General features: G+C 72.0%; 51 protein-coding genes (2 of these 51 cut by a window edge). 30 read left to right on the top strand and 21 right to left on the bottom strand.

The window, feature by feature from the left end; genetic code table 11:
• Positions 1 to 57, top strand: the 3' end of a protein-coding gene (locus ACFYP0_RS09500) for a CGNR zinc finger domain-containing protein (RefSeq protein ID WP_386995283.1). Its footprint begins 603 nt before the window's first position; the window shows 57 of its 660 coding nt (coding positions 604–660); its start codon lies off the left edge, out of view; it ends in the stop codon at positions 55 to 57.
• Positions 58 to 66: 9 nt separating this feature from the next.
• Here the strand turns inward: ACFYP0_RS09500 and ACFYP0_RS09495 are convergent, their stop codons facing one another.
• Positions 67 to 945: a zf-HC2 domain-containing protein gene (locus ACFYP0_RS09495; RefSeq protein WP_386995506.1), complete on the bottom strand. Its 879-nt coding sequence runs from the start codon at positions 943 to 945 to the stop codon at positions 67 to 69.
• Positions 946 to 1,017: 72 nt separating this feature from the next.
• Between ACFYP0_RS09495 and ACFYP0_RS09490 the strand changes: the two genes are divergently transcribed.
• The 7 genes from ACFYP0_RS09490 (at position 1,018) to ACFYP0_RS09460 (ending at position 10,666) form a co-directional block, all read left to right on the top strand.
• Complete coding sequence (locus tag ACFYP0_RS09490; protein WP_386995280.1) at positions 1,018 to 2,058, top strand: TRM11 family SAM-dependent methyltransferase; 1,041 nt, start codon at positions 1,018 to 1,020, stop codon at positions 2,056 to 2,058.
• Positions 2,059 to 2,523: 465 nt separating this feature from the next.
• Positions 2,524 to 2,613: a K(+)-transporting ATPase subunit F gene (kdpF, locus tag ACFYP0_RS09485; RefSeq protein ID WP_036410889.1), complete on the top strand. Its 90-nt coding sequence runs from the start codon at positions 2,524 to 2,526 to the stop codon at positions 2,611 to 2,613.
• The gene (gene kdpA / locus ACFYP0_RS09480; protein WP_386995277.1) at positions 2,613 to 4,268 is read left to right on the top strand and encodes a potassium-transporting ATPase subunit KdpA; all 1,656 of its coding nucleotides are present in this window, start codon (positions 2,613 to 2,615) and stop codon (positions 4,266 to 4,268) included. The genes kdpF and kdpA overlap by 1 nt, the downstream gene beginning before the upstream one ends.
• Before the next feature lie 20 nt (positions 4,269 to 4,288).
• Positions 4,289 to 6,484, top strand: a complete 2,196-nt coding sequence (gene kdpB, locus ACFYP0_RS09475; RefSeq protein WP_386995275.1) for a potassium-transporting ATPase subunit KdpB — start codon at positions 4,289 to 4,291, stop codon at positions 6,482 to 6,484.
• On the top strand, positions 6,484 to 7,365 hold the full coding sequence (locus ACFYP0_RS09470; protein ID WP_386995273.1) for a potassium-transporting ATPase subunit C: 882 nt from the start codon (positions 6,484 to 6,486) through the stop codon (positions 7,363 to 7,365). The genes kdpB and ACFYP0_RS09470 overlap by 1 nt, the downstream gene beginning before the upstream one ends.
• 74 nt (positions 7,366 to 7,439) lie before the next feature.
• Positions 7,440 to 9,989 carry a sensor histidine kinase gene (locus tag ACFYP0_RS09465; RefSeq protein WP_386995271.1) on the top strand — a complete coding sequence of 850 codons (2,550 nt, stop codon included), beginning with the start codon at positions 7,440 to 7,442 and terminating at the stop codon, positions 9,987 to 9,989.
• Positions 9,986 to 10,666 carry a response regulator gene (locus ACFYP0_RS09460; RefSeq protein ID WP_355493727.1) on the top strand — a complete coding sequence of 227 codons (681 nt, stop codon included), beginning with the start codon at positions 9,986 to 9,988 and terminating at the stop codon, positions 10,664 to 10,666. The genes ACFYP0_RS09465 and ACFYP0_RS09460 overlap by 4 nt, the downstream gene beginning before the upstream one ends.
• Here ACFYP0_RS09460 and ACFYP0_RS09455 read toward each other — a convergent pair.
• The 4 genes from ACFYP0_RS09455 to ACFYP0_RS09440 are packed head-to-tail and all read right to left on the bottom strand — an operon-like array spanning position 10,654 to position 12,208.
• The gene (locus ACFYP0_RS09455) at positions 10,654 to 10,872 is read right to left on the bottom strand and encodes a hypothetical protein (protein WP_355493728.1); all 219 of its coding nucleotides are present in this window, start codon (positions 10,870 to 10,872) and stop codon (positions 10,654 to 10,656) included. The two genes, ACFYP0_RS09460 and ACFYP0_RS09455, sit on opposite strands and share 13 nt — an antisense overlap.
• Positions 10,873 to 11,301 carry an SAV_915 family protein gene (locus ACFYP0_RS09450; RefSeq protein ID WP_355493729.1) on the bottom strand — a complete coding sequence of 143 codons (429 nt, stop codon included), beginning with the start codon at positions 11,299 to 11,301 and terminating at the stop codon, positions 10,873 to 10,875.
• Positions 11,298 to 11,801 (bottom strand): universal stress protein, encoded by a 504-nt coding sequence (locus ACFYP0_RS09445; RefSeq protein WP_355493730.1) that lies wholly within the window; start codon positions 11,799 to 11,801, stop codon positions 11,298 to 11,300. The genes ACFYP0_RS09450 and ACFYP0_RS09445 overlap by 4 nt, the downstream gene beginning before the upstream one ends.
• Complete coding sequence (locus ACFYP0_RS09440) at positions 11,798 to 12,208, bottom strand: hypothetical protein (RefSeq protein ID WP_355493731.1); 411 nt, start codon at positions 12,206 to 12,208, stop codon at positions 11,798 to 11,800. The genes ACFYP0_RS09445 and ACFYP0_RS09440 overlap by 4 nt, the downstream gene beginning before the upstream one ends.
• Positions 12,209 to 12,371: 163 nt before the next feature.
• On the opposite strand from ACFYP0_RS09440, the gene ACFYP0_RS09435 reads away from it, so the two are divergent.
• On the top strand, positions 12,372 to 13,127 hold the full coding sequence (locus tag ACFYP0_RS09435) for a dienelactone hydrolase family protein (RefSeq protein WP_386995267.1): 756 nt from the start codon (positions 12,372 to 12,374) through the stop codon (positions 13,125 to 13,127).
• Positions 13,128 to 13,144: 17 nt separating this feature from the next.
• Here ACFYP0_RS09435 and ACFYP0_RS09430 read toward each other — a convergent pair whose 3' ends face one another.
• The 8 genes from ACFYP0_RS09430 to ACFYP0_RS09395 all read right to left on the bottom strand — a co-directional run bounded on the left by ACFYP0_RS09430 (position 13,145) and on the right by ACFYP0_RS09395 (position 20,287).
• Complete coding sequence (locus tag ACFYP0_RS09430; RefSeq protein ID WP_386995265.1) at positions 13,145 to 14,248, bottom strand: L-dopachrome tautomerase-related protein; 1,104 nt, start codon at positions 14,246 to 14,248, stop codon at positions 13,145 to 13,147.
• Positions 14,249 to 14,348: 100 nt separating this feature from the next.
• Positions 14,349 to 15,230, bottom strand: a complete 882-nt coding sequence (locus ACFYP0_RS09425; protein WP_386995263.1) for an SMP-30/gluconolactonase/LRE family protein — start codon at positions 15,228 to 15,230, stop codon at positions 14,349 to 14,351.
• Positions 15,231 to 15,250: 20 nt separating this feature from the next.
• Positions 15,251 to 16,192, bottom strand: a complete 942-nt coding sequence (locus ACFYP0_RS09420) for a sugar kinase (protein WP_386995261.1) — start codon at positions 16,190 to 16,192, stop codon at positions 15,251 to 15,253.
• Entirely contained in the window at positions 16,189 to 16,809 is a 621-nt protein-coding gene (locus tag ACFYP0_RS09415; protein ID WP_386995259.1) for a bifunctional 4-hydroxy-2-oxoglutarate aldolase/2-dehydro-3-deoxy-phosphogluconate aldolase, read from the bottom strand. Before ACFYP0_RS09415 ends, ACFYP0_RS09420 begins: the two co-directional genes overlap by 4 nt.
• 10 nt (positions 16,810 to 16,819) lie before the next feature.
• On the bottom strand, positions 16,820 to 17,656 hold the full coding sequence (locus ACFYP0_RS09410; protein ID WP_386995256.1) for a hypothetical protein: 837 nt from the start codon (positions 17,654 to 17,656) through the stop codon (positions 16,820 to 16,822).
• The gene (gene dgoD, locus ACFYP0_RS09405) at positions 17,653 to 18,798 is read right to left on the bottom strand and encodes a galactonate dehydratase (protein WP_356977511.1); all 1,146 of its coding nucleotides are present in this window, start codon (positions 18,796 to 18,798) and stop codon (positions 17,653 to 17,655) included. Before dgoD ends, ACFYP0_RS09410 begins: the two co-directional genes overlap by 4 nt.
• Entirely contained in the window at positions 18,795 to 19,505 is a 711-nt protein-coding gene (locus ACFYP0_RS09400) for a FadR/GntR family transcriptional regulator (RefSeq protein ID WP_124859242.1), read from the bottom strand. Before ACFYP0_RS09400 ends, dgoD begins: the two co-directional genes overlap by 4 nt.
• Positions 19,506 to 19,540: 35 nt before the next feature.
• Positions 19,541 to 20,287 carry an SDR family NAD(P)-dependent oxidoreductase gene (locus tag ACFYP0_RS09395; RefSeq protein WP_356977509.1) on the bottom strand — a complete coding sequence of 249 codons (747 nt, stop codon included), beginning with the start codon at positions 20,285 to 20,287 and terminating at the stop codon, positions 19,541 to 19,543.
• A gap of 159 nt (positions 20,288 to 20,446) precedes the next feature.
• Between ACFYP0_RS09395 and ACFYP0_RS09390 the strand changes: the two genes are divergently transcribed.
• From ACFYP0_RS09390 to ACFYP0_RS09370, 5 genes are read left to right on the top strand one after another with little or no spacing between them, the layout of a single operon-like run.
• Complete coding sequence (locus ACFYP0_RS09390; protein ID WP_356977507.1) at positions 20,447 to 21,742, top strand: ABC transporter substrate-binding protein; 1,296 nt, start codon at positions 20,447 to 20,449, stop codon at positions 21,740 to 21,742.
• 1 nt (position 21,743) lies between these two features.
• Positions 21,744 to 22,664 (top strand): carbohydrate ABC transporter permease, encoded by a 921-nt coding sequence (locus ACFYP0_RS09385; protein WP_356977505.1) that lies wholly within the window; start codon positions 21,744 to 21,746, stop codon positions 22,662 to 22,664.
• Entirely contained in the window at positions 22,661 to 23,482 is an 822-nt protein-coding gene (locus tag ACFYP0_RS09380; protein WP_124859250.1) for a carbohydrate ABC transporter permease, read from the top strand. Before ACFYP0_RS09385 ends, ACFYP0_RS09380 begins: the two co-directional genes overlap by 4 nt.
• The gene (locus ACFYP0_RS09375) at positions 23,479 to 25,566 is read left to right on the top strand and encodes an alpha-galactosidase (RefSeq protein ID WP_386995250.1); all 2,088 of its coding nucleotides are present in this window, start codon (positions 23,479 to 23,481) and stop codon (positions 25,564 to 25,566) included. The genes ACFYP0_RS09380 and ACFYP0_RS09375 overlap by 4 nt, the downstream gene beginning before the upstream one ends.
• A gap of 46 nt (positions 25,567 to 25,612) precedes the next feature.
• Positions 25,613 to 27,826: a glycoside hydrolase family 27 protein gene (locus ACFYP0_RS09370; RefSeq protein WP_386995248.1), complete on the top strand. Its 2,214-nt coding sequence runs from the start codon at positions 25,613 to 25,615 to the stop codon at positions 27,824 to 27,826.
• 70 nt (positions 27,827 to 27,896) lie between these two features.
• Here ACFYP0_RS09370 and ACFYP0_RS09365 read toward each other — a convergent pair whose 3' ends face one another.
• Together ACFYP0_RS09365 and ACFYP0_RS09360 are read right to left on the bottom strand one after the other, a co-directional pair.
• Positions 27,897 to 30,335 carry an ATP-binding protein gene (locus tag ACFYP0_RS09365; RefSeq protein WP_386995246.1) on the bottom strand — a complete coding sequence of 813 codons (2,439 nt, stop codon included), beginning with the start codon at positions 30,333 to 30,335 and terminating at the stop codon, positions 27,897 to 27,899.
• A 97-nt stretch (positions 30,336 to 30,432) separates the two neighbouring features.
• Positions 30,433 to 33,459, bottom strand: a complete 3,027-nt coding sequence (locus ACFYP0_RS09360; protein WP_386995244.1) for a S8 family serine peptidase — start codon at positions 33,457 to 33,459, stop codon at positions 30,433 to 30,435.
• Between the two features lie 243 nt (positions 33,460 to 33,702).
• Here ACFYP0_RS09360 and ACFYP0_RS09355 point away from each other — a divergent pair, with 243 nt between their 5' ends.
• The gene (locus ACFYP0_RS09355; protein ID WP_386995504.1) at positions 33,703 to 34,479 is read left to right on the top strand and encodes a serine/threonine protein kinase; all 777 of its coding nucleotides are present in this window, start codon (positions 33,703 to 33,705) and stop codon (positions 34,477 to 34,479) included.
• 100 nt (positions 34,480 to 34,579) lie between these two features.
• Here the strand turns inward: ACFYP0_RS09355 and ACFYP0_RS09350 are convergent, their stop codons facing one another.
• Positions 34,580 to 35,830: an HNH endonuclease signature motif containing protein gene (locus ACFYP0_RS09350; protein WP_386995242.1), complete on the bottom strand. Its 1,251-nt coding sequence runs from the start codon at positions 35,828 to 35,830 to the stop codon at positions 34,580 to 34,582.
• A gap of 464 nt (positions 35,831 to 36,294) precedes the next feature.
• Positions 36,295 to 36,774, bottom strand: coding sequence for a winged helix-turn-helix transcriptional regulator (locus ACFYP0_RS09345; RefSeq protein WP_356977493.1), 480 nt, complete (start codon positions 36,772 to 36,774; stop codon positions 36,295 to 36,297).
• Between the two features lie 103 nt (positions 36,775 to 36,877).
• Here ACFYP0_RS09345 and ACFYP0_RS09340 point away from each other — a divergent pair, with 103 nt between their 5' ends.
• Positions 36,878 to 38,449 carry an MFS transporter gene (locus ACFYP0_RS09340; protein WP_386995239.1) on the top strand — a complete coding sequence of 524 codons (1,572 nt, stop codon included), beginning with the start codon at positions 36,878 to 36,880 and terminating at the stop codon, positions 38,447 to 38,449.
• Here ACFYP0_RS09340 and ACFYP0_RS09335 read toward each other — a convergent pair whose 3' ends face one another.
• Positions 38,450 to 39,316, bottom strand: a complete 867-nt coding sequence (locus ACFYP0_RS09335; RefSeq protein ID WP_386995236.1) for an oxidoreductase — start codon at positions 39,314 to 39,316, stop codon at positions 38,450 to 38,452. It lies immediately after the preceding gene.
• Positions 39,317 to 39,472: 156 nt separating this feature from the next.
• On the opposite strand from ACFYP0_RS09335, the gene ACFYP0_RS09330 reads away from it, so the two are divergent.
• The 5 genes from ACFYP0_RS09330 (at position 39,473) to ACFYP0_RS09310 (ending at position 43,678) form a co-directional block, all read left to right on the top strand.
• Positions 39,473 to 40,354: a helix-turn-helix domain-containing protein gene (locus ACFYP0_RS09330; RefSeq protein ID WP_356977487.1), complete on the top strand. Its 882-nt coding sequence runs from the start codon at positions 39,473 to 39,475 to the stop codon at positions 40,352 to 40,354.
• A 166-nt stretch (positions 40,355 to 40,520) separates the two neighbouring features.
• Positions 40,521 to 40,706, top strand: a complete 186-nt coding sequence (locus ACFYP0_RS09325) for a hypothetical protein (RefSeq protein ID WP_386995234.1) — start codon at positions 40,521 to 40,523, stop codon at positions 40,704 to 40,706.
• Positions 40,707 to 40,942: 236 nt separating this feature from the next.
• Entirely contained in the window at positions 40,943 to 41,116 is a 174-nt protein-coding gene (locus ACFYP0_RS09320) for a hypothetical protein (RefSeq protein WP_167362336.1), read from the top strand.
• Positions 41,117 to 41,275: 159 nt separating this feature from the next.
• Complete coding sequence (locus ACFYP0_RS09315; RefSeq protein ID WP_386995232.1) at positions 41,276 to 42,490, top strand: PP2C family protein-serine/threonine phosphatase; 1,215 nt, start codon at positions 41,276 to 41,278, stop codon at positions 42,488 to 42,490.
• Positions 42,491 to 42,610: 120 nt separating this feature from the next.
• Complete coding sequence (locus ACFYP0_RS09310) at positions 42,611 to 43,678, top strand: DUF2855 family protein (RefSeq protein ID WP_386995230.1); 1,068 nt, start codon at positions 42,611 to 42,613, stop codon at positions 43,676 to 43,678.
• 18 nt (positions 43,679 to 43,696) lie between these two features.
• Here ACFYP0_RS09310 and ACFYP0_RS09305 read toward each other — a convergent pair whose 3' ends face one another.
• Both ACFYP0_RS09305 and ACFYP0_RS09300 read right to left on the bottom strand, forming a co-directional pair.
• Complete coding sequence (locus ACFYP0_RS09305; RefSeq protein WP_386995228.1) at positions 43,697 to 44,503, bottom strand: RNA polymerase sigma factor SigF; 807 nt, start codon at positions 44,501 to 44,503, stop codon at positions 43,697 to 43,699.
• 241 nt (positions 44,504 to 44,744) lie between these two features.
• Complete coding sequence (locus ACFYP0_RS09300) at positions 44,745 to 44,930, bottom strand: hypothetical protein (protein ID WP_386995226.1); 186 nt, start codon at positions 44,928 to 44,930, stop codon at positions 44,745 to 44,747.
• A gap of 321 nt (positions 44,931 to 45,251) precedes the next feature.
• Here ACFYP0_RS09300 and ACFYP0_RS09295 point away from each other — a divergent pair, with 321 nt between their 5' ends.
• Both ACFYP0_RS09295 and ACFYP0_RS09290 read left to right on the top strand, forming a co-directional pair.
• Entirely contained in the window at positions 45,252 to 47,135 is a 1,884-nt protein-coding gene (locus ACFYP0_RS09295) for a sigma-70 family RNA polymerase sigma factor (protein WP_386995224.1), read from the top strand.
• Between the two features lie 14 nt (positions 47,136 to 47,149).
• Complete coding sequence (locus tag ACFYP0_RS09290) at positions 47,150 to 47,797, top strand: DUF305 domain-containing protein (protein ID WP_386995222.1); 648 nt, start codon at positions 47,150 to 47,152, stop codon at positions 47,795 to 47,797.
• Between the two features lie 178 nt (positions 47,798 to 47,975).
• Here the strand turns inward: ACFYP0_RS09290 and ACFYP0_RS09285 are convergent, their stop codons facing one another.
• Positions 47,976 to 48,536: a GNAT family N-acetyltransferase gene (locus ACFYP0_RS09285; protein ID WP_386995219.1), complete on the bottom strand. Its 561-nt coding sequence runs from the start codon at positions 48,534 to 48,536 to the stop codon at positions 47,976 to 47,978.
• An 81-nt stretch (positions 48,537 to 48,617) separates the two neighbouring features.
• Between ACFYP0_RS09285 and ACFYP0_RS09280 the strand changes: the two genes are divergently transcribed.
• The 7 genes in view from ACFYP0_RS09280 to ACFYP0_RS09250 are tightly spaced (at most 47 nt apart) and all read left to right on the top strand, a layout consistent with a single transcriptional unit that may run on beyond the window.
• A complete protein-coding gene (locus tag ACFYP0_RS09280; protein WP_357007385.1) occupies positions 48,618 to 49,328 on the top strand; it encodes a siderophore-interacting protein in 711 nt (236 codons plus the stop codon).
• Positions 49,325 to 50,596 (top strand): MFS transporter, encoded by a 1,272-nt coding sequence (locus ACFYP0_RS09275; RefSeq protein ID WP_386995217.1) that lies wholly within the window; start codon positions 49,325 to 49,327, stop codon positions 50,594 to 50,596. The genes ACFYP0_RS09280 and ACFYP0_RS09275 overlap by 4 nt, the downstream gene beginning before the upstream one ends.
• Positions 50,593 to 52,095, top strand: coding sequence for an MFS transporter (locus ACFYP0_RS09270; RefSeq protein WP_386995215.1), 1,503 nt, complete (start codon positions 50,593 to 50,595; stop codon positions 52,093 to 52,095). The genes ACFYP0_RS09275 and ACFYP0_RS09270 overlap by 4 nt, the downstream gene beginning before the upstream one ends.
• Positions 52,096 to 52,142: 47 nt before the next feature.
• Complete coding sequence (locus tag ACFYP0_RS09265) at positions 52,143 to 53,312, top strand: ATP-grasp domain-containing protein (protein ID WP_386995213.1); 1,170 nt, start codon at positions 52,143 to 52,145, stop codon at positions 53,310 to 53,312.
• Positions 53,309 to 54,937 (top strand): IucA/IucC family protein, encoded by a 1,629-nt coding sequence (locus ACFYP0_RS09260; protein WP_386995211.1) that lies wholly within the window; start codon positions 53,309 to 53,311, stop codon positions 54,935 to 54,937. Before ACFYP0_RS09265 ends, ACFYP0_RS09260 begins: the two co-directional genes overlap by 4 nt.
• Positions 54,934 to 56,532: an IucA/IucC family protein gene (locus ACFYP0_RS09255; RefSeq protein ID WP_386995208.1), complete on the top strand. Its 1,599-nt coding sequence runs from the start codon at positions 54,934 to 54,936 to the stop codon at positions 56,530 to 56,532. The genes ACFYP0_RS09260 and ACFYP0_RS09255 overlap by 4 nt, the downstream gene beginning before the upstream one ends.
• On the top strand, positions 56,529 to 56,618 hold the 5' portion of the coding sequence (locus ACFYP0_RS09250; protein ID WP_386995206.1) for an alanine racemase. Its footprint extends 1,056 nt past the window's final position; 90 of the gene's 1,146 nt are visible here — the first part of the coding sequence; its start codon is at positions 56,529 to 56,531; its stop codon lies off the right edge, out of view. Before ACFYP0_RS09255 ends, ACFYP0_RS09250 begins: the two co-directional genes overlap by 4 nt.

Raw genomic sequence — 56,618 nt, 5'->3', positions numbered from 1 at the left:
TGTGGGCACCCGACCAACCTGCGCGCCCACCGCGCGCGGCAGCGGCAGGTGGACTGACTCAGCCGATCAGGCGACCCGGCGTTCGTCGGCCTCGCCGGTGCGGGTGGCCCGGCCGGCATGCGCCGCCGGGGCGGCGTACCGGTCTGCCGCCTGCGCTGGATAGGACTCGGGGCGTACCACCCGCAGCGGCCGCTCCACCTCGTCGGACCCGAACCGCCAGCGCGACGGTGTCGGCTGCCGCTGTGGTGCCGGGCCACCGGGGCGCAGCCCGGGCCGGGACAGCAGCACGGTGATCAGGTAGCCGACCACCAGGAAGCCGTGGCTGATCAGCCGTTCCCCGCCTACCGAACCGGTGGCCAGGTCGTTGACCGACAGCAGCAGCAACGTGCCGACGAACGCGCTGAGCATCGGCAGCAGCCCGGCGGGCGGGCTGCGGCGCAGCGCCACGAAGAGGAAGCCCGCGCCCACGGCCACGTTCCACGCCGCCGACTCGTGCCACAGGTGCTGGCCGGTGGGGTGCAGGTGGTCGGCGGTCGCGCCCCGGCCCACCTGGGCCAGGCCGAGCACCAGTTGCACCGCGCCGAGCAACCCGAGCGCCGACCGCAGGCCGGCGACCAGCGGGCCCCGTCCGAACGCCGCGCGCAACCCGGCGGCGAGCTGGCCCCGTCCGGGCACCTTCCGCAGGCCGGCGACCAGCGGGCCACGCCGCCACCGTGACTGGCGGGCCGGGGCCGCGCTGGCGGCGGCAAGGATGGCCGCCGTCCGGTCGGGCACCTCAACCACCAATCGGGTACGAACCCGACGGGTCACCGCCGCCGCCGCCGTGAACCAGGCCCGGCACTCGGCACACCCGTCCAGGTGCCCCTGCACCGCCGTCAGTTCGGCGGCGGTCTCCTCCCCGTCCAGCTGCGCGGACAGGACCTCCCGCCACTGCTCACACCCCATGTATCGGTAGTCGCTCCGGCAGCCGCTCCGGTTCCCGGAGACCGTCACCGGTTGTGGAATACTCGCCGGATCATGACGCGTTACGGCCTGCTGATCCTGCCCGCCACCAACCGGGTGTACGCCCGCGCCGCCGTCGACCTCACCCGAGCCGAGCTGGAGATCTTCGGCCGCTCGGCGCTGGACGGTCGGATCGGCGAGCTGGACACCGAGGTTGTCGGAGGGGCGTCCTACATCACGTTCACCGGCGACGGGCTGACCGAGCGTGACCTGGCCGTCCTGGGCAACCTCTCCGCCGGGTACGCGTTGTTCGAGATCGTCGGCGAGCTGTTGCGCCCGATCGAGTGGAGCCGTCTGGACCGCTACGACGACGATCTGCTCACCATCCAGAAGTACCCGGGCAAGACCAACGAGCAGTTCACCAAGCTGCTGCTCAACGTCACCCTGCTCGCCTCGGACTGGGCCGCCGAGATGACCAGCCGCCGGTTCCGGGTGCTCGACCCGCTCTGCGGTCGGGGCACCACCCTCAACCAGGCGCTGATGTACGGCTTCGACGCCGCCGGGATCGAGCGCGACCAGAAGGACGTCGAGGCGTACCGGGCGTTCATCACCACCTGGCTGAAGCAGAAGCGGGTCAAGCACCGGGTACTGGAGTCGGGGCCGGTGCGGCGGGAGCGCAAGGTGGTCGGCCGGCGGGTGCGGATCGAGTTGGCGCCGACCCGCGAGGAGCACAAGGCCGGCCAGACGCAGTTGCTGGACGTGGTCAATGCCGACACCGCCCGCTCGGCGGAGTTCTTCCGCCCGGAGACCGTGGACCTGGTCGTCGCCGACGCGCCGTACGGCGTGCAGCACGGCAGTCGTACCGCTGGGCAGGGGTTGACCCGCGACCCGCTGGCGTTGCTCGCGGACGCCGCGCCGGTCTGGGCACGGTTGTTGCGCCCCGGGGGTGCGCTCGGGATCTCCTGGAACACCCACGTCGCCAGTCGGGACGACGCGGCGGCGGCGTTGGCCGACGCCGGCCTGACCGTGGTCGACGCCGAGCCCTACCCCGCGCTGCGGCACCGCGTGGACCAGTCGATCATGCGAGACGTGCTGGTGGCCCGCCGCCCGGCCTGACCCCGGCCTCGCCCGCTCTGCCCGACCTGACCCGACCTGACCCGGGGCGTCGCGCCTCCTCCGCCGTGCCGCGCCCCGTCCGGATCGCCCACGGTCTCGTGCGTCCTTTGCTCTGCACCCGCGGAGGCGACGCTCACGGTCCGTAGCTGGCGCCTCCGCGGGTGCAGAGCAAAGGACGGAAAACCGGTCGTTGACCCCCCGGACCGCCGGGGCGTTGTGCCGCATTTCACCTGTTCAGTGGGCAGGTGTGAAAACCACGTCAAGAAAAGGGGCGACCCCGTCATGGTCGCGTTATGACCCCTGCCGTCCGGCGGGTGGTGGGGCTTTGATTGCCCGGCGCGACCGGAAGGCGGTCGCGACGAACCTTTCCGGCTGAGGAGTCAGCGTGTCTGACGTGGTGTTCGTGGTCCTGACGGTGGTGCTGTTCGCAGTGCTCGCCCTGGTGGTCCGGGCGGTGGAGAAGCTGTGAACGCTGTCAACGCCGTCGGTCTGGTGCTCGCGGTCGTCCTGGGCGCGTTCCTGGTGTTCGCCCTGCTGTTTCCGGAGCGCTTCTGATGACCATGACAACAGCGGGCGTCATCTTCGTGTTGACGCTGGTGGCGGCCCTGGTCGCCGTCTACAAGCCGTTCGGCGACTACATGTTCCGGGCGGTCTCCGGCACCAAGCAGTCCCGGGTCGAGCGGGGCATCTTCCGACTGGTCGGGGTCAACCCGGCCGCCGAGCAGACCTGGGGCGTGTACGCCCGCAGCGTGCTGGCGTTCTCCGCGGTCTCGATCCTGTTCCTGTACCTGTTCCAGCGGGTGCAGAACCACCTGTGGCTGTCGCTCGGGTTCGACCCGGTGGTGCCGCACGGCGCGTGGAACACGGCCGTGTCGTTCGTGACCAACACGAACTGGCAGTCGTACTCGGGTGAGTCGACGATGGGCTACCTGGTGCAGATGGCCGGCCTGGCCGTGCAGAACTTCGTCTCGGCGGCAGTCGGCATCGCGGTGGCTGTCGCGTTGGTACGCGGCTTCGCCCGCAGCCGTACCGGGCAGCTCGGCAACTTCTGGGTCGACCTGACCCGGATCACGCTGCGGATCCTGCTGCCGATCGCGGTGCTCGGCGCCATCGCGTTGATGATCGGCGGGGCGGTGCAGAACCTGTCCGCCGGCACCGACGTGAGCACGCTGACCGGCGGCACCCAGACCATCACCGGTGGTCCGGTCGCCAGCCAGGAAGTGATCAAGGAGCTGGGCACCAACGGTGGCGGCTTCTACAACGTCAACAGCGCGCACCCGTTCGAGAACCCGACCGCCTGGACGAACTGGCTGGAGATCTTCCTGATCTTCCTGATCCCGTTCAGCATGCCCCGGGTCTTCGGCCGGATGGTCGGGCAGAACCGGCAGGGCTACGCCATCGCCGCGGTGATGGGCATCCTCGCGTTCCTCAGCGTCGCCATCACCAACATCTTCGAGCTGGCCGGCCACGGCACGGTGCCGCAGGCGGTCGGCGCGGCGATGGAGGGCAAGGAGGTGCGGTTCGACGTGTCGAACTCGGCCACCTTCGCCGCCGCCACCACGCTCACCTCGACCGGTGCGGTGAACTCGTTCCACGACTCGTTCACCTCGCTCGGCGGCATGATGACGATGGTCAACATGATGCTCGGCGAGGTCGCGCCGGGCGGCACCGGCTCCGGTCTCTACGGCCTGCTCATCCTCGCGGTGATCACGGTCTTCGTGGCCGGGCTGATGGTGGGCCGCACTCCCGAGTACCTGGGCAAGAAGATCGGGTCCCGCGAGATCAAGTTCGCCTCGCTCTACTTCCTGATCACGCCGATCCTGGTGCTCGTCGGCACGGCGACGGCGTTCGCCACCGGCAACAACTCCACGGCGCTCAACGTCGGCCCGCACGGCCTCTCCGAGGTGCTGTACGCGTTCACCTCGGCCAGCAACAACAACGGCTCGGCCTTCGGCGGCATCACCGTCAACACGACGTGGTGGGACACCGCGCTGGGGTTGTGCATGCTGCTGGGCAGGTTCCTGCCGCTGATCTTCGTGCTCGCGTTGGCCGGCTCGCTGGCCCGCCAGGCACCCACCCCCGCGTCCGAGGGCACCCTGCCGACCCACCGACCGCTGTTCATCGGCATGGTCGTCGGCGTCACGGTGGTCCTCGTCGCGCTGACCTTCCTGCCCGCGCTCGCGCTCGGTCCGCTGGCAGAGGGGCTCTGACCATCATGAGGAACGAGGACATGTCCGTCACGTCCGCCCCAACAGAGCAACTCCCCGGTACGCCCGCCACCCAGGGCAACCGGATCGGTGGAGGGCTGCTCGACCCCAAGCAGTTGATCCGGTCCCTGCCGGACGCGGTACGCAAGCTGAACCCCGCCACGATGTGGCGCAACCCGGTGATGTTGATCGTGGAGGTCGGTGCGGCCTTCACCACCGTCCTGGCGGTGACCGACCCGTCGGTGTTCGCCTGGGCGATCACCATCTGGCTCTGGCTGACAGTGGTCTTCGCCAACCTGGCCGAGGCGGTCGCCGAGGGTCGGGGCAAGGCCCAGGCCGCGACCCTGCGGCAGGCGAAGAAGGACACCATCGCCACCCGACTGATCGACTGGAAGCCGGGCGCGCGGGCCAACACCTACCGCGATGAGGCGGTGCCGGCGCCGGACCTGCGTCAGGGCGACGTCGTGCTCGTCGAGGCGGGCGGCATCATCCCCGGCGACGGCGACATCGTCGAGGGCATCGCCAGCGTCGACGAGTCGGCCATCACCGGCGAGTCGGCCCCGGTGATCCGGGAGTCCGGCGGCGACCGCAGCGCGGTCACCGGCGGCACCAAGGTGCTCTCCGACCAGATCATCGTGAAGATCACCCAGAAGCCCGGGGAGAGCTTCATCGACCGGATGATCGCCCTGGTCGAGGGGGCCAACCGGCAGAAGACGCCGAACGAGATCGCGCTGAACATCCTGCTCGCCGCGCTCACTGTCATCTTCCTGCTGGCCGTGGTCACCCTCCAGCCGCTGGCCATCTTTTCCAAGGCGTACCAGGCGGCCGCGCCGAACAGCGGGGCGATCACCGATTCCGGTGTCACCGGCGTGGTGCTGATCTCGCTGCTGGTCTGCCTGATCCCCACCACCATCGGCGCGCTGCTCTCCGCCATCGGCATCGCCGGCATGGACCGCCTCGTCCAGCGCAACGTCCTGGCCATGAGCGGCCGGGCCGTCGAGGCGGCCGGCGACGTCAACACCCTGCTGCTGGACAAGACCGGCACCATCACACTGGGCAACCGGCAGGCCGCCGAGTTCGTACCGGTCGAGGGGGTCGACCCTGCGGCGCTGGCCGACGCCGCGCAGCTGTCCAGCCTGGCCGACGAGACCCCTGAGGGGCGCTCGGTGGTCGTCCTGGCCAAGAACGAGTTCGGGCTGCGCGAGCGCGAGCCCGGCGTGATGCCGCACGCCACCTTCGTACCGTTCACCGCGCAGACCCGGATGAGCGGCGTCGACCTCACCCCCGACGCCAGCGTGGACGCCGGCGCGGTGGGCACGGCCCGCCGAGTCCGCAAGGGCGCCGCCGCCGCGGTCATGAAGTGGGTACGGGAGAACGGCGGCCACCCGACCGAGCAGGTCGGCGAGATCGTGGACGCGATCAGCGGCACCGGCGGCACCCCGCTGGTCGTCGCCGAGCACGTCGACGGTGCGCCCGCCCGAGCGTTGGGCGTCATCCACCTGAAGGATGTGGTCAAGTCCGGCATGCGGGAGCGGTTCGACGAGATGCGCCGGATGGGCATCCGAACCGTGATGATCACCGGCGACAACCCGCGTACCGCGAAGGCGATCGCCGACGAGGCCGGGGTGGACGACTTCCTGGCTGAGGCGACACCGGAGGACAAGCTCGCGCTGATCAAGCGGGAGCAGGAGGGTGGCCGGCTGGTCGCGATGACCGGCGACGGCACCAACGACGCGCCGGCGCTCGCACAGGCCGACGTCGGGGTGGCGATGAACACCGGCACGTCGGCCGCCAAGGAGGCCGGCAACATGGTCGACCTCGACTCCGACCCGACCAAGCTGATCGAGATCGTGGAGATCGGCAAGCAGTTGCTGATCACCAGGGGTGCGCTGACGACGTTCAGCATCTCCAACGACATCGCGAAGTACTTCGCGATCATCCCGGCCATGTTCGCCGGCCTCTACCCGAGCCTGGACGCACTGAACATCATGCGGCTGGCCAGCCCGGAGTCGGCGATCCTGTCCGCGGTCATCTTCAACGCCCTGGTGATCATCGCGCTGATCCCGCTCGCCCTGCGGGGCGTGCGGTACCGGCCGGCCGCCGCGTCGAAGCTGCTCGGCCGCAACCTGCTGGTCTACGGGCTGGGCGGCATCATCGTGCCGTTCATCGGGATCAAGATCATCGACCTGCTCATCCAGTTCATCCCGGGGATTTCGTGATGCGCCTACCCACCTGGATCGCCCAACACCTCGCCGCGCTGCGCGCCGTACTCGTCTTCACCGTGCTGCTCGGCCTGGTCTACCCGCTGGCCCTGGTAGCGGTTGGTCAGCTGCCCGGCCTCAACCACAAGACCGACGGCTCGCTGATCTCCTCGGGCGGGACGACTGTCGGCAGCGCGCTGATCGGTCAGTCCTTCACCGACGCGGACGGCAACCCGGTCGCCCGATACTTCCAGTCCCGCCCCTCCGCCGCCGGCGACGGCTACGACCCGACCTCCACCTCGGCCAGCAACCTGGGCCCGGAGAGCGTCGTCGACACCATCGCCACCGACCCGGAGGAATCCAGCGAGAGCCTGCTCACCCAGGTGTGCGGGCGCAGCAAGTCGGTCGGCGAGTTCAACGGCGTCGACGGCCGGCGCCCGTACTGCACCGACGACGGGGTGGGCGCCGTGCTCGCGGTGTTCCGCGCCGACGGTCTGACCGGCCCGGTCACCCGGGTGGTCAGCGTCAACCAGGCCGCCCCGGCCACGCCGTTCGTCAGCGAGTACCAGGGCGTGACGGTGGAGCCGGCCCAGCCTGGCGAGGACTACGTGGCCGCCGGCGGGGTGGTCACCCCGATCCGGGGCGACGCGCCCGCCGACCCGGCGGTGCCCGCCGACGCGGTCACCGCCAGCGCCAGCGGTCTCGACCCGCAGATCAGCCCGGCGTACGCCGAACTGCAGGTGAACCGGGTCGCGCGGGAGCGCGGCGCGGACCCGGCGGCGGTCCGCAAGCTGGTGCAGGAACACACCGCAGGGCGGGCGCTCGGCTTCATGGGTGAGCCCGGCGTCAACGTGCTGGAACTCAACCTCGCCCTCGACAAGCAGTTCGCCGCGCGCTGAGCACCCTCGAAAGGCGGGGCCGTGCCGACCGGGCACGGCCCCGCCCGCCGATCTGACCAGGGAGGATGGACCCCGTGCCACGCGGAGAACTGCGCATCTATCTCGGGGCCGCCCCCGGCGTCGGCAAGACGTACGCCATGTTGGAGGAGGCCCAGCGGCGGGCCGCCCGCGGCACCGACGTGGTGATCGGCTTCGTGGAGACCCACGGCCGCCAGCACACCGCCGCGATGCTCGGTGACCTGGAACAGGTGCCCCGCCGCACCATGGACTACCGGGGCGCCGAGTTCACCGAGATGGACCTGGACGCGGTGCTGGCCCGCCGGCCCGAGATCGCGATCGTCGACGAGTTGGCGCACAGCAACGTGCCCGGTTCCCGGCACGACAAGCGCTGGCAGGACGTCCAGGAGTTGCTCGACGCGGGGATCGACGTGCTGTCCACGGTCAACGTGCAGCACCTGGAGTCGGTCAACGACGTCGTCGCGCAGATCACCGGCACCACCCAGCGGGAGACCGTGCCGGACGAGATCGTCCGCGCTGCCGAGCAGGTCGAGCTGGTCGACATGACCCCGGAGGCGCTGCGCCGGCGGATGGCGCACGGCAACATCTACCGACCCGACAAGATCGACGCCGCGTTGGGCAACTACTTCCGGGTCGGCAACCTCACCGCGCTGCGGGAGCTGGCGCTGCTCTGGCTGGCCGACAAGGTCGACGAGCAGCTCGACCGCTACCGCAGCCAGCAGGGGATCGCGGCCACCTGGGAGGCCCGGGAACGGGTGGTGGTCGCGCTGACCGGTGGCCCGGAGGGTGAGACGCTGATCCGTCGGGCGGCCCGGGTCGCGGCCCGCAGCAAGGGCGCCGACCTGCTCGCCGTGCACGTGGCCCGCAGCGACGGCCTGGCCGGGGCGGACCCGGCCCAGTTGGCCCGGCAACGAGTGCTGGTGGAGAGCCTGGGCGGCACGTACCACCAGGTGCTCGGCACCGACGTGCCGGCCGCGCTGCTGGACTTCGCCCAGGGCGTGAACGCCACCCAGTTGGTGCTGGGAGCCAGCCGGCGGGGTCGCCTCGCGCAGATCTTCGCCAGGGGCGTCGGGGTGACCACCACCGCGCTGTCCGGCTCGATCGACGTGCACCTGGTCACCCACAAGCAGGCCGGCAAGGGCCGCCGGGCGGCGGCCGTTCCGGCGGCGCTGTCCCGACGCCGCCGGCTGCTCGGCTTCGGCCTGGCGGTGCTGGGCATGCCGCTGCTCACAGTGCTGCTCAAGACCCTGCCCGACCTGACGTTGACCAACGACATCCTGCTGTTCCTCGCCGGGGTGGTCGGGGTCGCGCTGGTCGGCGGGGTGTGGCCGGCCCTGGTCGCCGCGCTCGGCGGTTCGCTGCTGCTCAACTGGTTCTTCACCCCGCCCTTCCGCACGCTCACCATCGCCGAGGCGGACAACCTGCTCGCCCTGGCCGTCTTCGTCGGGGTGGCCCTGGCCGTGAGCTGGATCGTCGACGTGGCCGCCCGACGTACCCGGGAGGCCGCGCGTGCCGCCGCCGACGCGCAGACCCTCGCCGCCGTCGCCGGTGGGGTGCTGCGCGGCGAACGTCCGCTGCCCGCCCTGCTGGATCAGCTCCGGGAGACCTTCGGGCTACGCGCGGTGAGCGTGCTGGAGTTGGCCGAGGAGGCCAGCGGGCGACCGGAGCGGGCCCGCGAGGAGCACGCCTGGTGCGTGGTGGCCAGTGTCGGCGAGCAGCCGGCCTGCACGCCCGACGGCGGCGAGACGGCGGTACCGGTCGACGACCGGATCACCGTCGTGCTCAGCGGCCGACGGTTGGAGGCCGCCGACCGGCGGATCGTCGAGGCGTTCGCCGCCCAGGCCGCCGTCGCGCTGCGCCAGGAGCGGCTCGCCGAGGAGGCCGCCACGGCCCGGCCCCTCGCTGCCGCCGACCGGATGCGCACCGCGCTGCTCGCGGCGGTCAGCCACGACCTGCGTACCCCCCTGGCGTCCGCGAAGGCGGCCGTGACCAGCCTGCGCAGCCACGACATCGAGTTCGACGAGTCCGACCGCGAGGAGTTGCTGGAGACCGCCGAGGAGTCGCTGGACCGGCTCGCCCGGCTGGTCGGCAACCTGCTGGACATGAGCCGGCTCCAGGCGGGCGTGCTGGGCATCTCGGCGACCGCGATCGGCCTGGAGGACGCCGTACCCCTGGCGCTTGACGAACTTGGCCCGGCGGCCGCGACGGTCGGCACGGACATCCCGGCCGACCTGCCGGCCGCCACCGCCGACCCGGGCCTGCTGGAACGGGTGCTGGTCAACATCGTCGCCAACGCGCTGCGGTACAGCCCGCCCGGTCAGCCGCCCACGATCACCGCGAGCGCCCACGCCGGTCAGGTCGAGCTGCGGGTGATCGACCGGGGGCCGGGCATCCCGGAGGACCAGTGGGAGCACGTCTTCCTGCCGTTCCAACGACTCGGGGACCGGGACAACCAGACCGGCGTCGGTCTCGGTCTTGCCCTGTCCCGGGGGTTGGCCGAGGCGATGGGTGGCAGCATCACCCCGGAGACCACCCCCGGCGGTGGGCTCACCATGGTGCTGCGGTTGCCGGCCGCGCCGACCAGCTCGGAGGGGCCGCAGGAATGACACGCATCCTGGTCGTCGACGACGAACCGCAGATCCTGCGTGCCCTGCGCATCAACCTGCGCGCCCGCCGGTACGACGTGGACGTCGCCGGCACCGGGGCCGCCGCGTTGAAGGCCGCCGCCAGCCATCCGCCCGATTTGGTGGTGCTGGACCTCGGCCTGCCCGACATCGACGGCGTGGAGGTGATCCGGGGCCTGCGCGGGTGGACCACCGTGCCGATCATCGTGCTCTCCGGTCGGGCCGGCAGCGAGGACAAGGTCGCGGCGCTGGACGCGGGCGCGGACGACTACGTCACCAAGCCGTTCGGGGTGGAGGAGCTGCTGGCCCGCATCCGCGCGGTGACCCGCCGCCTCGGCACGCCCAGCGAAGCGGTGCCGGCCCTGCGGATCGGCCAGCACACCGTCGACCTGGCCGACCACAGCGTGCTGCGGGACGACGGCACCGAGGTCAAGCTGACCCCCATCCAGTGGAGCGTGCTGGAGAAGCTGCTGCGTCACCCCGGCAAGCTGGTCAGCCAACGTCAGCTCCTCCAGGACGTGTGGGGGCCGGAATACCAGAACGAGACCAACTACCTGCGGCAGTACCTGGCCCAGCTGCGGCGCAAGCTGGAAGACGACCCGGCCCGCCCTCGCCACCTCATCACCGAGCCGGGAATGGGTTACCGCTACCGGCCGTGACCCGTTGACACCCGCCGGCAGGGGGTCAACCGGCTGCGGTTCCGCCCGACGCTGCCCACCGCCGGGTCGTGGACGGTGCAGCTGCGCTGGACCGCGCACTCCAACCGGGCGACGAACGTGCCGGTGGACATCGCGTACGCCGGTGGGCTGATCACCAGGACGGTGGACCAGCGGCAGGCCGGCGGCCAGTGGGTGGCGCTGGGCACCTACCCGTTCACAGCGGGCAGCGACGGGAGCGTGCTGATCCGAACCGAGGAAACCGACGGCTTCGTGGTCGCGGACGCGGTCCGCTTCGTCCGCGCCTGAGCGACACGCTGCGCCGGGTCGACCCGGTCGATCGGCGGTGCCACCAGCAGCGGGTCGACCTGGATCACGTCGATTCCGAGCGGGCGCAGCATGCCCCGCAGTGCGGACTCGCACAGCTCTTCCCAGGGCTGGTCCGCGCCCATCGCGGCGACCAGCAGCTCCGGTCGGGTGAAGGCGATACCCACCCGTTGCCCCTGCGGCGAACGGCCGGTCCGCACTGTCCGCACCAGCCGTCCCGGCAGGTCGCGCACCGGAACGGCGAAGATTATCGGGCCCTCGTCCATTGTCGGGTTGGTCCTTTCCACACGTGTCGCGAAAGCGACAGTCATCGGCTGAATCGTTCGAGGTCGCGGGCGAAGCGGCGGATCGTCGCGGCGCGCGCCCAGGTCGGCGCGGGCACCGTGACGACAGGTACTGCCGCACGGGTCACGCAGTACCGGGTGACGTGGCCACGGGACCTGCCGAACCGACCGCGATCCGGGCTACCGACGACCAGCAGATCGGATTCCCGGTGCGCGTGGTCGACAAGCACCTGCCCGGCGTACCCCTGGGTCGCCACCAGCCGCACCGGCACGTCCCGGGGCACGCCACCGAGCGCCGCGTCGAAGACGCCCCGCAGGTAGATCAGGGCCGCCCGGTCACACTCGTCCTGCCACCGCCAGGTCAGGGTGCCGGGTCGCCACGTCGGCGCGAAGACCCAGGCGCGGACGGCGTCCAGCTGCGCGCCGTCGCGGCGGGCCAGTTCCATCGCCCGGCGCAGCGCCTGCATCCCAGCGAACGAGCGGTCGACTCCCACCACGATCCGCTGGGCACCGGTGCGGCGGTTCATGCGGCGGACCCCACCCACGCCGGGGCGTCCTTCCCGGTACGCGTGTCGGCCGGCGTGGTCAGGTCGAGCGCGCGGAGGATGTAGTTGGCCTCCGCCACCTCCACCCCGGCGCGCAGGCGCAGGTCGGCCACGGCGCGGTGCAACACGGTGATGCTGTCGGCGGAGAGCCGGACCACGGCGTCGACGTCGGCGGCGATCCACCACGCGTCGACTGCGCACGGCTCGTGCCGCAGGTACTCCACCAGGTGGCTGCCGGGCGCGGACGGACCGAGCCGGACGCTGACCAGCGCCTCGTGTCGCCGTAGCGGTTCTTCCGCTCTGGTCGCGGGCTCGCCGGGGTCGCTGGCCGTGTCGGTGCCGGGTGGTGGTCCACCGCGTTCCCAGCGTGTCATCCGCCAAGGACTCATGGACCCATCGTCACCACCGAGCGACGGCGGAGCGCCAGTCGATACGCGGTTTCGACGGGCCACCGCCATTTCTTGACGCCGCGTTCACGCGGCTGCGCACCGGGGGTGCCGATACGGCGGGTAACGTTCCGATCGGACCAAGATCGGCGTACGAGGAGGCACGGTGCTGACGACAACGGTGGACATCCCGACCAGCGACGGAGTGGCGGACGCGAGCCTGACCCGACCGGACGGCGAGGGCCCGTTCCCGGCGGTGCTCCTCTTCATGGACGCCTTCGGGCCGCGCCCCCGCCTGGTCGAGATGGCCGAGCGGATCGCCGCCCGGGGCTACCTGGTGCTGACGCCCCACCTGTTCTACCGGGCCGGTCGGGCACCCCTGTTCGACCTGTCCCGCCTCGGCGAGGCCGACCAGCGCGCCGCCCTCTTCGCGAAGATCATGCCGCTGGTCGGCGCGTTGACTCCCGACGTGATCAACCGGGACACCGCGGCGTTCCTCGACTTCCTGGCCGCCCGCGACGACGTCCGACCGGGCCCGGTCGCCATCACCGGCTACTGCATGGGCGGCACGAACGCGCTGCGGGCCATCGCGGCGCACCCGAACCGCATCGCCGCGGTGGCGAGCTTCCACGGCGGGCGGATCGTCACCGAGGCGTCGGACAGCCCACACCTGGGCGTCGGCTCGATCACCGGCGAGCTGTACTTCGGCCACGCCGACGCCGACCAGTCCATGACCCCCGAGCAGATCGCCACGCTGGAGAAGGCGCTCGACGCCGCCGGGGTGCGTTACCGCTCCGAGGTGTACACCGGGGCGCACCACGGCTACACAATGGCCGACACCCCGGCGTACGACGAGCAGGCCACCGAGCGCCACTGGGCCGCCCTGTTCGACCTCCTGGACCGCACCCTGCCCGGCAGCTGACGAGCGCGCCGGCCTGATCAGCGGCGCAGCAGCACCGGACCGGCGTCGATGCGGGTGCGGAACAGCGCGTACGGCTTGCGCCGCAGGTCCTTGCCCCGCTGGTACTGCGGCTGCCGGTGCAGTTGGTTGGCGGTGACGTAGAGGTACCCGTCGGTGGCCACCGACATGGTGTCCGGCCAGAGCAGTCGCGGGTCGTGCACCAGCGTCTCGTACTCGCCGTCGGGCAGTCGACGCAGCACCGCGTTGTGCTCGTACGAGGTGAGGTAGAGCCGTCCGGCGTCGTCGCTCTCCAACCCGTCCGAGGCGGTGCCCCGGTCGCCCTCGTCGACCACCGAGGCGGCGACCGCCTCCTGGGTGACGCCCGGGTCGGCCAGCGCCTCGGTGGACACGCTGTGCAGGCGCCGGGACGCCAGCGGGCAGTAGTAGAGCCGATCGCCGTCGGCGGAGATGGCGATGCCGTCGGAGCCCATGCTCACCGGTTTCGGCGGGCCGTCGGCCGGCCTTTCGAGGAACGGTCGGCCCTCGACCACCGGCCGGAACGACGTCAGGGGCTCCGCCTTGGTGGACGGGTGGTCGTGCAGCCGCCGCCAGGAGGCCCCGCTGGCCAGGTCCACCACGATGATCCCGTTCGGCCCGGAGTCCGCCGAGTCGGTGATGTACGCGACCCCCGCCTCGCCCCGCCGCAGGTCGAAGCGGACGTCGTTGAGGTACGTCGTCGGCAGCGCCACGTCCGCCGGGAAGGTGATCACCTGGGCGACGGTGTCGGTGTCCAGGTCGATCCGGACCAGCTTGGGGCCGCCCGGCTTGGTGGGCTGGAACATCGGGCTGCCGGTGTCCAGCACCCAGAGCCGGTCGGCCGGGTCCACCACGATGCTCTGTACCGAGACGAACGCGCCCGCGTCGTCGGCGCCGGACGGGTCGTTCCAGGCCTGGTCGGGGTAGGGCATCTCCCGGCCGTCGCGCAGCTCGACGACGGTGGCCGGTACCTCGTCGCCCCACTTCGGGAAGTTGACGAAGATCCGGCCCCGATGCGAGACGCTCACCCCGGTCGGCATCGGGCCGGTGAAGGTGTGCACGAGCTCCAGCTCGCCCATCGGCTCGTCGCCGACCGGCCCGTTCATGACGTCCGCCCCACGGTGCTCATCGGCTCGCTCCCTACCGGTCGGCTGTTACGGCGCTTCGGTGCGGTTGTTCCCGCCCGGGCGTCCGATATGCCTCCGATCAGCTCGCTGGCGCGCCGGCCCGCGCGGCGGGCAGGCCGGGCACCGGGACGTCCACCGCGAGCAGCGCGCCGTCCTGCGGGCCCGCCGAGTCCAGCCCCACCCGGGCGGTGCCGATGAAGAGTCGCCGTAGGTCGGGGCCGCCCAGGCAGATGCCGGCCGGCTGCTTGGCCGGCAGCCGAATCTCCCGGTCGAGGGTGCCGTCGGGCCGGTAGCGGCGTACCGCCGAGCCGCCCCACAACGCGATCCAGAGGTGGCCGGCCGCGTCGAGCGTCATGCCGTCGGGGCCGCCGTCGGAGGGGGACAACCGCAGGAACGGCTCCCGCCCGCGCAGGTCACCGGTGGCGGGGTCGACGGTGAACCGGTCGATCTCGCCGCGCGGGGTGTCGGCCAGGTACATGGTGGTGCCGGTCGCGTCGAACGCCGGCCCGTTCGGGATGGTCAGCCCGGTCACCGCGGGGACCGGCTCGGCGCCCGGGGTGAGGCGGAACAGCGTGCCTCCGCCGGGCACCATCGCGTACGTCATGCTGCCGGCCCAGAAGCGGCCGTGCGGGTCGGCGACCGCGTCGTTCATCCGGGTCGGCTCGGGCGCGTCGGCGACCAGCTCGGCGACCGGGCGAGGGTCGCCGGTGGCGGGCAGCACCGTGACGCCGGTCCCGGCGGCGGCCAGCCATTCGCCGGGTCGGTCGGCCACCGGGGCCACCGCGCCGAGCGGCACGTCGAGGCGGCGTAGCTCCCGCAGCGGGGTCGGGGCGTCGCCGTCGGTCTCCAACAGCCGCCCGGCCAGCAGGTCGACGAGGACCAGCCGGTCGTCGACCCAGCGCAGGCCCTCACCCAACTCCAGCCGGTCGGTGCTCCAGACGGTCGGCTCGGTCAGCTCCATGGTGCTCCTCCAAAGGGTCGTCAGCGGACCGTACCGCCGGGGCCGTGGTCGAGCAGCGCCAGCTCGGCCCGGTCGGGCAGGCCCTCCCAGTCGCCCCGGGTAGCGACCGCGAACGCGCCGGTGGTGACGGCCCGGTCCAGTCGGGCCGACGCGTCGACGCCGTCGAGCCAGCCGGAGAGCAGCCCGGCGACGAAGGCGTCGCCCGCGCCGACGGTGTCCACCACCGGCACCGTCCGGGCTGGACGGTGGATGGTGCCGGTCGCGCTGTGGCTGGTCGCTCCATCGGCACCGTGCTTGACCACGACCTCGGTGACGCCGGCCGAGAGTAGCGCCGAGGCCGGGTCGGTCGCATCGGTGAGCACCGCCAACTCGTCGTCGGAGGCGATCACCAGGTCGATCGAGGGCAGCAGCGGGCGCAGCGCGGCGGCGGCCTCGGCGACCGACCAGAGCCGGTTGCGGTGGTTGACGTCCAGGCAGATCGTGCTGCCGGCGACGCGGGCGCGCCGCACGCCCTCCACCACCGCCTGGTACGGCCCGACGCCGAGCGCGCAGGTGATGCCGGTGACGTGCAGCAGCCGGGGTGGCGGCCCGGGCGCGTCGAAGGCTCCTGTCACGTCGGCCGGGCCCAGCCGGGAGCCGGCCGAGCCGGCGCGGTGGTAGGTGACCCGGTTGATGTCCGCGACCCGGTTCTCGAAGACGATCAGCCCGGTCGGGGCGGTCGCGTCGACCCGGGACCAGGTCAGGTCGACACCCTCGGCGCGCAGCGTACGACGGACCAGCTCGCCGGGCTCGTCGGCGCCGGTGACACCGACCCAGGCCGCACGGTGGCCGAGCCGGGCCATGCCGATCGCCACGTTCGACTCGGACCCGGCGACGGAGATACCTGCGGTACCGCCCAGTCGCAGTGGGCCGGTGGTGCGGAACGCCGCCATCGTCTCACCGAGCGTGAGCAGGTCGGTCATGGCCGGACCGCCGCGAGGAAGGCGGCGGCGCGCTCGCGCAGCGCCGCCGTGTCGCCGCCACGGACGGCGTCGCCGAGCAGAGGGGAACCGACGCCGACCGCTGTCGCGCCCCGGTCGAGGTAGCGCCGAGCACCGTCCGCGTCGACACCACCGACCGGCACGAACGCGGTACCGGGGAACGGGTCGCGCAGCGCGCCGAGGTAGTCGGGCCCGCCGAGCGAGGCCGGGAAGAGCTTGATCGCGGTGGCCCCGCCGTCGTTGGCCCGCACCACCTCGGTGGGGGTGAGGGCGCCGGCGAGCACCGGCAGCCCGAGCCGGCCGCCCTCGGCGAGGCTCGCCGCGATGGCCGGGGTGACCAGGAAACCGGCGCCCGCGTCGGCCGCCGCGCGGGCGTCCTCGACGCTGAGCACGGTGCCGGCGCCCAGGGCGAAGTCGGGTCCGAGGGCAGCCCGGGCGCGGCGGATGACGCCGAGCGCGTCGGCGCTGGTCATCGAGACCTCGACCAGGGCGACGCCACTCTCGGCCACTGTGAGTACGGCGGTCAGGGCGGCGGCCGGGTCCGGACCGCGCACGATGGCCAACAGCCGGTGGGTACGCAGCTCGTCGAGCAGGTTCATCACGGTGTCCTCAGTGGTTGCGGTGGGCGGAGATGGTGAGTCGCCAGGTGACCTCGCCGGTGGGCGGGACGACCGCCGCGTCGGAGGGGCCGGCGTCGGCCAGGTCGAAGGCCGCGCCGAGCATCGGTTCGATCGCGATGCTGCGGTAGGGGCCGTCCGCCGGCCAGCCGCCCAGGTTGCGCCAGAGCGCGGTGCTGCGGGGCTGGCCGGCGCACTCCAGCTCCAGAGTCAGCCGGTCGGCTCCGTCGATCACCTGGACCCGGGCGCAGTCGAGCAGCACCGCGCCGAGCGCGGTCCCGTCGTCCGGCCCGAACATGTCCAGGGTCAGCCCGGCCGGGGCCGGCCACGACCCGGTCAACCACGGGTCGCCGATGGGCCAGCTGCCCGGCGGCAGGAGCGCTGCGGCTTCCGGGTGCAGCCGGGTCGGGGTGCCGGCGGGCGCGTCGAGGCGGGCGGCGGGGGAGAGGTCGAGCAGGGCGTGCGCGGCCCAGACGAACCGGTACCCGGGGTCGGCTGCCAACCGGTAGTCGGCCACCACCACGCCGCCTTCGTCGGTGATCCGACGGCTCAGGGTGAACGTCCGCCGCTGGATCACCAGCGTGCCCGGGCCGGCGCTGTGCCACGGCCGCGACCACACCTCGCCGTGGTCGGGCTCGCCGCGCACGGTGGGCAGGCACTCCTCCAGCCCACCGGCGTCGACGAACGCGTCGTCGGGGCGTACCTCGTGCCGGCCGGGTGCAGGGCCACGCCAGAGCCACTCCCGGCCGCCACCGCGCAGACTCGTCCACCGACCGCCGTGCGCCGCGTCGTACGCCACCCGCAGGGCCACCGGTCGCGCGCCGGTCACCACTCGGCGAAGGACCCGTCGGCGTGCTGCCAGACCGGGTTGCGCCAGGCGTGTGGGGTCTGGGCGGCCTTGCGGACCGCCACCTCGTCGACAGTGATGCCCAGGCCGGGCCGGTCGAGGCGGGCGATGTGCCCGTCCACGAATCGGAACGGCTCCGGGTCGACCAGGTAGTCCAGCAACTCCGAGCCGGCGTTGTAGTGGATGCCGATGCTCTGCTCCTGGATCAGGAAGTTCGGCGTCGCGAAGGCCACCTGGAGGCTGGCCGCCAGGGAGATCGGGCCGAGCGGGCAGTGGGGGGCGAGCAGCGCGCCGTACGTCTCGGCCAGCGCGGCGATCCGGCGGACCTCGGAGATCCCACCGGCGTGCGACAGGTCCGGTTGGACCACGGCGACCCCGGCCTGCAACGGGCCGAGGAACTCGGACCGACCGTAGAGCCGTTCGCCGGTGGCCACCGGGATCGACGTGCTGGCGACGATGTCGCGCAGGTGGTGAGCCTGATCGGGCAGGACCGGCTCCTCCACGAAGAACGGGCGCAGGGCGGCCAGCTCGGGCAGGATCCGGCGAACGGCGGCCATTCCGGCGCGACCGTGGAAGTCCACGGCGATGTCCCGGTCGGGGCCGAGCACCTCGCGGGCGGCGGCCACCCGGCCGATGACCGCGTCCACTTCGGCCGAGGTGGGGATCGGCGAGAGCCGCCCGCAGGCGTTCATCTTGACCCCGGTGAGGCCGGCGGCGACCTGCGCGGCGGCGGCGTCGGCCACCTCGCCGGGTTCGTCACCGCCGATCCACGAGTAGATCCGCACCCGGTCGCGTACGTGTCCGCCGAGCAGCGCGTGCACCGGTGCGCCGTACGCCTGCCCGGCGATGTCCCAGAGCGCCTGGTCGAGACCGGCGACCGCGCTGGAGAGGATCGGGCCGCCCCGGTAGAAGCCGCCCTTGGTGAGCACCTGCCAGTGCTGCTCGATGCGCAGGGGGTCCGCACCGATCAGATGTTCGGAGAGCACCTCGACCGCGCTGCGCACCACCTCGGCGCGGCCCTCGACCACCGGCTCACCCCACCCGACCAACCCGTCGTCGGTCTCCACCCGGCAGAACAACCACCGTGGCGCGACCAGGAAGGTCTCGATCCGCTCGATCTTCACTGACTGCCCCTTCGTCCCCGTGCCTTCTCGACGTCGCGGACGGCCTTGTCCAGCAACTGACGCATCGCGGTCTCGGCCGCCGTCTCGTCCCGGTCGCGCAGTGCGTCGACCACCGCGCGGTGGCTGGGCACCGGGTCGTCGTGCGGGCTGCCACCGTGCACCAGCCGGTCCCGTTCGGCGAGCCCGGTCTCCATCACCACCTCCATCCGCTCCAGCAGTTCGTTGTGGGTGGCGGTGAGCAGCGCTCGGTGGAAGGCGAGGTCGGCGGCGATGGCGGCGGCGGGATCGCCGTTGGCCTGGGCCATTTCGGCCAGCGCCTGGTCGAGGGCGGTCAGGTCGTCCTCGGTGGCGCGGGTGGCGGCCAGCCGTGCGGCGGCCGGTTCGATGATGGCGCGCACCTCGTGCAGTTGGTCGAGCAACCGCTGGTCGGTGCCCTCGGCGAACTGCCAGCGGATCACGTCACCGTCGAGCAGGTTCCAGTCCGCACGGGGTCGGACGAAGGTGCCGCGCTTCTGTCGGGCGTCGACGATGCCCTTGGCCGAGAGGACCTTCAGCGCCTCGCGGAGCGCCGTGAGGCTGACGTCGAACTCCTCCTGCAACGCGACGATGTTCAGGGTCGCGCCGGCGGCGATCTCGCCGGTGAGGATGCGACGGGCGATCGCTTCGACGGTCTGCCCGTGGACGCCGCGGCGTGCGTACTGTGCCAATGCTCCTGGCCTTTTCGCTGGTCGGTATCGATCTCTCAGGCCGAGGCTTTCACCGCTGTCCAGCCACCGTCCACCACGAGGCTCGCGCCGGTGACGTAGGCGGCGTCCGGCGAGGCGAGGAAGGCGACCGTGGCGGCCACCTCGTCCGGTGTGCCGAAGCGCTTCGCGACGGTCTCCGCGATGCTGCGACGGCGGTCCTCTTCGGACACGTCTGCCCAGGCGGCGGTGAGGATCGGCCCGGGCAGCACGGTGTTGACCCGCACCTGCGGGCCGTACTCGACGGCGAGTTGGCGGCCGAGCGCGACCAGGCCGCCCTTGGCCGCGGCGTACGCGGGCCGGCCGGGCAACCCGACCAGCGCGTGCACCGAGGAGATCAGCACCACCGCGCCCGAGCGTGCCCGCAGGTCGTCCAGGCAGGCGCGGACGCCGAGGAACGAGCCGGTGAGGCTGACGCCGAGCTGGTGGTCCCAGGACTGCCGGCTGGTCTCGTGCGCCGGGGCGACCCGCACGGCGTACGCGGTGCTGACGAGGATGTCGACCGGGCCGAGGCGGTCCCGTACGGCGCTCACGGCGGCCGTCCAGTCGGCCTCGTCGCTGACATCGCCCACTACGGACAGTGCGCGGTCGCCCCGCGCGGTCAGTTCCTCGGCCAGTGGGGCCGGGTCGGCCACGTCGAGCAGCGCGACCGATGCCCCCTCGGAGGCGAGTCGCCGGGCGATGGCCGTGCCGATCCCACCCATCGCACCGGTGACCAGCGCGTTCTTGCCCTCAAGCCGACGCATAGGCTGATCCACCTGATCCTCGCCTTGGTCTCGTCTAATCATTAATTACGAAGATATCTTGACAGCCGGCGACGGCCGATGCAACCTTCTCGTCACAGCATTCACATGGACGACACATCGCGTGGTGACGCTGAGTGTCGTAAAGGAAGGGATACCTCCGTGAGCGACTTCGACCCCGGTCGCCGGCGATTCCTTGGCCACCTTGGGCTCGCCGGACTGGGCGCGCTCGGCGCCAGCTCGTTCCTCAGCGCGTGCGCCAGCTCCGCCAGCGGGCCGACCACGAGCAACGGCTCGGGCGCGGTCACCATCCAGTCCAACCTCTCCTCGCCGCAGGCCAAGGCGGCGATGGAGAAGCTGATCGAGACCTTCAACGCGCAGGGCAAGGGCACGGCGAGCCTCAACACGATCGCCTCGGAGACCTTCCGGACCCAGCTGCCGACGTACCTGACCTCGGCCAACCCGCCGGACCTCTACACCTGGTACGCGGGCTCGGTCGCCAACGACTACGCCAGCAAGAACCTGCTGCTGGACGTCTCCGAGGTGTGGAAGTCACTGGACGACTACCCCCAGTCGCTGCGCACCCTCTCCACCGACGGCAGCGGCAAGCAGATCTTCGTGCCGATGAACAACTACTGGTGGGGCTTCTTCTACCGCAAGTCCAACTTCGCGAAGTGGGGCGTGCAGGAGCCGAAGACCTGGACCGAGTTCCTGGCGCTCTGCGAGACGCTCAAGAGCAAGGGCGTCCCGCCGATCGGCATCGGCCTCGGCGACACCCCGTGGGTGGCCTCGGCCTGGTTCGACTACCTGAACATCCGGATCAACGGCGCGCCGTTCCACCGCGAGTTGCTCGCCGGCAAGCAGCGCTTCGACGACCCGAAGGTCAAGGCGGTCTTCACCCGCTGGCGCGAGGCCCTGCCCTACTTCGACCCCAAGGGCAAGGCGTACCCGTTCCAGGAGGCGACCACCGCGCTGCTGGCCGGCAAGACCGGCATGTTCCTGATCGGCACCTTCTTCGCCGACGCCGCACCCAAGGACGCGCTCGGCGACCTGGACTTCTTCCGGTTCCCGATCATCGACCCGGCGGTGCCGCTGGCCGAGGAGGCGCCGACCGACGGCTTCTTCGCCAGCGCGAAGACCGCCAACCCGACCGGCACCAAGGCCCTGCTCAGCTACCTGGCCGGGGTCGAGGCCCAGGAGGCGTACGTCAAGGCCAGCTCCGGCATCGTGCTGCCGGCCAACCCCAGGGCCAAGGCGTCCGACTCGCCGCTGGTGGTCAAGGGCAAGGCGATGCTGAACGAGGCCAAGGAGCTGACCCAGTTCTTCAACCGCGACTCCAGCGACGCGCTTCAGCCGACCGCGGACACCGCGCTGACCAAGTTCATCGACAAGCCGGACCAGATCGACGCGATCCTGCGGGAGTGGCAGGCCGGCGCCGAGAAGGTCTTCAAGGGCTGACGTGACAGCAACGATCTCCACGACTTCGGTCACCCCCACCCGGCGGCGGCGACGGTCGGCTCGACTGTCGCCGCTGCTGGTGGCGTTCGTCCTCGTGCCGTTCGCGGTCGAGAGCGTCTGGGTCTTCTGGCCGGCGATCCAGGGCTTCTGGTTCTCCCTCACCCGCTGGGACGGGATGACACCGCCGACCTTCGTCGGCACCGACAACTACGTCGAGCTGGCCGGCGACGCCACCTTCCGGGGTGCGCTGGTCAACACGGTGATCTGGCTGGTGCTCTTCGGCGGCCTCTCCGTGCTGGGTGGCTTCGGCATGGCGCTCGTCCTGCAGAAGGAGCGGCGCTTCGTCGGCTTCTACCGGGCCGCGCTGTTCACCCCGGTGGTGTTCTCGCTGGTGGTGACCGCGCTGGTCTGGCGGGTCTTCTACCAGCCCGACGGCATTGCCGACACGCTGCTGCGGGCGGTCGGCCTGGAGCAGCTGATCCGGCCCTGGCTCGCCGACCCGCAGACCGCCCTGTACGCGGTGATCCTGCCCGCGCTGTGGCGGCAGATCGGGTACGTGATGGTGCTGTTCCTGGCCGGGTTGAAGGCGATCGACCCGGCGCTGCACGAGGCGGCCCGGATGGACGGCGCCAACGCCTGGCAGCGGCTACGACACGTCACGATTCCCCAGCTCAAGGGGGTCAACGCCGTGGTGCTGTCGGTCATCGTGATCGACTCGCTGCGCTCGTTCGACATCGTCTGGTCGCTGACCAAGGGCGGGCCGTACCACTCGTCGGAGCTGCTCAGCACCTACATGTACTCGACCGCGTTCCAGAGCCTGCGGCTGGGCTACGCCTCGGCGATCGCTGTCGTGATCTTCGCGCTCGCGCTGGCCGTCATCCTCGGCTACCTGGTTCGCGCGTTCCGGGAGGAAGCGTCATGAACAAGCTCCGTACCGGGGCCTTCCACACCGGCATGGTCCTGCTCTCGCTCCTCTGGCTGGGCCCGGTGCTCTGGGTGGTGGTGATGTCCACCCGGTCGTTCGACGACATCGCCGCGCACGGCGTGGGCAGCCTGCCCCAGTCGTTCACACTGGACACCTACCGGCAGGCGTGGACCGACGGCGGCGAGCTGCGGGCGCTGATCAACAGCATGCTGGTCACCGTCCCGTCGGTGGCGCTGAGCCTGGGGTTGGCCGCGATGGCCGCGTTCGCCCTGAGTCGCTTCCGGATCCCCGGGCGGCGCACGATCCTGCTGCTGATGCTCGCCGGCAACCTGCTCCCACCGCAGATCCTGCTCATCCCGGTGGCCAAGTTCAGCGAGCTGACCGGCCTGTACGACACGCTCTGGGCGTTGATCGCGGTGCAGGTCGGCTTCGGGCTCGGCTTCTACACGTTCGTCCTGCACGGCTTCATGCGGGACCTGCCGGGCGAGATCCAGGAGGCGGCCACCATCGACGGTGCCGGCACGGCGCAGATCTTCACCCGGGTGATGCTGCCGCTGACCCGACCCGCGCTGGCCGCTCTCGGGGCGCTCTCCTTCACCTGGATCTTCAACGACCTGCTCTGGGCGATCACCGTGCTGCGTACCGATGACAACATGCCGGTCACCCCGGCGCTGCTCGCCCTCCAGGGCCAGTTCGTCTCGTCCTGGAACGTCATCGCCGCCGGTACGGTCATCGCGGCCGTGCCCACCGTCGCGGTGTTCCTCCGCTTCCAGCGGCACTTCGTCTCCGGCCTGGCGCTCGGAGCGGTGAAGTGACCGCCGAGACCGGGCAGTGCTGGACGCTGCGGGGCACGCACACCGAGTACACCGTGGCGGTGCCCGCGCACGGTCGCTGGCTGGAACTTGTCGCGTGGGGGCCGCACGGCGTCTCCGACGGGCCCTCGCCGGTCGCCTACGACGGTCCGGTCCCGTTCCTCACCGCCGGCGACGCGGCCCCCATCGAGTACGCCACCGACGCCGACCGCCCGTTCACCGGCGCCGACCTGGTGATCGAGACCTCGAACGGGCAGCGCCGGGTGGGCTTCGTGCACACCGACGCGCGCATCGACGGCGACCAGCGGGAGCTGGCCGTCGACTTCGCCGACCCGGTCACCGGGCTGCGCGCCACAGTGCACTACCGGGTGCCCGCCGGCACCGACGTGGTGCAGCGGTGGGTCGAGCTGGCCAACGACGGCACCGACGCGCTGCGGGTCATCCGGGCCGGGTCGGGCGGGTTCTGCGTACCGACGCCGCACGGCGCGCTGCTCAGCCACCAGTGGGGCCAGTGGGAGCAGGAGTTCCAGCTGTCACACGTCGAGCTGGGCCACGGCGCGTTCAGCATCGGCAGTTCCCAGGGCGTACCCGGGCATCTGCACGTGCCCTGGCTGGCCGTGCGCGACACCGCCGAGCCGGCCGGCCCGGCCTGGGGGATCGCGCTGGCCTGGACCGGCTCGTGGGAGATGAGCGCGGAGCGGGACACCGGCGGCCTGACCCGGGTCCGGGTCGGCCGTCAGCTGGTAGACGGCCCGCTGGAACTGGCCGCAGGCGAGCGGTTGGCCCTGCCGGTGGCCACCGGCGCGTACAGCCCGGACGGCCTGGACGGGCTGGCCCGGGTCTGGCACACCCACCAGCGGTTGCTGGCCGCCGACCGGCTCAGCCCTCGCCCGGTGCTCTACAACTCCTGGGAGGCGACCTACTTCGCCGTCGAGGCGCAGAGTCAGCTCGCGCTCGCCCGGATCGCCGCCGAGCTGGGCGTGGAGACGTTCGTCGTGGACGACGGCTGGTTCGTGGGCCGCGACGACGACACCGCCGGGCTGGGCGACTGGACGCCAGACCCGGCGAAGTTCCCGGCCGGGTTCGACACCTTCATCGCCGACGTCCGCGCCCTCGGGCTGAACTTCGGGCTCTGGGTCGAGCCGGAGTGCGTCAACCCGAAGTCGTCCCTGTACGCCGAGCACCCGGACTGGGTCTACTCCGTCGACGGCCGACCGCTCACCCCGGTCCGCAACCAGTACCTGCTCGACCTGGGCCGGCCGGAGGTCGCCGAGTTCGTCCACTCCACCGTCGACGGCCTGCTGCGCCGGTACGACATCGACTACCTGAAGTGGGACTTCAACCGGCCGCGTACCGAACCGGGTCGGTCCGGCGGGGTGGGCCCGCTCGACCTGGACGGCGCGCACGTCGCCAACCTGCACCGGATCTACGAGCGGTTGCGCCGGGACCATCCCGGTGTGCTGATCGAGGCGTGCGCCGGCGGGGGCGCGCGGACCGACCTGGCGATGGCCGCCCGGGCCGATGTCTTCTGGCCCAGCGACAACACCGGCCCGCTGGACCGGCTGGCCATCCAGTACGGCTTCCTGCACGCCAACGCCCCACACCTGCTCAGCTCCTGGGTCACCGACGCACCCGGTCTGTTCGACCCCCGCCCCCGATCGCTGGCGTTCCGATTCGTCCTGGCGATGGCCGGTGTGCTCGGCATCGGTGCGGACATCCGGGCGTGGACCCCCACCGAGCGGGCCGAAGCGGCCGGTTGGATCGCCCGCTACAAGGAGATCCGGGACGTCGTCACGCACGGCGAGGTGCACCTGATCGGTGGCCCCGACCAGGCCCGCTGTGCGGTGCAGTACACCGCGCCGGACGAGAACCAGGTGGTCGTCCTGGCCTGGCACACCGGCCGGCTCGACGGCGCCGGGCTGCTTCCGTCCCGCCCGGTCCGGTTGCCCCTGCGCGGCCTCGACCCGACTGTCCGTTACTCGCACGGCGATCGGCACTACTCCGGCAGCCACCTCGCCGCTTTCGGCCTGCCCGTGCAGTGGAGCGCGACCCACGACGCCGACCTCATCGTGCTGACCCGCGGCTGAGATCGGAGCACCACCACCCCCACCCCCGAGGGACAGGAGTACCTCCATGCGCCTGAACCGACCGCTGACCGCTGCCCTGGCCGTGCTCGGCCTGGGCCTGGCCGGCCCGATGCCGGCGATGGCCGGCCCACCCCACGCCGACCCACCACAGGCCGGCCACGGGCCGGGCCGCCCCGGTCACGCCCCGGCGGCCACCGGTGCCGAGGACCAGGGCGCGCCGACCTTCTTCAACAGCGGGCTCGCCCCGACGCCCTACCAGGGCTGGAACACCTACTTCGGCCTCGGTGGCGACCCCACCGAGGCCGAAGTACGGTCGGTCACCGACTACATGGTCCACAGTGGCCTTCGGGACGCCGGCTACACCTACGTCTGGATCGACGGCAACTGGGCCGCACCCACCCCGCGCAACGAGGCCGGTCAGCTCGTCGCCGACCCGGCCCGCTTCCCCGGCGGAATGGCCGCGCTGGCCGCGTACATCCACAGCAAGGGGATGAAGGCCGGCATCTACACCGACGCCGGCCCGTACCTGCCGGGGCAGTGTGGGCTCGGCAGCAACGGCCACTACCGGGCGGACATCGCCCAGTTCGCCGGCTGGGGCTTCGACGCGCTGAAGGCCGACTGGCTGTGCGGCCGGGCCGCCGGCCTCGACCCGGAGACCACCTTCCGGGAGCTGGCCGAGGCGGTACGCCAGTCGCCCCGACCGATGCTGCTCAACATCTGCAACCCGGTCAGCTCGGACTGGGGCGGCGGCCCGTACACCCCGGAGCAGCTCTCCACCTGGAGCTACACGTACGCGCCCACCGTCGCCGACTCCTGGCGGACCTACACGGATGTAGGGCTCACCGACCCGTCCCCGCAGTGGGCGTACCCGTGGGTGCTGCGCAACATGGACGTCAACGCGTACCACCCGGCGGCCACCGGGCCGGGGCACTACAACGACCCGGACTACCTGCTGCCGATGCGCCCGCTGCCCAACGGCGGGTACGAGTTGAGCCTGGACGAGTCCAAGACGCAGCTCGGCATGTGGGCCATCATGGCCGCGCCGCTGGTGATCGGCTCCGACCCGCGTGGCCTGCCGAAGGAGATGATCTCGGCGCTGACCAACCCGGAGATCATCGCGGTGGACCAGGACCCGCTGGTCCGGCAGGGCGTCAAGGTCGCCGACACCGGCACCGACGCGCAGGTCTGGAGCAAGGTGCTCACCGGCTCCGGAAAGCGGGCGGTCGCACTGCTCAACCGGCACGACACCGCCCAGCAGATCACAGTGAACTTCGCCGACGTCGCCCTCGGCGGGTCGGTCAAGGTTCGTGACCTGTGGTCCCACTCCACAGTGGACGCCGAACCGGGCAGCCCGGGCGTACAGCCGTTCACCGGCTCGTACACCGTCGAGGTGCCGGCGCACGGAGTGGCCGTGCTCGGCCTGAACGGCACCGACCAGGTCGCCGGCGCTGACCTCGGTGGCACCGCCAGCGCCAGCCCGGCGCTGGTCCGGGTGGACGACACCCACGCCACCGCCTTCGTCCGCGATGCTTCCGGTGCGCTGGCGGTCAACACCCGCACCGGTACGACGTGGGGCACGCACTGGACCTCGCTCGGCGGCCCGGTCGGCGGCCGGATCCTCGGCCAGCCGGCGGCGTACGGCTCCGCCGACGGGCGGCTCGACGTCTTCGTCCGCGGCACCGACAACGCGGCCTGGCAGCGCAGTTACGTCGCCGGCAACTGGGGACCGTGGCGCAGCCTCGGTGGCACGCTGACCGACGCGCCCACGGTGGCCTGGACCAACCCGACGCAGTGGACCCTCGTCGCCCGCGGTGCCGACGGCAAGCTCTGGTCGCGTACGCCGAACGCCGGCTGGACCGGCGTCGGGGCTCCCGAGAACCGGCCGTTCTACGGTCGGCCGAGCGCGGTCGTCGACGATGCCGGCGTGCTGCACGTGGCGGTCCGCAGCCGCACCGACGAGGTGTGGTGGAGCAGCCGGACCGGCACCACCTGGTCGGCCTGGACGAACCTGGGCGGCACCACCAGCGGCAGCCCGACCCTGCTCGCCACCTCCGGCCGGGTCTACCTGTTCGCGCTGGCCGCCGACAGCCGGCTCTGGCAGCGCAACCTGGCCGACGGTGCCTGGGGCGGCTGGTTCCGGCGCGGTGAGTTCGCGACCGACGCGTTCCGGGGTGCGCCCGGGGCCGCCGCCGGTGCCAACGGCAGCGCCTGGCTGGCGGTACGTGGCGTCGACGACCGGGTGCACCAGGCCACCCTCTGATCCACGGTGGCGGGCCGTCGACCTGACGGCCCGCCACCCCCGCACTGCCGACTGAGGCCGGCTCGGCCGCTCAGGCCGGGACGAGTTCCCGGCATCGGCGTAGGGCGGCCTGGGCCAGCGGTGCGTCCCGGCCCGCGATCCCGGCCTCCAACTCGGCCACCGCTCCCGCGGCCCGACCCGGATCACCGGCTGCGGCTGCCGCCTCGGCCAGCACCAACACGGCCTCGGCGGCCCACGCCAGGATGCCCTTCCCGCGTACCAGCGCCAGCGCCTCCGCCGCGTGCCGGACGGCCTCGTCCGGACGCCCGGTCAGGGTGAGCCGGGCCAGCGCCGAGAGCGCCTGCACCAGCGGCCAGATCGCACCGACCCGCCGGGCGTCGGCCACCACCTCCCGCAGCGCCCGCTCGGCCGATTCGACCTGGTCGTGCCTGTCGCTTGCGGTGCCGGCGGTACGGGCCAGCACGGTCGCCAGTTCGACCCGCGCGTCCAGCAGGGTGACCGGCATCCGTTCGCTGCTGGCGATCAACTGGCTGAGCCGCTCGGCGAGCCCGTCCAGACGGCCGGCGGCCCGGTCCAGCGACAGTTCGGTCGCCTCCACCAGGGACGTCAGCCGCTCGTACCCGGTCTCGTCGACCAGCGCCCGCCCGGCCGCCAGCAACGCTTCGGCCTGCTCCGGGTGACCGGCGTGCAGCGCGCCCTGCGCCCAGTTCAGGCAGGCTCGTGCGTGCTCGCGGGGCCGGTCGGCCAGTTCGGCGGACGCGCGCAGCTCGGAGATGATCGCCCAGGCCGCGGGGTCACCCAGCTCCAGCAGCAGCGACGCTCGGGCGATGCGGACCGCGAGGTGCGCCGCCGGATCCCCGCTGGCCGCGGCGGCGGTCTCCGCCTCCGCGCAGCGGGCCAGGTGGTCGTCGACGTGCCGGCCGACGACGGTGTCGGGGGCCGCCAGCACCGCGAGCGCCGGGGCCTTGCGGCGCGGTGCACGCAGGTACGGCACGGCACGCTCGATCTCGGTGTACCCGCGCAGCGCCTCGCCCTGCTGGCGCAGCATCCGCCCGAGCACCAGACCCAGCTCACCGCGGGCGCCCGGCGGCAACCGTCGGTCGGCGAGCAGCCGTTCCAGCACCGGGATCGCCTCGGCCTGGCTGAGTCCGTCGATGGCCGACCGGCCCAACTTGGCGGCGAGCCGAACCCGTACCGGCCGGGGCAGCTCGGCGATGTCCATCGTCTGGAGCAGGAAGCCGGCGGCGGTCGCGTCGTCGCCGCGCTCGGTGGCCAGGTCGGCGGCCGCCTCGGCGTTGCGGACGAAGTCGGCCCCGCTGCCGGCCCGACGGTAGTGGTGCGCCAGTTGAGCCACCGGCCTCGGCAGTTCCTGTTCCAACACCCGTGCCACCCGCAGGTGCAGCCACTCCCGGTTCTCCCGGGGCACCAGGTCGTACACCACCTGTCGGGCCAGGTCGTGCCGGAACCGCAGGCCGTCCCCGGCGTCGTGCAGCAGGCCCGCCCGGTGTGCGGCGGTCAACGCCGCGCCGATCGTCACCCGGTCGAGGCTGAGCACAGAGGCGAGGATGCGCTGATCAGGTGTCATCCCCAGTACGGCCGCTGCGCCGAGTACCTCCCGGGTGGCCTCGTCGAGCGGGCGCAGCCGCCAGAGCAGCACATCACGCAGGACGAACGGGACACTGTCGTCGGCCAACGGGTCGCCGCCCCGCTCGGCGAGCGTCCGCAGCACCTCCTCGACCACGAAGGGGATGCCGGCGGTGCGGTCGAGCAGAGTGGCGGTCAGTTGCTGCGGAGGATCATCGAGGCGCAGGGTGCGGGCCGCCAGCCGGCGTACGTCGTCGGCGTCCAGCGGGCTGAGCGCAACGCGTGTGACGCTCCACGGGGGAGTCCGCGCCAGGGCGTCGTGGATCGGCGTACTGCTCCCCGGCGTCGCCGTACGCGCGGTCAGCACCACGGCCAGCCCCTCCACCGGGTGGGTGCTCAGGTAGGCGAGAAGTTCGCAGGTCGCCGGGTCAGCCCAGTGCAGATCCTCCAGCAGCAGCGTGGCCGGGCTCAGCGCGGCGAGCACCGCCGCGACGGCGCGGAGCAGGCGATGTCGCTCGGCGGCCGGGTCGGCCAACGGGGGCGGCGCGTCCGGCAGTACGTCGGCCAGTTCGGGCAGCAGTGGCGCGAGGGCACCGGCCACCGGGTTGAGCGGACCGAGTCGGTCGGCGCCGCCCCGGATCGCGTCCAGCAGCACGCCGAGCGGGAAGGGCTCGGGCACGTCGTCGCACTCGCCGATGAGGTGCCGCCCGGGGAGGTCGGCGAGCAGTTCGGCGACGAGTCGGCTCTTGCCGATCCCGGGCTCACCCTCCAGCAGGATGAGGCAGGGCGGAGTTGCGACGAGCCGGCGTAACTGGGCCAGCTCCGCCGCCCGGCCGACGAACTCGACGGGCCCGCGCAGACGTTCGGGGCGGACGGGAGTTGGGCTCCCGCCGCCCCGTGTCTTGTCCTCGCCGCCGTCGATCACCGTGGGCCGAGCAGATCACCTCTGCCCGGCGCGACGGTGGGCCGGCGGACCGGCGGTGACCTGAGTCACACGCCGATCCGCCGGGTGGGGGGTGCAGTCAGGACTGGATGGTGACCGGCACGGTCTTCAGCGAGCCGTCACCGTTGCGGAACTCCAGCACCCCGAGGTAGTGCTGGCCCGGGGCGAGACCGAACCAGCGCAGGGTCAGGTTCGCCGTCGCGCCCGGCCGCACGCTGCGCTGCTTCGGGTCGATGGTGAACCGGCCGGTGGAGGTACCCGGCGCGCCCGGCAGGTAGCTGGTCACGGTGTACGCGTTCGCGCCGTCCTTGATGTTCTCGGTGAACTCCTGCTCGACGACCACGACGTAGTCCCCGGCACCGTCCGGCAGGGTCACCTTGGCGCCGTCCCGGCCGCTGGCCGTTGCGGTGACGAACTTTCCGGACTTGTCGTAGACGTTGAGGCTGAACTCGGTGCACTCCATCACCCCCTCCTCGTCGTCCCAGTCGATGTGGGAGCAGGTGGGCCGCTCCGACGTCACCTGGACGAGTGGGCTGCGGGTCCCGGCCGGCACGTGCAGGGTGGTCCTGCTGATCGACGCGGGCAGCGGCACCGGCAGGTTGTTCGACGTGCTCCAGTCCCAGCTCGGCCCGTCGCCCGTGAGGGTGACAACGTTGCTGGTGCCCGAGGTGAGGCCGGAGAGCTGGGAGATCAACTGACCCTGGTAGCCGACCTCGGCGGCGATCCGGACGCTGCCGAAGGTGCCCTTGCCGGTGATGGCGTCGGGGGCGACCAACCCGGAGTTGCGCACGACCAGCGGACTGCGTACCGCGTGCTTGAACTGGTCGCGCCAGGTCAGCGAGCCGTCGGCCCAGGTGTCGAACGCACCACCGGTGTTGGTGACCTCAACGGTGAAGCGGGCGCTCCTGCCCGGACGGATCTGCAGCTTCTTCGGGGTGACGGTGACCTTGTAGCCCGGCGGGGCCTGCACCGATGACGAGTAGGTGCTGGTCTTGTCGCTGACGTTGGTGACCGTACGGGTGACCCTCTGCTTGCCCACCATCCGGCCCAGCGAGATGGACGGGTAGTTGAGCTGTGCCGTGTCGATCGCGCCGATCGTGTCGCAGCCGTCCAGGTCACCGAGCCCGTAGTCGCCGCCACGGTCGGCGGAAACCCCGCACAGGTACTGGATCCAGTCCTGCTGGTTGGAGTCGTAGACCAGGCCCGGGTCGAAGGCGCTGCCCGGCTCGACCTGGCCGGCGCCGTAGTTCAGCGGAGTCGCGTCGTACGTGCCGATCTTGATCGGGTTGCCCTTGTCGGTCTTGTCCACCGCGCTGGTCATCAGCGCCGAGCGGACCGCCGCCGGCGACCAGCCGGGGTGCTTGGCCAGCAGCAGGGCGGCGATGCCGGCGATGTGCGGCGCCGCCATCGAGGTGCCCGACTCCAGTGCGAAGTCGTTGCCGCCGATGGACGGGGAGAACGCGGCGACGATGTCCTGACCGGGCGCGCTGATGTCCGGCTTGAGCAGCTCACCGGCGTTCAGGTTCGACGGGCCCGCCGAGGAGAACGCGGCGACCGCGGGCGCCTCGACCGTCTCCAGCTTGCTCGGCGAGATGGTGGCCGTGGCGTTGCCCTTGGCGACGTACGCGGTGACCGTGGCCAGGTCGACCTCGTTGATGTGCACGGTCGGCACGGCCTGCACGTCGGCGTTCAGGGAGTTCAGCTCGTCGTTGTACAGCACCATGCCGACGCCGCCGGCCCGTGCCACCTCGATGCTCTTGTCGGTACGCGGGATCTCGCCGCGCAGGCAGAGCACGATCGCGCCCTTGACCTTGGCCGGATCCAACGTGTCGTCGGCGCAGAGGCCGGCACCGTAGGCGCCGTCCGGGTCGATCGCGCTGTCCTTCGCGAAGACCAGCCGGGCCGGCCCGACACCGGTCTCGCCCATGCCCACACCGGCGATGGTGGTGCCGTTGCCGAGGGTGAGCTTCCGGGTGTTCTGCCGGTCGGTCGTGCTCGCGGCCACAGTGGTCAACCAGGGCGTCGAGTTGTCGACGGTGTTGGCGAACGGGCCGGAGTTGCCGGCGGCGGCGGCGACGAACACCCCGGCGGCGGCCGCGTTGAAGAACGTCGCGTCGACCGCCCCGAACCGCTCGGTGTCGTCACCGATCGAGTAGTTGATCACATCGACGCCGTCCGCGACCGCGTCGTCGATGGCGTGGACGATGTCGATGTCGGTGCCGGTCGCGCCGCCCGCCCCGTTGTCGTACAGGGCCTTGTAGATCGCCAACCGCGCGGCCGGCGCCATGCCGGAGATCATGCCCAGGTCCTGGGTGCCCGACGTGGCCCGCACGCCGTGGATGCCGGCCGCGGTGCTGGCGGTGTGGGTGCCGTGGCCGTTGCGGTCGCGCGGCGAGGAGTAGTCGTCCGGGAACGCCTCGGCGATGCCGCTGTCGTTGTACCAGCGCGCCCCGATCACCTTGTTGTTGCAGGTGACCGGCGCTTCGACGCCGACGTCGCAGGTGCCCTTCCACTTGGCGTCGATGACGGCCTGGTCGGGGCGCGGGCTGGGCAGCGGCGCGAAGCTCGCGCTCTCCGGCCAGTAGCCGCTGTCGATCACCCCGATGATGACGCCCTCACCGGCGTGGGAGTCTCCACCGAACTCCTTCTTCCACACCCCGCCCTTGCCGGTCAGGCCCAGGTAGTCGGGGGTGTGTGAGGTGGCGGCATGCACCTTCTGGCTCTCGTACACCGCTCGGACACCGTTGGTGGCGCGCAGCCGGGCGGCCTGCGGCCCGGTCAGGTCGGCGGCGAAGCCGTTGAACGCGGTCTCCATGGTGACGCGGGTGCGGTCGGCTGGCACACCGACGTGGTCCAGCACCGACTTGCGCTGCTGGCGCAGGTGGTCCCGGTACGCGTTGGCGTTCCCGGACGTGCGGTTCAGCTTGGCCCCGTCGGCCGGCTTGGTCGCGGCGATCCCGGGAACCCCGCCGGTGTAGGTGGCCAGCGGCTCCTCGGCGAGCTGGACGAGGTAGCGGGCGGTTGGCCCACTGCCGGCCGGCGCGGCGGTGGCGCTGGCGGGCAGGCTGGTCAGGCCGGCCGCGGTCAGCGCCACGGCGGCCAGCATGCTGACCCCGTACCTGGCCCGTCCGGTCCGATGTGTGTTCGGTTGTGGCACGTCGTTGCCTCCACGTTCGGTGCCGGCCGCCACGACTGATGACGGTGGCCGAAACCTAGGATCGGTACCGATCATCGAGAAGCACCCGTAACCTGGCTGTCATCTTGGAAACAAGCTCGTAACACAACGGGTACTTTGCGCGTCATTTGAGAGCGCCGACCTGGGGGATCCGTGCCATTTGGTCGATTGCCCGTGCCGCCGGTCGAGTCGGCCTTCGTGGTCTTCGACGCCCAGGACTCCGGCTGCCTGTCCTACGGGGTCGAGGAGGCGGGCCGCCGTTGGCTCATCAAGACGGCCACCACGGTCGAGGGCCGAACATCCCTCGACCGGGCCGTCGCGGTGCACGCCGCCGTCCGCCACCCGGCCATCGTCCGTCCCATCCGGACGATCCCTGGCGCGGCGGGTCCGACGCTCGTCTACCCCTGGTACGACGGCAGCGTCCTGAACCACGCCACCGTGCACGGCGCGGACCGCAGCGGGCTGACCCGATTCCAACGCCTGCCGGTCCCACAGGTCGAGGTGGCGCTCGACGCGATCCTCGACGCCCACCTCGCCGTCAGCACCGCCGGCCTGGTCGCGGTCGACCTCTACGACGGCTGCTTCCTGTACGACTTCGCCGCCAGCCGAATGCGGCTGATCGACCTCGACGAGTACCGGCCCGGCCCGTTCGTGCTTGCGGCGGATCGGCTGCCAGGTTCACGTCGCTACATGGCGCCGGAGGAGCTCGCCCGCGGCTCGGTCATCGACGAACGGACCACCGTGCACGCCCTCGGCCGTACCCTGCACCACCTGCTCGATTCGCCGAAGGATTGGCGCGGTCCTCAGGATTGTCGGCGGAATTCACCAGATGCGTGGCGGGGCACCAACGAGCAGCGCCGGGTCGTGGAACGAGCAACGAGGCAGGCGCCGGCCGCCCGGTACCCCGACGTGCCAGCACTGGTCCGCGCCTGGCGGCTGGCGACACCCTGAAGCGGGCAGTGGTGCGCCCGGCAGACGTGGGCCGCCCGGGACCACGCGCGAGGATGTGGTTGGCCGGCTTGAGGAGCTGGTTGGCGTCGGCTGGCTGCTCTTACGTTCGTCGGTGGTAGTGGTTGCGGCGGGGGAGTTGTTCGGGGTCGAGCCAGGCGGGTGGCACGAATTCGGGGTGGCCGTCGCGGCCGAGTTGGACGGTCCAGTCGCTGTGGTGCAGGTGTCGGTGGTGGTGGCCGCAGAGCAGTACGGCGTTGGCCAGGCTGGTTGGGCCTCCGTCGGCCCAGTGGTGGATGTGGTGGGCGTGGCACCAGCGGGGTGGGCGGTCGCAGCCGGGGAACGCGCAGCCGCGGTCGCGGAGCACGAGGGCGCGGCGCAGCGGCCCGGAGATGAGGCGGCGTTGTCGCCCGACGTCAAGAGCCTGGCCGGTGCCGCCGAGGACGGCGGGCAGCAGGGTCGCGTCGCAGGCGAGTCGGCGCACGGTCTCGGGTGTGAGGCTGAGGCCGGTGTCGAGGGTGCCACTGCTCAGCTGCCGGCTCAGCCCTTCGTAGCTGGTGGTGACAACGATCTGGGCGGAATCGCCACCGCTGCCGGGCAGGTCGCCGGTTCGGAGAGCGAGTCGGCACACCTCGGCGAGGGCGTCATGGCGGCGTTGCCCGGCAGAGCGTTGATCGTCGGGGCCGCAGGGTGCGTTCAGTGGGTCGATGGCGGCGCGGAGGAGGCCGGCGGTTTCGGTGTCGAGGGTGCCGGTGAGCCGCAGTCGACCGTCGGTCTGCTCGGACAACGTGAGGTGCCGGTCGCGGGCGGCGCGGCGTGCTTCGGCGTCGAGGGCGGCTTGGGTGGCGGCGTCGGCGATGTCGGGGGCGACGTGGTCGAGGATGCGGGTGCCGAGTTTGCGCAGGTGGCCGGGGTCGAACTGGCTGGCCCAACCGACGAGTAAACCGACCGCTCTGTCGGCGGTCTCGGCGTCGGTCGACGTGTTCACGGTGTCGACCGTGTCGGCGATGACCCGGGCCTGGTCCAGGCTGATGGCGCCATCAGCCAGCGCTTGTCGGATGCCGGGGTTGCCGGTGTCCAAAGCGGTGGCGAGGTCGACGAGGCGGCGGGCGGCGGGAACGGTCAGCCGTAGTCGTTCGCGGAGCCAGACTGCGGTGGAGGAGGCCCCTCGGGTGCGGGCGGTGCCGCGGCCGTCGACCTCACGGATCAGGGCGAGGGTGACGGAGGCGAGGCGGTGCTGGAGGCGGTGCGCGGCGTCGAGCGCGGCGATCAGGTCATGTTCCGGGAGCGGCCAGGCGGGGGCGTCGACGCAGGCGGCGACCACGTCCTCTGCCAGCGCCAACTCCTCGAGCATGACCTGAGGTTAGAACAGGTGTACGACACTTTCGGTGCCATGATCGATCCGAATTGACGGCACCCGAGGGAGTTGGCAGCCCGCGCTGCGGCTGGACACATGCCGGCAGTTCCGCCTTGGCGAATGGGCCGCAGGTGAGTGCCGTCACCGTACGGACCTTCCGCTGCGACTTCGGGCGGCCGTTCGGCAAACGTTTCCTCGAGGCAGCGTGCAGGCGGCGCGAGACGGCGTGCATGAGGGGCGCGAGACGGCGTGCGGGATGCCGCCAGACGCCGTACCTGGGGGCGATGGGGCGTACGAGACCGCAGGGCCCGCGACATGGCATGCGAGACAACGCCGCAGGTGCGTCGTGAGGCCCGGCGGCGGGCACAGCGAAGGTGCGCTGAGGAAGGGCTGTCGGGCCGGCGGTTGCCGCGCGACCTAAGTGGCGGCAGTCCGGTGGTCCGGCCGTGGCCAGAGGGGTCTCAGCCGCGCCGGACGAGGCCCGGGCCGGCGATGATGTCGATGTCGCCGTCCGCGATCTCGTGGCCGGCGGCGCAGCGGAGCACCGCGCGGATCGGCTCGCCGCAGTCGTGGTGGGTGGCGACGACGGACGGGCCGGTGTCGGTGGCGGCCCAGGTGTCCCCCCAGTTGCGTAGTGCGGTGATGACGGGCAGGAGCTCGCGGCCTTTGCGGGTGAGCTGGTACTCGTGGCGGGTGCGCTGCCCGGGCTCCCGGTAGGGGATTCGTTCGAGCAGTTCGGCGGCGACCATCTCCTTGAGGCGGGCCGCCATGGCGGGCTCGCCGACGCCGACCCGGCGGACGAAGTCGTCGAAGCGGCGCGTGCCGAGCAGGGCCTCGCGCAGGATCAGGACCGTTGACCTGCTGCCCACGATGTCCATCGCCCGGGCCACCGAGCAGTTCTCGCTCGTCCAGGAATCGCGATCGCCTCGTAGGTCCTCCATGCCTCCCAGCGTACCTGACTTGCATGGAGGCTAGCCAGGTGCTTCACTGGGTCGAGCTGACTTCCGCATACGCAAGTCAGACCATCAGCCTGAAGGATCTTCAGTGACCACTAGCGCCACGGCCCCGACCGGAGCAACCCCACCCGGAAAGACCCCACCAGCCCCGGCCGTCCCCGCCCGCTCATCCTTGCGCGGCTCCCGCTCGGTGACCCTGATCGCCATGTGCCTGGGCGCGATGATCACGTTCCTGCAGATCACCGCGACGGTCTCCGCGTTGACCACGATCCAGCAGGACCTGCGGGTCGACCCCACCACTCTGGTCTGGATCCCCAGCGCCTACACCCTGATGGTGGCGAGCGTCGTGCTGTCCGCGGCCACCCTGGGCAGTCGCTACGGGCGTAAGCGCATGTTCGGTGCCGGGGTCGTCGCGATGATCATCGGCGCAGCCGTCGTGGCTGGCGCTCCGACCGTCGCGTGGGTGATCGTCGGGCAGTTGGTCGCCGGCCTCGGCGGGGCCCTGATCCTGCCGAACAGTCTGGCGATCCTCGGCGCGACCTTCACCGATCCGCACCGACGGACCGAGGTCATCACCGCGTGGTCGGCGGCGTCCGGCATCGGCCTCGCGATCGGCCCACTCATCGCCGGCTTCCTGCTGCGGCACCACCAGTGGCACAGCGTCTACCTGTCGACGATCGCGCTGGGGCTGGTCACCCTCGTCGTCGCCGTCGTCGGGGTGGCCGAGTCCCGGCCGAGCGCCGCCCGACTCGACGTGCCCGGCCTGCTGCTGGGCACCGTCGCCATCGCGGCCGCCGTCTACGCGCTGATCCAGGGCGGCAAGACCGGCTACACCAGCCCGGTGGTGTCGACGGCCTGGATCGTCGCGGTTGTCGCACTTGTCATGTTCGTCCTGGTTGAGCTGCGGGCCAGCGCGCCAATGCTCGACGTGCGGCTGTTCCGGTCCGCGTCGTTCAGCGCTGTCATGGTCGTCGGCGCGGTGTCGCTGTTCGGTTTCACCGGCGTGGCGATCCTGCTGGTCCTCTTCCACGAACGTGCCCAGGCGCTCAGCCCGCTGGACACCGGCTGGCGGATGCTGGTGCTCTTCGGCGCGTACGTGCTGGTCGCCTTCAATGCCGGGCGCGCGATTCGTCGTACCGGATTCAAGGCGCCGTTGACCCTCGGCCTGGTCCTCGGTGCGGTGGCCAGCTTCGCGCTGGCGAACCAGGGGCCGACCACGTCGTTCGGTGACCGCTGGGCGCTGTTCGCGTTGTTCGGTGCGGCCGCCGGTCTGGTGGTGGCCCCGGCGACGGCGGCGGCGTTGGCGAGCGTCGCGCCCGCCCAGGCCGGTATGGCCTCCGGCGCGGTCAACGCCGCCCGCCAGGTCGGCTCGGTGCTCGGCTCGTCAGTGCTCGGCACGCTCCTCACCACCACGATGGTGGCCGACCTGCCGGACCGGCTCGCCGCGCACCAGATCGGCGAACCGACCCGTACCGCCGTGCAGGCCGCGGTGGCCTCCGGCGCCAACGGCGCCCAACCGCTGCCCGACCCGGTCCGGGCGGCGATCGCGGAGGCACTGACCTCCGGTGTCCAGGCCGGGTTGCGGGTCAACGGCGTCGTCTTCCTCGTCACCGCGGTGCTGGCGCTCACCCTGATCCGCAACCGCCCGCACCAGCACTAGCTAGGAAGCCAACGCGTCCAGCTCCTCGATGGCGTCGGTCGGCAGTTTCAGGTCGGCCGCCGCCATGTTCTCCCGCAGGTGCGCCACGCTGGAGGTGCCGGGGATCAGCACGGTGGTGGGGGATCGCTGGAGCAGCCACGCCAGGGCGACCTGCTGCGGCGACGACCCCACCCGGGCGGCCACGTCGTTGAGCGTGTCGGACTGCAACGGCGTGAACCCGCCGAGCGGGAAGAACGCCGCGAACGCGATGTTCTCCGCCGCGCACCGGTCGACCAGGGCGTCGTCCCGCCGGTTGGCGAGGTTGTAGAGGTTCTGCACGGTGACCACCGGCGCGATCGCCTGGGCCTCGGTGAGCTGGTCGAGCGTGACGTTGCTGAGCCCGAGGTGCTGGATCAGGCCCTCCTGCCGCAGCTCCGCCAGGGCGGCGAACTGCGCACCGAGCGGCTCGCCGCTGGTGCCCTCCGCGACGCCTACCCGCAGGTTGACCACGTCGAGCACGTCCAGGCCGAGGTGTTCCAGGTTCTCCCGGACCTGGGCCTTGAGGTCGTCCGGCTCCTGAGCCGGGATCCAGGAGCGATCGGCGCCGCGTCGCGCGCCGACCTTGGTGACCAGGTGCAAACCCTGGGGGTACGGGTGGAGCGCCTCGCGGATCAGCTCGTTGACCACCACGGGGCCGTAGAAGTCGCTGGTGTCGATGTGCCGGACGCCCAGGTCGACGGCCTCGCGGAGCACGGCGAGCGCCTGCTCGCGGTCGCGGGGCGGGCCGAAGACACCCGGGCCGGCCAACTGCATCGCCCCGTAGCCCATCCGGCTCAGGGTGAGGCCGTCAGCGGGGGTGAGGGCACCGCCGGGAAGGTTCTCGCTCATCTCATCCTCTGCTCGTTGTCGTCGTGACATCTGTGGCCGGTGAGGAACCGGCCCTTCGACGACTGTCCGTCGGCAGCCGCCCGGGCGGCAGGGCGAGCTGTTCCTGGTAGTGACACAGCCAGTCACCGGGCCGCCCGGCGATCTACCGTCGGTGGCATGGACGCAACGAACCCGCTCGGCGATTTCCTGCGCGCCCGCCGGGAGCAGACCCGCCCCGAGGACGTCGGGCTCGGCCCGGGCGTCGGCCTGCGTCGGGTGCCGGGGCTGCGGCGCGAGGAGGTGGCGATGCTGGCCGGCATCAGCGCCGACTACTACCTCCGATTGGAGCAGGGGCGCGAGCGGCACCCCTCGGTGCAGGTCCTCGATGCCCTCGCCGGGGTGCTGCGGCTGGATCCGGAGGCGACCGCGTACATGATCGGGTTGAGCCGCGCGCGGTCGCGCCGGGCGTCCCGGCCGGCCGCCGAGCGGGTCCCGGCCAGCATCCTGCACCTGCTGCGGCAGCTCTCCATGCCGGCCTTCGTCCAGAATCGCTACCTCGACATCCTGGCGTCGAACCCGATGGCGAGGGCGTTGTCGCCGAATCTCGCCCCGGGCGCCAACCGACTCCTCGCGGTGTTCCTGGACGAGGCCGAGCGGGAGCTGTTCCGCGACTGGCGGCAGGCGATGCAGAGCGTCGTGGGGCAGATGCGTGCCGACTCGGGCGGCGCCACCGACGACCCACGGTTGACGGCTCTGGTGGGCGAGTTGTCACTCAAGAGCGATTGCTTTCGGCAACTCTGGGCGCGCCACGAGGTGCGTCGACGGGAGGGCATTGTCAGCCGGCTGCACCACCCCGAGGTGGGCGACCTCGACCTGTACTGCGACAAGCTCGCGGTGGCGGGTGCCGACGGGCAGCTGCTGGTGATCTACCACGCCGAGCCCGGTACGGAGTCCGCCCGCTCGTTGGCGCTGCTCGGCTCGATCGCCGCCAGCAGCGCCGACGACGTGCCGGACAGCCTCCGACCCGGCGACCCGGCCCGCCTCTATCCGCTGGAGTGACCCGGTCAGGGCCGCTACGGGGTCGCCCGGGTGGGGATGTGCTCGTAGCGTTTGCGCATGGTCTCGCTGGCGGCCGGGCCGGCGGCGAACACGAAGTCGGCGTCGTCGAGCGGGCGACCGGTGCTGAACAGCGTTTTGCCGTCGCCTTCGTACCGACCTCGGCATCGTGCTCGACCTGCTGCGGCAGGGAGTGATCGTGCCGCAGATCGCCGCCCGCTACCCGCTCAGCGAGGTCGCCGCGGCACTGGTGTTCGTCGAGAACCGCAGCCGGCGGGCAAGGTGGTGCTGGAGCCCTGACCGCCGGCCGGTCCAGGGCGCTGGTGCGGGGGGCCGCCGCGAGGGCGTACGGTGAACATGTCGCCCGGGGGACCCCGGTGGCCGCCAGACGCCGTCGCCACCAGCCCGCCAGGGCGTTACCGCTCATCTTCCGCATCGCCTCGACGTACCGGTCGGGTCGGCTGATCGCGGACCGCGTCCCGACCGACCGGTCGCCGCGTCGCCGGCCTCCGGCGATCGGTTGCCCGACGCGCGCACTCGGGTTCACCCTCGGTGCAAATTGTTCCGAACGCTTGATTAGGGGAGTACCAGATGAGGATCGCCAGGGACCGAATCGTCGCCGCACTTCGCGACCGGGGTCAGCTGGCCCGGGCCGCCTGGGTCGAGCGCGAGCTGCCCGAGCAGGTGGACCCGGCCAAGCACTCCGGGCTGCTCGCCACCCTGAACCTCAACCCGGCGGATCTCGTCGACGCGCCGTCCCAGTGAGGGTGGCGCTGCTCGGGCCGGTCGCTGGCGGCTCGTGATCACGGCGCGCCCTGGCGGCGCGGAGGCGACTCGGTGGACGCGGGGTGCCCGGCGGGCGAGGTAGCCTCACCGCTCGCACTACGTGCTCCTGCGATCGGGGAGGACAGGGGTAGGTGAAGCATGGCCGACATCGGCGAGGTGGTGCGTCGGTTGCAGCTCAACGCACCCCGGGGTGGCCCGGACGAGGTGTCGCAACTGGTTGCCCGTGCGGCGCCCGCGATCGATGCCAGCGAGATCGTGATCTATCTGGCCGACTACACGCAGACCCTCCTCGTGCCAATGCTCGGCGCGGGTCTCGACCGGGACCAGTTGCCGATCGAGGCGACGCTTGCCGGCCGGGCCTTCACCACCCTCGACATTCAGCGCGCGCCCGACAACCCGGACCGGGTCTGGGTGCCACTGCTGCTCGGGTGTGAGCGGATGGGCGTGCTGGAGATCGTCTCCCCGGCCGCCGTCGACGAGACGATGGACGCTCCGGCCTGGGAGGTGGCGGTCAACGTCGCCCAGATCCTGGTCAACCGCCGGCTCTACGGTGACGTGGTCGAGCGGATGCGGCGGCGGATGCCGATGCAGGTCGCGGCCGAGATCGTGTGGGGCCTGCTCCCACCGCTGACCTTCGCCACCGACGACCTGGTGGTCACCGCCATCCTCGAACCGTGCTACGACGTCGGCGGCGACATCTTCGACTACGCGTTGAACGAGGACGTGCTCAGCGTCGGGCTCTTCGATACCTGCGGGCACGGCATCAAGGCGAGCACCCTGGCCTCACTGGTGGTCAGCGCGTACCGCAACGCCCGTCGGTGTGGCCTCGACCTGGTCGACACGGCGATCAGCATCGACCGGTGGGTGCGCTCCGAGCACCCGAACTTCTTCGCGACCGGGTTGCTCATCGAGTTGGACCGCCGGACCGGCCGGCTCAGCATGATCAACGCGGGGCATCCCGGTGCGATGTTGCTGCGTGACGGCAAGGCCATCCGAGAGCTCCCGGGGCCGACCGCGTTGCCCCTCGGCCTGGGCCACCTGACTCCCCGCCGTCCGCGGGTGCACGTCGAGGACCTGCACCCGGGCGACCGCATCCTCGCCTACACCGACGGCATCACCGACGCCCGTAGCGCGGAGGGGGAGCAGTTCGGGCTGGACCGGCTCGTCGACTTCGTCAACCGTGCCCTGAACGACGGGATGCCCAGCCCGGAGACGATGCGTCGCCTGGTCCGCGCGGTCGTCGGCTACCAGGACGACAAGCTCGAGGACGACGCGACCGCCCTCTTCGTGGAGTGGCGGCCACCGCACCTGCCGCTCGCGCACCTCCGCGACCTCGCCGCGCTCCGACCCTGACCGCGCGCCGCCGCGCTCCCGACCGGGCGCTGCCACGTCTCCGACCCCGGCGCGTGCGCAGTGGGATTTTGCACTCGCAGTGCACTTGTCTCCGATTGCGAGGCTGTCTAGCGTCACCTCATGGCTGACTCATGGACCTTCGCCGTGGCGCGTGACGACCTCGGGCAGACCACGCTCGTCGATGGCTCCACCCCCACCCTGGCCGACGGCGAGGCGCTGCTGCGCGTGGACCGCGTCGGCCTCACCGCCAACAACGTGACCTACGCGGTGCTCGGCGACTCGATGCGGTACTGGCAGTTCTTTCCGCCGGCGGCCCAGGGTCTCGGGCCGCAGTGGGGCCTGCCGCCGCTCTGGGGCTTCGCCGAGGTGGTCGCCTCGGCGGTGGCCGGTGTCGAGGTGGGGCAACGGATCTACGGCTACCTCCCGCCCGCCGGTCACCTCGTGGTCCGGCCGGACCGGGTGGACGCGTCCGGGTTCCGCGAGGCGAGCCCGCACCGGGCCGAGCTGCCGTCGCCGTACAACGCGTACCGGTCGACCACCGGCGATCCGGCGTACCAGCGCGACCAGGAGGATCTGCTGATCCTGTTCCGGCCGCTGTTCTTCACCTCGTTCATGCTGGCCGACCAGGTTGTCGACAACGACTTCTACGGTGCCGAGGCGTTGCTGGTGTCGTCGGCGTCGAGCAAGACCGCGTACGCCGCTGCGTTCGAGCTGCGCCGGCGCGGGCCGCGCCTGGTCGGTCTCACCTCACCGGGCAACCTGGCGTTCACCCGGTCGCTCGGCTGCTACGACGAGGTCGTGTCGTACGACGACATCGACGCCCTCGACGTGGTCCCGACCGTCTACCTCGACCTGTCCGGCGCTCCCACGACCCGTGCCGCCCTGCGTCGGCGTCTCGGCGACCGGCTGGTCCGGGACGTCGCGGTCGGGCTCACCAACCAGACGCCGAACGCCGACGCCGCCGAGGAGGTGTTCTTCGCGCCGGTGCAGATGCGTAAGCGCAGCCACGACTGGGGCCGCGACGGCCTCGACCAGCGGTTCACCGAGGCCTGGCAACGCTTCGCCGCCGTGGTGAGCGGCTGGCTGGACGTTCGGGTGGGTGCCGGGCCGGCGGCGCTGCAACACGCGTGGTTGGACGTTCTCGCCGGTCGTACGCCGCCACGGGTGGGCCACGTCATCCAACTCTGATCGGCTGACGGCGCTGGTTCAGGCTGCGACGTCGTCGCTGAGCTGGTGGCGTAGCGCGGCCAGCGAGCGGGTGATCAGCCGGGAGACGTGCATCTGCGACACACCGATCCGGTCGGCGATCTGGGCCTGGGTCAGGTTGCCGTGGAAGCGCAGGCTCAGGATCTGGCGTTCGCGTTCCGGCAGCGTGGCGAGGGCCGGATCGAGGGCGACGCGGATCTCGACGAGATCGATCTCATGGTCGTCGTCGCCGAGGGTGTCGCCGAGTTCCCGGTTGCCGTCGGCCCCGATCGGGGTGGACAGCGAGGTGGCCCGGTAGGCGCGCGCACCCTCCAGCCCTTCCAGAACGGTCTCCTCGGTCACGTCGAGGTAGGACGCGATGTCGGCGACGGTCGGCGAGCGGCCGAGGTTCTGGGTCAGGGCGCTGTTCGCCGCGCTGATCGACAGGCGCAGCTCCTGGAGGCGGCGGGGCACGCGCACCGACCAGGTGCGGTCCCGGAAGTACCGCTTGATCTCGCCGATGATGGTGGGAATGGCGTAGCCGCTGAAGTCGACGCCCCGGCTGTGGTCGAAGTTGTCCACGGCCTTGATCAGCCCGACGAAGGCGGTCTGGGCCAGGTCGTCGTCGGGTGCGCCACGTCCGCCGTAGCGGCGCGCCAGGTGTCGGGCGAGCGGCATCCACGCCTCGATGGCGCGGTCCCGTAGGGCTGGGCGGCGAGGGTCGTCCGCCTGCGTTGCCGCCAGGGCGACCAGGAGGTCGTCCGGGCTTCGGCCGCTGCTCTGCTGGTTGATGGGGGTGCTGGTTGCTGTTTCGACGACGCTGAGCATGAGGTGGTCCTCCCGCACGTGCCCGTCGATGGAATCGACCGGAAAGGGTCTCCGAACCGGCTGTCGCCGGGGCGCACGAACGGGCGAGAGTGCGCTGTCGCAAGGCCACGATCACGGGCCTCGCCACCGCGTCATGTCGTTCACCTGATGCCTCGAACACTACCCGAAGGGCTGACTATTTCCTAGCCGAAAGTATGAGCCCGGGGATGTTTGGCGTCCTGTGATAGGCGACAGCGCGTGATCAGCGGCGCTGATCCGGCGCGTCGACAGCGGTCGCGGCCGGCTGAGCCGGCTGCACCGCGAACGGGTGGCGCAGTTGCCGCATGGCCTCCTCGCTGCTGTCGAAGGTCACCGCCGGTCCCTCCAGCACGTCACCGTGCGACGTGGCGAGGAACAGGGCGGGTCGACCGTTGTCGTTCGATGTCATGCAGGGATCCTGTCTCTACGAGAGGGGTGCGTCTGGGGCCTCGGCAACGTCGGCCGTGCGACCTGGTGACGCTTCGGCGCACACGCTGGCGCCCGAATGCTGGTGTCCTGTGCACGGGCGAACGCCCGGCGACACCGACACCCCGCACCATACCCGCCGCCGCCACCACATATGCGCCGCCGACCGAGCCGCCTCGCTTGTGGCGAACCGGCCGCCCGGGAATTCTGTAATCCCACCCGCTGCCGTGAGTCTCCGATCTTGAGGGCGGTCAGCACACCCAGCGTGGGCGCCGCGCGGATGAGCACCCAAGGAGTGAGACCCATGTCGTCAGCCGGTCGAGCACTGCCCGATGTCGGGTTGGTCGTCGCGGCCCGGCAGGGCGATCAGCGCGCTCTCGACGACGTCGTCGCGGCCTCGCTCCCGCTGGTCTACAACATCGTCGGGCGTGCGCTGCGCGGGCACGCCGATGTCGACGACGTGGTCCAGGAGACGTTGGTACGGGTGATCCGGTACCTGCCCGCGCTCAACGACCCGGCGGCATACCGGTCCTGGCTGGTGGCGATCGCCATCCGCCAGGTGCGTGACTGGGAGACGCGCCGCCGCGTCGCGCTCAACCGCGATGCCGGGCTGGACGCGATCCACAACGTGCCCGACCCGGCCTCCGACTTCGCGGGGATGACCATCCTCCGGCTCGGCCTCACCGACCAACGACGGGAGGTCGCCGAGGCGACCCGCTGGCTCGACCCGGACGACCAGGAACTGCTCTCGCTCTGGTGGCTGGAGGAGACCGGCGAGATCACCCGAAACGAGGTCGCCGACGCGCTCGGGTTGTCACCCGGGCACGTCGCGGTGCGGATCCACCGGATGAAGGAGCAGATCCAGAGCGCCCGTGGCGTCGTACGCGCGCTCCGCGCCCGCCCCGGCTGCCCGGACCTGGGCGCCGTCACCGCCGAGTGGGACGGCACGCCCAGCTCGCTGTGGCGCAAGCGACTGGCTCGACACGTCCGCGACTGCGCGTTCTGTGGACGGCTGGGAAGCGCCCTGCTGCCGATCGATCGGCTGCTCGCCGGTATGCCGTTGCTGCCGCTGCCGGCGGGTCTCGACGCCTACCTGCCGAATGCTGCCGGCGCGACGGCCGCCGCGCCGGCCGTCGCGCCGCCTGGCCCGACGGCCGGACCCGCCGCCGGGCCGACCCCACCCGGCGCGGTCCCCACCGATGCGGGCGGCGTCCCGAGCGTGGTCGACCTCGCGGTGAACCGTCCCCGTGGCCTCGTACCATCCCTCGCCGCCGGTGTGGCCGCCGCCGTCCTGGCCATCACCATGGCGGTGGTGATCCTGCCGGACGATCCGTCGGCACCCTCATGGGCAGCGCCGCCGTCTGCCGCACCCACCGCCGTCGCCACCCCGAGCGTCGCGTCCTCGCCGAGCGCACGCCCCTCGTCGAAAGCTCCGGTCGCGCCGGCGGTCAGCTCCGCCCGCAAGGGCGTCGGCGTGTGGAACTTCGCCGGGGCGAGTCAGGCGTTGGCGAACTCCAGGGCCAGCTGGTACTACACCTGGGGCACCCAGCACCCGGGGATCAGCACGCCGCGCGGCGCGACGTTCGTGCCGATGATCCGCAGCGCGGAGAACGTCACCGCCGCGGAGCTGGCTCGGGCCAAGGCCGCCGGGCCGTACCTGCTCACCTTCAACGAGCCGGACCTGCCCGAGCAGGCGAACATGACCGTCGAGCAGGCGTTGGACCTGTGGCCGCAGCTGATGGCGACGGGCAGCAAACTGGGCAGCCCGGCGGTGGCCTGGGGCGCGCCGGACCCGCAGGGCTGGCTGGACAGGTTCATGACCGGCGCCCAGGCCCGCGGCCACCGGGTGGACTTCATCACGCTGCACTGGTTCGGCGCCGACTTCACGACCGCCACCGCGGTGGCTCAACTCCGGCAGTACCTCCAGGCCGTCCACCAGCGGTACCGGAAGCCGATCTGGCTGACCGAGTTCGCGCTGATCCGCTTCGCCGGAGGCGGTTCGCAGTTTCCCGGTCAGCAGCAGCAGGCGGCCTTCCTCACGGCGGCCACCGCCATGCTCGGCCAACTCCCCTACCTGCAGCGCTACGCCTGGTTCGGGCTACCCGCCACGGACAAGGATCGGTCCGGGTTGTTCAGCGACGGGACCGAGGCGACAGTGGTCGGCCGCGCGTTCCAAGCCGCCCGCTGAGCACTGGCGAACGGATGGACGAGCAGATCATGGTGGAGCGCCGAGGGCTTCGCGTACGGGCCGGGCGCCTGGTCGGCATCGTCGCGACCCTGGTTGCGACGGCGGTGGCCGTCGGGCTCAGCCAGGGCTGGGGCCGCACCAACCAGGCACCAGCAGCGTCGTCGGTCGCTGCGGTGCCGTCCGCGCCGGTGGTGCTCAACGGCACCGACGACGCCTTCATCCAACTGCTGATCCCGATGAACGAGGGCGCGCTCGCGCTGATCGACCAGCTCGACACCCGCCCGGCGGATGCGTCGCTGCGGGCCCTCCTCGGCCAGATCCGGAAGACCCACCAGGCGGAGTTGCGGGACCTGCGTGGGCTCCTGGCCGCTGGCAACGTGCCGGAGCTGAACATCCACGAGGGGCATCAGATGCCAGGCATGGTCACCGAGGCCAGCCTCGCCGAGCTACGTGCCGCGTCCGACGCGGAGGTGTCCTTCCGGGCGGCTGGCCTGATCCGGGCGCACCTCGCGCAGACCGTGGTGCTGTGCCGGGGCGAGCAGACCGCCGGGGGAAGCCCGGAGCTGAAGGCACTCGCCGGCCGGATCCAGCAGGCGCGGGCTGCCGAGCTGAACACGCTGGACAACCGGCCCGGCGCGCCCACCGCCGCACCGGGCGGCTGAGCATGCGGCCCGGAGGACCGGCCGATGCGGACGTCTGACCTGCGCGCCGACGTCCTCCCTCCGTCCCGGGCGTCCCGTCCGCCCGCCGTGCCGTCACGACGGACGCCGTCCGCCCGGTGCGGCGCCCGACGCACCGGATCCGCAGCGCGTCACCGCCCGAGGCGGGCCGCGTTGGTGGTCAGGCCGGCGTCGGGTGCCTCTCCGCGAACCGGGCGCGGGTCAGGAACGCGAGCTGGGCCCGCTTGTCCGGCATCTCGATCTCGGAGTCGAAGGTGAAGCCCTCGATCTCCAGTCGGCGTAGGGCGAGGTGGTTGCGGACGTCCGGCTCGACCACGATCCGCTGCGCGGTCGGGTCGCGGAACAGGAAGCGGGCGACGGCCGGGCCGGCCACGTTGGTGAGGCTGCGGGCGAGGCGTCGGTCGGGGCTGAGCAGCAGGTGCATCCCCACGTCGCCGGGCTGGACGTGGTAGCGCTCGCCGACCGGGTCCGCCTCGGGCTGATAGCTCTGGAAGAGGCCGACCGGCTCCCCGTCGACCATGATCAGGTAGGCGTGGTGCGTGGGCAGACTGTCCACAAAGGCGTAGATCTCGCGTACCTCTTCGAGGGTGTGCGAACCCATGCCCCAGAAGGAGTTGCGGGGCAGGGTCACCCAACCGTGCAGGAGTGCGGCGTCCCGGTCCGGGTCCACGGTCACCAACGACAGCTCGCCGAGACCGTCGATCTTCTCCTGGTACGTCATCGGGCGCTGTCCTCTGTTCCATCGGGGGCGCAACTTAGGTTAACCTCCCCTAACCAAGGATGACCTTACCTGGAGGGGTGCGTGAAACGGAACTGGGAGGCCCTGGTCCTCAAGGCCATGGGAGGGCGGGACTTTCAGTTGACCGTCCTGAGCACCGAGTCGATCGACGGGCACTACCAGCGGCTCCTCCTGGACGGGGGCGGCCTCCTGGAGACGTGCGGGGTGCACCCCACGATGTGGATCCGGCTGTGGTTCGACAACGACGGCCGGGCCCACCAGCGCGCGTACACGCTGGTGGACCCCGACCCGGCCACCGGCCGATTCACCCTCGAATTCGCCATCCACGACGGGTGTGCGGCCCGGTGGGCCACCACGGCCAAGGTCGGCGACACCATCAGCGCGACAATGCAGGGCAGCGCGTTCGAGCTGCCCGACCCCGCGCCCGAGCACCTCTACCTGGTCGGCGACGCGGCCTCGCTGCCCGCGGTGAACAGCCTGCTCGACGCCGGTGCCGACATCCCGGCGACGGTCTGGCTGGAGTACGCCCACGAGGGCGAGAAGGCACTCGCGCTGCGGACCCGGGCGCACCACGACGTCACCTGGGTGCCGCGGCGCGACGCGGGTCAGCATCTCGTCGACACGGTCTGCGCAGCCCTGCCGACGAGCGGCGCGGGCCACTACTGGGTGGCCTGCGAGGCGGCCACCACCCGGGGCATCACCCGACACCTCCGCAAGACGCTGGGCGTCGACAAGGACCGGTTGACCTCCCTGGGCTACTGGAAAGCGGCATGAAGGGCCGGCTCGGCACCCTGACCGCGCTGTACGTCACCCAGTACCTCGGCGTCGGCTTCATCACCGTCGGGCTCACCGCCATCCTGCGCGACGGCGGCACCTCGCTGGACACGCTGGCGCTGTTGCAGATCGTCGGCCTGATCTGGCCCATCAAGTTCCTCTGGGCGCCGATCCTCGACCGGTACGGCTCACGGCACCGCGGCCACTACCGCTCCTGGCTGCTCGTGCTCCAGACCGCCCTGGTGCTCGCCCTGCTGGCGCTGCTGCCGTTCGCCAGCCCGGCCGACGCGCTCGGCCCGATCATCGCGATCTGCGCCGCGTACGTGTTCTTCTCGGCCACCCAGGACATCGCCGTGGACGCCGTCGCGGTCCGGATGCTGGCCGACTCGGCCCGGGGCACCGGCAACGGCATCCAGGTCGCCGCGAGCTACCTCGGCAACCTGCTCGGCGGCGGAGCCTGCGTCCTGGTCTACGACCAGTTCGGCTGGGTGCCGGCGATCGGCCTGCTGGCCGCGATGACGGCGGTCGGCCTGCTGGTGGTGTGGCGGTTCCGGGAGCCTCCCCGTACCGATCGGGTGGAACGGGTCGGCGAGGCCTACCGGGCGTTGCTGTCGGTGTTCGGCCAGCCGGGCTGCCGGTGGTGGACCTTCGGCGTGGTGCCGCTGGTCTACGTCGGCGCGGGCATGGCGTACGCCCTGGTCACCCCGGCGCTGGTCGACGCCGGGTGGTCGCTGGGTCGGATCGGCGTCGTCACCGGCGTGGTGACCAGCGCCCCGGCCATCGTGGCGGGCCTGGTCGCCGGGCTCGGGATCGGGCGGTTCGGGCGCGGTGGCGTGCTCGTGGTCGGCGGCGTGGCGCTCACGGTGTCGACGTTGCTGCTGCTGCCGCTGATGAACGGCCGCGCTCCGCTGGGCGGGACGGTCGCCGCGCTCTGCTGCTTCATGGTGGCCTACACCATCGCCAACGTCGTGCTCTACACGGTCAACATGGACTACTCCCGGCCCGACACCGGCGGCACCGACTTCACCGTGCTGTCGTCGTTCGGCCTGGTCTGCTCGTTCGTGGCGGCGTCCATCGGTCTCGCGGCGGCCGACCGGGTCGGCTATCCGGCGGTAGCGGTCGCGGCCATCGTGCTGGTGGCCGCCGGGGTCGCCCTCGGCCTCTCCCACCAGCGGCGATTCCCGCACCGGCCCGGCCCCGCCGTCGGCCCGACCGCCGAACAGCCGTCCGAACAGCCCGCAGTGGACGGCGTCAAGGCGGTGGCGTGACCACCGTCCAGCCGGCCACCGACACCGCGACATCGGCACGACTGCCACAGCGATGGCTCATCCTGGCCGTGCTGTGCGTCGCGCAACTGGTCGTGGTGTTGGACAACACCGTGCTGACCGTGGCGGTGCCGGTGCTCACCACCGAGCTGGGTGCCAGCACCGCCGAGGTGCAGTGGATGATCAACGCGTACGCGTTGGTGCTGTCCGGGTTGCTGCTCACCGCCGGTAGCGCCGCCGACCGGTACGGCCGCCGCCGGATGCTGCTCGCCGGCCTGGTCCTTTTCGGGGTCGGCTCGCTGGCCGCCGGTCTGGCCAGCACCAGCGGGCAGCTGATCGCCGCGCGGGCCGGGATGGGCGTCGGTGGCGCGTTGCTGGTCACCGCGACGCTCGCGGTGGCGATGCAGGTCTTCGACGCCGCCGAGCGATCCCGGGCGATCGGCATCTGGGCCGCCACCAGCGCGTTGGGCTTCGCCATCGGGCCACCGATCGGCGGCACGATCCTCGCGCATCTGCCGTGGGGCGCGATCTTCCTGATGAACGTGCCGATCGTGCTGGTCTGCCTGCTCGTCGGTCGCGCGCTGGTCCCCGAGTCCCGCGGGCCGGCCGACGGCCGGCTCGACGTGCTCGGCGCGGTGCTCTCCACCGCCGGCCTGACCGCGGTCGTCTGGGCGATCATCTCCGGGCCGGAGCGCGGGTGGGCGTCGATCGAGGTGATCGGGGCGGCGGTTGTCGGCGTACTCCTGCTCGGGATCTTCGTGCGGTGGGAGCGACGGATCGCGCACCCGATGCTGGACATGCGCTTCTTCCGGGACCGGCGCTTCGTCGGTGCGATCTCCGGCGTCGTGCTGATCACCTTCGGCGCCACCGGCGCGCTGTTCCTGCTCACCCAGCACCTCCAGTTCGTCCGGGGTTACCCCGCCTGGGAGGCCGGTCTGCGGATGGCGCCCTTCGCGCTGTCCATCGTGCTGCTCAACGTCAGCGGCATCGTCGCGAACGCGATCCGTCGGCTCGGCCTGGCGGTCGCCATCGCCGTTGGCATGACGCTGCTCGCGGCCGGACTCGCGCTGGTCACCCTCGTTCCGTCCGACGGGTACGGGGTGCTGCTGGTCGGGTTGCTCGTCATGGGTGTCGGTTGCGCGTTGGCCAATCCGGCCATCGTCGAGGCGGTGATGAGCGCGATCCCGGCGGCGAAGGCCGGCGCGGGCGCGGGTGTCGACGGCACCATGACCGAGGTCGGCAGCAGCCTCGGCATCGCGGTGCTGGGTGCCGTGCTGAACGCCCGGTTCGCGGCGCTGCTGCCGGCGGCCCTGGCCGGTGCCGGGTCCTTTCCCGCGGCTCTCGCCGCCGCCGGTGAAGGGGCCGAACGGGAGGCTGTGACGGTCGCCTTCGCCTCGGCGCTGGAGACGGGGCAGTTGGTGGGTGCGGCTGCGGTGTTGATCGGTGGCCTGGTTGCCGCCGGGTTGCTACACCGGGCAGATCGCATCAAAACCCTACAATAAGGGTAGGCTACCCTAATAGTTTCATTGTGGTAGTCGACGGAGGCGGTATGCGGCTCTACCTGACCGCGCTCAACCCCACCGACGCCGTCCTGGACGGGTTCCTCCCGGCGGCGGCGTCGCTCGGGCTGTCGGCGACCGTGCTGACCGACCGGCCGGCCGAATGGCCGGCGGACGTGCGGGTTGCCCGTTGCGCGGTCCGCGACCCGGCCGCGGTGGTCGCGGCGGCGGCATCCACCCGAGCGGCGGCGCTACTGTCCAACAGCGACCATCTCCAGGAGGCCACCGCGATCGCCGCCCGAAAGCTCGGCCTGCCCGGCAAGGACCCGGACGCCGCCCGTCTCTGCAAGGACAAGGCCGCAGCCCGCCGGGCGATCGCCGCTGCGGGCCTCGAGCTGGTACGCACCGTCACCGTCGGCCCCGGCGCCACGCCGGACGTGCCGACCGGGATGTTCCCGGCGGTGGTCAAACCCCGCGAGGGGGTGGCCAGTGAGGACGCGTACCTGGTGGCCGACCACGCCGAGCTGGCCGCCCGGGTCGCCGAGATCCGTGGTCGGCGGCCGGACGTGGCACTGGTGGTCGAGGAGTACCTCGCCGGCGAGCTGCGGACCTTCGAGACCCTCGGCGACGGCACCGAACTGGCCTCCCTCGGTGGGTGGCGCACCGGCCTCGGTCCACCACCGACCTTCACCGAGGAGAGCCTCGCCTGGTCGCCCCCGGCGGAGCAGGCGCGCACCCGACTGCGGGCGCGGCTCGACGCGCTCGGGGTCGGCTTCGGCGCCTGCCACACCGAGTACGTCGTCTCCGACGGCCAGGTCCGGCTGATCGAGGTGAACTACCGTCTCATCGGCGACCGGATGGACCTGATCCTCGCCGAACTGCTCGGTGTGCCGTTGTTCGAGTACGTCATCCGGCTGCACCTCGGCGAGCCGCTGACCGCCCTCGGCCTGCCCGACACGGTCGACCGTTACGCCCAGGTCGAGTACGTCTGCGCGGACCGGTCCGGCCGTCTCGTCGCCGCACCGGGCCCCCTCGACACCGTCCACGGCGACGTCCGGCTGGGCTGCCGTCCGCTGCGCGAGATGGGCCGCACCGCCGAGCACACCGGCACGAACCGCGACTACCTTGCCGTGTTGCACGGGATCGGCCCCGACGAGGGCAGCGTCCGGCAGTCGCTGGCCGCCCTCCGGAGCGATCTCGAGTGGACCATCGTCGAGTGAGCGACGACTGCGAGCGGGAGGTCTTCGCCCGGGTGCTCGACGCCCTGCTGCGCGAGGATCACCTCGGTCTGCTCAGCGCCGGCCGAGCGGACGGACCCGACTGGTGGCAGGTGCCACGCCCCGCTGGCCTGCTGCGCATTCCGGTCCGGGCGGACGGGTTCCAGCAGGCCCTGCGCAGCGCCGCGCCGATGGTGCTGCTGGTGACCCGCGCCGGCGAAACGCAGCGCACGGAGACGCTGGACGGACTGTTGACGCTGCTCGCCCCGCACGACAACGCCGAGGCCGAGGCCGGCTGGCGGGCCTTCGGCGTCGAGTGCCACGCCGACCTGCGGGCCCGGCGGCTAGCCGCCCGCAACCGGGCACGGGTGCTCACCGAGGTGGCGGCCGAACGCGTGCACACCCCGACCGGCCTGCCGGCGGCGGTCCTGGACGACGTGCTCGCCGCCCACCACGGCCACCCCGTCTACCCCACCGACCGGTGCCGGCACGGTCTGCGCGACGACGAACTGCTCCGGTACGCCCCGGAGCACGCCCCACGTTTCGCGCTGCGCTGGTACGCCGCCCCGGCCGACGACGTCCGACTCGCGGGCGAGCTGCCAGCATGGTGGCCGCGCGCACCGCGACCGGATCAGCTGCTGCTGCCAGCGCATCCGATCACCGTGGCCCGCGACGCGCTCCCGGTGGTCGACCTGCCGGTGACCCCGGTGCGACCCACCCTCTCCATGCGGACGGTGGCGCTCGACCACGACCCGTACCTGCATCTCAAACTGCCGCTGCCGACCGCGAGTCTCGGCGCGCGCAACCGCCGCACGCTGCAACCGGGCTCGCTCGCCGACGGCGCGGCCGTCGCCGCACTGCTCGACCGGATCGCCGCCGCCGAACCCGACTTCGCCGGTCGGATCCGGCACACCGACGAGAGCACCTGGGCGCACGTCGACGGCGACGAGCGGCGCGGTTTCCTGCTGCGCCGATTTCCGCGCGACCTGGCCGGCGTCCAGGTGGTGCCGGTCGCGGCCCTCGCCGCCGCCGACCCGGTGGCGGGCACGGTCCTCGAACGGATCAGCCCGCAGCGGCCCGTGGCGCTGCTGGAGTCCTACCTGGACCTGCTGCTCGACTGGCACGTCTTCCTCTGGCTACGCCACGGGATCGCCCTGGAGGCGCACCCGCAGAACATCCACCTGCTGGTGCACCCGGATGGCACTGTCGGCCTGCTCTACAAGGACAACGACGGCGCCCGGCTCGACCCACGACACGACGGCCCGAACGGGCTCGCCCTGTACGACGACCGGATGTGGGCGCGCGACCCGCACGAGTTGGCCGACGTGTTCATCACCATCACCCTGCACCTGGCCGCCGCCGCGCCCCTGATCGCCCTGGCCGCCCGGGGACTGCCCGTGCCGACACCCGCCGAGGCGCTGGTGCCCCGGCTCGACACCGCCCGCGACCGATGGGGCGACGGACCGACGGCGCGGACGTTCACCGAGCGGGTCCTGCACGCCACCCGGTTGCCCATCAAGGCGATGCTCACCGCCGGCACCCTGCTACCCAAACAGCGGCTGGGCTGCGCCGACATCAACAAGTACTACCTGCGTACCGGCCCGAACTACCTCCGGGAGACACGATGACGAGCGCGCAGTTGCGCTCCCGGCCGGCCACCGACTCCGGTCAGCGCGCCGACCTGGCCGCCGCCCACGCCGTCTTCGGCTGCCTGCTGCGCGAGCTGGCCCCGCCGGACGGCACCCCGCCCGTGGTCGACGGTGCCGTCCGGCTGCTGCTGCGGCACCTCGACGTCACAGTGCGTTGCGAGGTCGCGCGAGCCTCGCCGCTCGGCGCGCACCGCTACACCGGCCCGGTCCAACGCAGTACCGGCGGCGGACGGTGGGAAGACCTGGACGCGGACGGGTTGGCCGCCCTCGTCGCGGCGGAGCTGACCACCCGTACCGGCCTGGTCAACGACGAGTTCGCCGAGCAGGTCCGGGCCAGCCGGGACACCGTGGCCCGGCTGCTGGCCGACCGACCGGCCGAGGATCCGACCCCCACCGGTGAGCCCGCCATCGACGCGTACGTCGACTCCGAGCAGTCGCTGGTCTTCGGCCACCCGCACCACCCCACCCCGAAGTGGCGCAGCGGTGACCCGAACAGTTGGCGGGCGTACGCGCCGGAGCTGCGCACCGCGTTCCGGCTGCACTGGCTGGCCGTGCCGGACGACCTGATCGCCGACGCCGGGCCGTTCGATCCGCTGGTGGCCGCGCTCGACCCGCCACGGCCCCCGCGCGGGCACCGCGTCCTGCCGGTGCACCCCTGGCAGCTGTCGCTGATCCCGCCCACCCACCCACGGCTGCGCGACCTGGGTGCGGCCGGTGTGCCGGTACGACCCACGGCGAGCGTCCGTACCCTCTACGCCCCCGAGGCCGACCTGTTCGTGAAGACCAGCCTGCACGTGCGGATCACCAACTGCCTGCGCAAGAACGCCCGCTACGAACTCACCGGCGCGGTGGCGCTGACCGACCTGCTGGCCCGGGTGCCGCTGCCGGACGGGGTGGGGCTGCTCGCCGAGCCCGCCTACCGCACGGTCGACGTCCCCGGCCCGGACGAGGCGTACGGAACGATCCTGCGCGGCGGTCTGCGCCCGCACCTGCGTCCCGGCGACACCCCGGTGCTGGCGGCGGCGCTGGCCGCAACGCCGCTGGTGACACCGGATCCGGTGGCCTGGTGGCGCGCGTACGTCGGCCTGCTGGTGCCGGCGGTGCTGCGCAGCTGGCTCAGCCACGGTGTCGTGCACGAGGCGCACCTGCAGAACGTGGTCGTCGTGCTCGACCGGGATCGCCGTCCGGTACGCATGCTGCTGCGCGACCTGGAGGGGGTGAAGCTGGACACCGATCGGTGGAGCGCCTGGCCAGACGGCGTCCCGGCGCAGGTCCGCTACGGTCCCCGGGCCGCCCACCGCCGGATCGTCTACTGCCTGTTCGTCAACCATCTCGGTGGGATCAGCGGGGCCCTCGCCGACGCCCGGCCGGGAATCGAACGGCGGCTGTGGCAGGACCTGCGCGCCGTCGTCGAGGCGGTGGCCGCCGACCTCGGTGAGCCGGCGGAGCTGCGCGCGCTGCTGACCGGGGAGCCGCTGCTGGCCAAGGCGAACCTGCTGGTCCGGTGGCGGCGCGACGCCGACCGGGCCGCACCGTTCGTGCCGGTGCCCAACCCGATGGGTGGGCCCCGATGACCCGACCGGTCTACGTCCACGACCTCGACGCGCTGGCCAGGCAGGCCCGAGCCATCCGGGCGGCGCTGCCCCGGCCGGTCGAGCTG

Origin of the sequence: Micromonospora arida (assembly GCF_042873195.1) — a bacterium.
Lineage (GTDB): Bacteria > Actinomycetota > Actinomycetes > Mycobacteriales > Micromonosporaceae > Micromonospora > Micromonospora arida.
The sequence above is the reverse complement of the archived record's forward strand: the minus strand, read 5'-3'. Positions and strand labels throughout refer to the sequence as shown.

Excerpts from the sequence above, each read along its gene's own strand:
- ACFYP0_RS09425 (WP_386995263.1), bottom strand. The coding sequence starts at position 15,230 with ATGGAGCTGACCGAGCCGACCGTCTGGAGCACCGACCGGCTGGAGTTG.
- ACFYP0_RS09315 (WP_386995232.1), top strand. The coding sequence starts at position 41,276 with ATGGCCGACATCGGCGAGGTGGTGCGTCGGTTGCAGCTCAACGCACCC.
- ACFYP0_RS09350 (WP_386995242.1), bottom strand. The coding sequence starts at position 35,830 with ATGCTCGAGGAGTTGGCGCTGGCAGAGGACGTGGTCGCCGCCTGCGTC.
- ACFYP0_RS09445 (WP_355493730.1), bottom strand. The coding sequence starts at position 11,801 with ATGAACCGCCGCACCGGTGCCCAGCGGATCGTGGTGGGAGTCGACCGC.
- ACFYP0_RS09380 (WP_124859250.1), top strand. The coding sequence starts at position 22,661 with ATGAACAAGCTCCGTACCGGGGCCTTCCACACCGGCATGGTCCTGCTC.
- ACFYP0_RS09320 (WP_167362336.1), top strand. The coding sequence starts at position 40,943 with ATGAGGATCGCCAGGGACCGAATCGTCGCCGCACTTCGCGACCGGGGT.
- ACFYP0_RS09420 (WP_386995261.1), bottom strand. The coding sequence starts at position 16,192 with ATGACCGACCTGCTCACGCTCGGTGAGACGATGGCGGCGTTCCGCACC.
- ACFYP0_RS09430 (WP_386995265.1), bottom strand. The coding sequence starts at position 14,248 with ATGAACGGGCCGGTCGGCGACGAGCCGATGGGCGAGCTGGAGCTCGTG.
- ACFYP0_RS09300 (WP_386995226.1), bottom strand. The coding sequence starts at position 44,930 with ATGACATCGAACGACAACGGTCGACCCGCCCTGTTCCTCGCCACGTCG.
- ACFYP0_RS09460 (WP_355493727.1), top strand. The coding sequence starts at position 9,986 with ATGACACGCATCCTGGTCGTCGACGACGAACCGCAGATCCTGCGTGCC.
- ACFYP0_RS09450 (WP_355493729.1), bottom strand. The coding sequence starts at position 11,301 with ATGACTGTCGCTTTCGCGACACGTGTGGAAAGGACCAACCCGACAATG.
- ACFYP0_RS09345 (WP_356977493.1), bottom strand. The coding sequence starts at position 36,774 with ATGGAGGACCTACGAGGCGATCGCGATTCCTGGACGAGCGAGAACTGC.
- ACFYP0_RS09310 (WP_386995230.1), top strand. The coding sequence starts at position 42,611 with ATGGCTGACTCATGGACCTTCGCCGTGGCGCGTGACGACCTCGGGCAG.
- ACFYP0_RS09290 (WP_386995222.1), top strand. The coding sequence starts at position 47,150 with ATGGACGAGCAGATCATGGTGGAGCGCCGAGGGCTTCGCGTACGGGCC.
- ACFYP0_RS09295 (WP_386995224.1), top strand. The coding sequence starts at position 45,252 with ATGTCGTCAGCCGGTCGAGCACTGCCCGATGTCGGGTTGGTCGTCGCG.
- ACFYP0_RS09285 (WP_386995219.1), bottom strand. The coding sequence starts at position 48,536 with ATGACGTACCAGGAGAAGATCGACGGTCTCGGCGAGCTGTCGTTGGTG.
- ACFYP0_RS09415 (WP_386995259.1), bottom strand. The coding sequence starts at position 16,809 with ATGAACCTGCTCGACGAGCTGCGTACCCACCGGCTGTTGGCCATCGTG.
- ACFYP0_RS09440 (WP_355493731.1), bottom strand. The coding sequence starts at position 12,208 with ATGAGTCCTTGGCGGATGACACGCTGGGAACGCGGTGGACCACCACCC.
- ACFYP0_RS09360 (WP_386995244.1), bottom strand. The coding sequence starts at position 33,459 with ATGCTGGCCGCCGTGGCGCTGACCGCGGCCGGCCTGACCAGCCTGCCC.
- ACFYP0_RS09395 (WP_356977509.1), bottom strand. The coding sequence starts at position 20,287 with ATGCGTCGGCTTGAGGGCAAGAACGCGCTGGTCACCGGTGCGATGGGT.
- ACFYP0_RS09370 (WP_386995248.1), top strand. The coding sequence starts at position 25,613 with ATGCGCCTGAACCGACCGCTGACCGCTGCCCTGGCCGTGCTCGGCCTG.
- ACFYP0_RS09275 (WP_386995217.1), top strand. The coding sequence starts at position 49,325 with ATGAAGGGCCGGCTCGGCACCCTGACCGCGCTGTACGTCACCCAGTAC.
- ACFYP0_RS09495 (WP_386995506.1), bottom strand. The coding sequence starts at position 945 with ATGGGGTGTGAGCAGTGGCGGGAGGTCCTGTCCGCGCAGCTGGACGGG.
- ACFYP0_RS09255 (WP_386995208.1), top strand. The coding sequence starts at position 54,934 with ATGACGAGCGCGCAGTTGCGCTCCCGGCCGGCCACCGACTCCGGTCAG.
- ACFYP0_RS09490 (WP_386995280.1), top strand. The coding sequence starts at position 1,018 with ATGACGCGTTACGGCCTGCTGATCCTGCCCGCCACCAACCGGGTGTAC.
- ACFYP0_RS09470 (WP_386995273.1), top strand. The coding sequence starts at position 6,484 with ATGCGCCTACCCACCTGGATCGCCCAACACCTCGCCGCGCTGCGCGCC.
- ACFYP0_RS09305 (WP_386995228.1), bottom strand. The coding sequence starts at position 44,503 with ATGCTCAGCGTCGTCGAAACAGCAACCAGCACCCCCATCAACCAGCAG.
- kdpB (WP_386995275.1), top strand. The coding sequence starts at position 4,289 with ATGTCCGTCACGTCCGCCCCAACAGAGCAACTCCCCGGTACGCCCGCC.
- ACFYP0_RS09265 (WP_386995213.1), top strand. The coding sequence starts at position 52,143 with ATGCGGCTCTACCTGACCGCGCTCAACCCCACCGACGCCGTCCTGGAC.
- kdpA (WP_386995277.1), top strand. The coding sequence starts at position 2,613 with ATGACCATGACAACAGCGGGCGTCATCTTCGTGTTGACGCTGGTGGCG.
- ACFYP0_RS09330 (WP_356977487.1), top strand. The coding sequence starts at position 39,473 with ATGGACGCAACGAACCCGCTCGGCGATTTCCTGCGCGCCCGCCGGGAG.
- ACFYP0_RS09335 (WP_386995236.1), bottom strand. The coding sequence starts at position 39,316 with ATGAGCGAGAACCTTCCCGGCGGTGCCCTCACCCCCGCTGACGGCCTC.